This is a genomic window from Pseudonocardia sp. (assembly GCF_050246655.1).
Taxonomy (GTDB): Bacteria; Actinomycetota; Actinomycetes; order Mycobacteriales; family Pseudonocardiaceae; genus Pseudonocardia.
Map to the genome: position 1 here is coordinate 113123 of NZ_JBFWVQ010000001.1, position 55907 is coordinate 169029.

General features: G+C 73.3%; 53 protein-coding genes and 3 tRNA genes (1 of these 56 cut by a window edge). 33 read left to right on the forward strand and 23 right to left on the reverse strand.

The window, feature by feature from the left end:
- The 3 genes from glfT1 to wzm form a co-directional block, all read right to left on the reverse strand.
- Positions 1-679, reverse strand: the 5' portion of a protein-coding gene (gene glfT1, locus AB7J25_RS00535; protein WP_428503772.1) for a galactofuranosyltransferase GlfT1. 248 nt of this gene lie to the left of the window's left edge; only the first 679 of its 927 coding nucleotides appear in the window; its start codon is at positions 677-679; the stop codon falls past the left edge of the window.
- 121 nt (positions 680-800) lie between these two features.
- A complete protein-coding gene (wzt, locus tag AB7J25_RS00540) occupies positions 801-1580 on the reverse strand; it encodes a galactan export ABC transporter ATP-binding subunit Wzt/RfbE (protein ID WP_428503774.1) in 780 nt (259 codons plus the stop codon).
- Positions 1577-2413: a galactan export ABC transporter permease subunit Wzm/RfbD gene (gene wzm / locus AB7J25_RS00545; protein ID WP_428503884.1), complete on the reverse strand. Its 837-nt coding sequence runs from the start codon at positions 2411-2413 to the stop codon at positions 1577-1579. The genes wzt and wzm overlap by 4 nt, the downstream gene beginning before the upstream one ends.
- Before the next feature lie 204 nt (positions 2414-2617).
- Between wzm and AB7J25_RS00550 the strand changes: the two genes are divergently transcribed.
- Positions 2618-4951, forward strand: coding sequence for a UvrD-helicase domain-containing protein (locus tag AB7J25_RS00550; RefSeq protein ID WP_428503776.1), 2334 nt, complete (start codon positions 2618-2620; stop codon positions 4949-4951).
- Positions 4952-4991: 40 nt separating this feature from the next.
- Here AB7J25_RS00550 and AB7J25_RS00555 read toward each other — a convergent pair whose 3' ends face one another.
- Positions 4992-5552, reverse strand: a complete 561-nt coding sequence (locus AB7J25_RS00555; protein WP_428503778.1) for a bacterial proteasome activator family protein — start codon at positions 5550-5552, stop codon at positions 4992-4994.
- Between the two features lie 80 nt (positions 5553-5632).
- Between AB7J25_RS00555 and AB7J25_RS00560 the strand changes: the two genes are divergently transcribed.
- Positions 5633-6829: an aminotransferase class V-fold PLP-dependent enzyme gene (locus AB7J25_RS00560; RefSeq protein ID WP_428503780.1), complete on the forward strand. Its 1197-nt coding sequence runs from the start codon at positions 5633-5635 to the stop codon at positions 6827-6829.
- Here AB7J25_RS00560 and AB7J25_RS00565 read toward each other — a convergent pair.
- A complete protein-coding gene (locus AB7J25_RS00565) occupies positions 6822-7805 on the reverse strand; it encodes an NAD(P)H-quinone oxidoreductase (RefSeq protein WP_428503782.1) in 984 nt (327 codons plus the stop codon). The genes AB7J25_RS00560 and AB7J25_RS00565 overlap by 8 nt on opposite strands.
- 53 nt (positions 7806-7858) lie before the next feature.
- Here AB7J25_RS00565 and AB7J25_RS00570 point away from each other — a divergent pair, with 53 nt between their 5' ends.
- Positions 7859-8503 carry a GNAT family N-acetyltransferase gene (locus AB7J25_RS00570; RefSeq protein ID WP_428503784.1) on the forward strand — a complete coding sequence of 215 codons (645 nt, stop codon included), beginning with the start codon at positions 7859-7861 and terminating at the stop codon, positions 8501-8503.
- An 18-nt stretch (positions 8504-8521) separates the two neighbouring features.
- On the opposite strand, the gene ypfJ is transcribed toward AB7J25_RS00570, so the two are convergent.
- Positions 8522-9487, reverse strand: coding sequence for a KPN_02809 family neutral zinc metallopeptidase (gene ypfJ / locus AB7J25_RS00575; RefSeq protein ID WP_428503786.1), 966 nt, complete (start codon positions 9485-9487; stop codon positions 8522-8524).
- An 85-nt stretch (positions 9488-9572) separates the two neighbouring features.
- Here ypfJ and AB7J25_RS00580 point away from each other — a divergent pair, with 85 nt between their 5' ends.
- The 3 genes from AB7J25_RS00580 (at position 9573) to AB7J25_RS00590 (ending at position 11416) form a co-directional block, all read left to right on the forward strand.
- Positions 9573-10238 carry a GOLPH3/VPS74 family protein gene (locus tag AB7J25_RS00580; protein ID WP_428503788.1) on the forward strand — a complete coding sequence of 222 codons (666 nt, stop codon included), beginning with the start codon at positions 9573-9575 and terminating at the stop codon, positions 10236-10238.
- Between the two features lie 307 nt (positions 10239-10545).
- Positions 10546-10633: transfer RNA gene (locus AB7J25_RS00585), tRNA-Ser, on the forward strand.
- A gap of 150 nt (positions 10634-10783) precedes the next feature.
- The gene (locus tag AB7J25_RS00590; RefSeq protein WP_428503790.1) at positions 10784-11416 is read left to right on the forward strand and encodes a dihydrofolate reductase family protein; all 633 of its coding nucleotides are present in this window, start codon (positions 10784-10786) and stop codon (positions 11414-11416) included.
- 30 nt (positions 11417-11446) lie between these two features.
- Here AB7J25_RS00590 and AB7J25_RS00595 read toward each other — a convergent pair whose 3' ends face one another.
- Positions 11447-11983, reverse strand: coding sequence for an NADPH-dependent FMN reductase (locus tag AB7J25_RS00595; protein ID WP_428503792.1), 537 nt, complete (start codon positions 11981-11983; stop codon positions 11447-11449).
- Positions 11984-12252: 269 nt separating this feature from the next.
- Between AB7J25_RS00595 and AB7J25_RS00600 the strand changes: the two genes are divergently transcribed.
- Entirely contained in the window at positions 12253-12528 is a 276-nt protein-coding gene (locus AB7J25_RS00600; RefSeq protein WP_428503794.1) for a DUF4242 domain-containing protein, read from the forward strand.
- A 53-nt stretch (positions 12529-12581) separates the two neighbouring features.
- Positions 12582-13091 (forward strand): DUF5698 domain-containing protein, encoded by a 510-nt coding sequence (locus AB7J25_RS00605; RefSeq protein ID WP_428503796.1) that lies wholly within the window; start codon positions 12582-12584, stop codon positions 13089-13091.
- Positions 13092-13095: 4 nt separating this feature from the next.
- Here AB7J25_RS00605 and AB7J25_RS00610 read toward each other — a convergent pair whose 3' ends face one another.
- Together AB7J25_RS00610 and AB7J25_RS00615 are read right to left on the reverse strand one after the other, a co-directional pair.
- Positions 13096-15588 carry an ATP-binding protein gene (locus AB7J25_RS00610; protein WP_428503798.1) on the reverse strand — a complete coding sequence of 831 codons (2493 nt, stop codon included), beginning with the start codon at positions 15586-15588 and terminating at the stop codon, positions 13096-13098.
- 20 nt (positions 15589-15608) lie between these two features.
- Positions 15609-16232: a maleylpyruvate isomerase family mycothiol-dependent enzyme gene (locus AB7J25_RS00615; protein ID WP_428503800.1), complete on the reverse strand. Its 624-nt coding sequence runs from the start codon at positions 16230-16232 to the stop codon at positions 15609-15611.
- A 285-nt stretch (positions 16233-16517) separates the two neighbouring features.
- Between AB7J25_RS00615 and AB7J25_RS00620 the strand changes: the two genes are divergently transcribed.
- Genes AB7J25_RS00620 through AB7J25_RS00635 form a run of 4 tightly spaced genes read left to right on the forward strand, consistent with a single transcriptional unit; the run spans position 16518 to position 20573 of the window.
- The gene (locus AB7J25_RS00620) at positions 16518-17210 is read left to right on the forward strand and encodes a hypothetical protein (RefSeq protein ID WP_428503802.1); all 693 of its coding nucleotides are present in this window, start codon (positions 16518-16520) and stop codon (positions 17208-17210) included.
- 41 nt (positions 17211-17251) lie between these two features.
- Positions 17252-19183 carry a sensor histidine kinase gene (locus AB7J25_RS00625; RefSeq protein ID WP_428503804.1) on the forward strand — a complete coding sequence of 644 codons (1932 nt, stop codon included), beginning with the start codon at positions 17252-17254 and terminating at the stop codon, positions 19181-19183.
- On the forward strand, positions 19180-19812 hold the full coding sequence (locus AB7J25_RS00630; RefSeq protein ID WP_428503806.1) for a response regulator: 633 nt from the start codon (positions 19180-19182) through the stop codon (positions 19810-19812). Before AB7J25_RS00625 ends, AB7J25_RS00630 begins: the two co-directional genes overlap by 4 nt.
- Positions 19809-20573, forward strand: a complete 765-nt coding sequence (locus AB7J25_RS00635) for a crotonase/enoyl-CoA hydratase family protein (protein ID WP_428503808.1) — start codon at positions 19809-19811, stop codon at positions 20571-20573. Before AB7J25_RS00630 ends, AB7J25_RS00635 begins: the two co-directional genes overlap by 4 nt.
- A gap of 224 nt (positions 20574-20797) precedes the next feature.
- On the opposite strand, the gene AB7J25_RS00640 is transcribed toward AB7J25_RS00635, so the two are convergent.
- Both AB7J25_RS00640 and AB7J25_RS00645 read right to left on the reverse strand, forming a co-directional pair.
- A complete protein-coding gene (locus tag AB7J25_RS00640) occupies positions 20798-21853 on the reverse strand; it encodes an NAD(P)H-dependent flavin oxidoreductase (protein ID WP_428503810.1) in 1056 nt (351 codons plus the stop codon).
- Positions 21850-22464 (reverse strand): hypothetical protein, encoded by a 615-nt coding sequence (locus AB7J25_RS00645; RefSeq protein WP_428503812.1) that lies wholly within the window; start codon positions 22462-22464, stop codon positions 21850-21852. Before AB7J25_RS00645 ends, AB7J25_RS00640 begins: the two co-directional genes overlap by 4 nt.
- 204 nt (positions 22465-22668) lie before the next feature.
- Here AB7J25_RS00645 and AB7J25_RS00650 point away from each other — a divergent pair, with 204 nt between their 5' ends.
- Entirely contained in the window at positions 22669-23805 is a 1137-nt protein-coding gene (locus tag AB7J25_RS00650; protein ID WP_428503814.1) for an MFS transporter, read from the forward strand.
- A 44-nt stretch (positions 23806-23849) separates the two neighbouring features.
- On the opposite strand, the gene AB7J25_RS00655 is transcribed toward AB7J25_RS00650, so the two are convergent.
- Entirely contained in the window at positions 23850-25109 is a 1260-nt protein-coding gene (locus AB7J25_RS00655) for a M18 family aminopeptidase (protein WP_428503816.1), read from the reverse strand.
- Between the two features lie 59 nt (positions 25110-25168).
- Here AB7J25_RS00655 and AB7J25_RS00660 point away from each other — a divergent pair, with 59 nt between their 5' ends.
- Positions 25169-26575: a GMC family oxidoreductase gene (locus AB7J25_RS00660; RefSeq protein ID WP_428503818.1), complete on the forward strand. Its 1407-nt coding sequence runs from the start codon at positions 25169-25171 to the stop codon at positions 26573-26575.
- A 24-nt stretch (positions 26576-26599) separates the two neighbouring features.
- Here AB7J25_RS00660 and AB7J25_RS00665 read toward each other — a convergent pair whose 3' ends face one another.
- Positions 26600-27295 carry a Clp protease N-terminal domain-containing protein gene (locus tag AB7J25_RS00665; RefSeq protein ID WP_428503819.1) on the reverse strand — a complete coding sequence of 232 codons (696 nt, stop codon included), beginning with the start codon at positions 27293-27295 and terminating at the stop codon, positions 26600-26602.
- Positions 27296-27369: 74 nt separating this feature from the next.
- Here AB7J25_RS00665 and AB7J25_RS00670 point away from each other — a divergent pair, with 74 nt between their 5' ends.
- Complete coding sequence (locus AB7J25_RS00670) at positions 27370-29409, forward strand: M3 family metallopeptidase (protein WP_428503821.1); 2040 nt, start codon at positions 27370-27372, stop codon at positions 29407-29409.
- Between the two features lie 152 nt (positions 29410-29561).
- Here AB7J25_RS00670 and AB7J25_RS00675 read toward each other — a convergent pair whose 3' ends face one another.
- Positions 29562-29777 (reverse strand): hypothetical protein, encoded by a 216-nt coding sequence (locus tag AB7J25_RS00675; RefSeq protein ID WP_428503823.1) that lies wholly within the window; start codon positions 29775-29777, stop codon positions 29562-29564.
- Positions 29778-30141: 364 nt separating this feature from the next.
- On the opposite strand from AB7J25_RS00675, the gene AB7J25_RS00680 reads away from it, so the two are divergent.
- Positions 30142-30840 carry a response regulator transcription factor gene (locus AB7J25_RS00680; protein WP_428503825.1) on the forward strand — a complete coding sequence of 233 codons (699 nt, stop codon included), beginning with the start codon at positions 30142-30144 and terminating at the stop codon, positions 30838-30840.
- Positions 30841-30978: 138 nt separating this feature from the next.
- On the forward strand, positions 30979-31260 hold the full coding sequence (locus AB7J25_RS00685; RefSeq protein WP_428503827.1) for a GlsB/YeaQ/YmgE family stress response membrane protein: 282 nt from the start codon (positions 30979-30981) through the stop codon (positions 31258-31260).
- Between the two features lie 72 nt (positions 31261-31332).
- On the opposite strand, the gene AB7J25_RS00690 is transcribed toward AB7J25_RS00685, so the two are convergent.
- The gene (locus tag AB7J25_RS00690; RefSeq protein ID WP_428503829.1) at positions 31333-31701 is read right to left on the reverse strand and encodes a DUF4870 domain-containing protein; all 369 of its coding nucleotides are present in this window, start codon (positions 31699-31701) and stop codon (positions 31333-31335) included.
- 18 nt (positions 31702-31719) lie between these two features.
- Positions 31720-32772, reverse strand: coding sequence for a histidinol-phosphate transaminase (gene hisC / locus AB7J25_RS00695; protein WP_428503831.1), 1053 nt, complete (start codon positions 32770-32772; stop codon positions 31720-31722).
- Between the two features lie 60 nt (positions 32773-32832).
- Between hisC and AB7J25_RS00700 the strand changes: the two genes are divergently transcribed.
- From AB7J25_RS00700 to AB7J25_RS00730, 7 genes are all read left to right on the forward strand, one after another.
- A complete protein-coding gene (locus tag AB7J25_RS00700; protein ID WP_428503833.1) occupies positions 32833-33525 on the forward strand; it encodes a dienelactone hydrolase family protein in 693 nt (230 codons plus the stop codon).
- Positions 33526-33957: 432 nt separating this feature from the next.
- Complete coding sequence (locus AB7J25_RS00705) at positions 33958-35907, forward strand: acetoacetate--CoA ligase (protein ID WP_428503835.1); 1950 nt, start codon at positions 33958-33960, stop codon at positions 35905-35907.
- Positions 35908-35985: 78 nt separating this feature from the next.
- A tRNA-Ser gene (locus AB7J25_RS00710) sits at positions 35986-36075 on the forward strand.
- Positions 36076-36128: 53 nt separating this feature from the next.
- Positions 36129-36201 (forward strand) — tRNA-Arg (locus tag AB7J25_RS00715).
- A gap of 181 nt (positions 36202-36382) precedes the next feature.
- On the forward strand, positions 36383-37585 hold the full coding sequence (locus AB7J25_RS00720; RefSeq protein WP_428503837.1) for a tyrosine-type recombinase/integrase: 1203 nt from the start codon (positions 36383-36385) through the stop codon (positions 37583-37585).
- 248 nt (positions 37586-37833) lie between these two features.
- Positions 37834-38064 (forward strand): DUF433 domain-containing protein, encoded by a 231-nt coding sequence (locus AB7J25_RS00725; RefSeq protein WP_428503839.1) that lies wholly within the window; start codon positions 37834-37836, stop codon positions 38062-38064.
- On the forward strand, positions 38061-38429 hold the full coding sequence (locus tag AB7J25_RS00730) for a DUF5615 family PIN-like protein (RefSeq protein WP_428503841.1): 369 nt from the start codon (positions 38061-38063) through the stop codon (positions 38427-38429). The genes AB7J25_RS00725 and AB7J25_RS00730 overlap by 4 nt, the downstream gene beginning before the upstream one ends.
- A 539-nt stretch (positions 38430-38968) precedes the next feature.
- On the opposite strand, the gene AB7J25_RS00735 is transcribed toward AB7J25_RS00730, so the two are convergent.
- From AB7J25_RS00735 to AB7J25_RS00755, 5 genes are all read right to left on the reverse strand, one after another.
- Positions 38969-40057 (reverse strand): CARDB domain-containing protein, encoded by a 1089-nt coding sequence (locus AB7J25_RS00735; RefSeq protein ID WP_428503842.1) that lies wholly within the window; start codon positions 40055-40057, stop codon positions 38969-38971.
- 526 nt (positions 40058-40583) lie between these two features.
- Positions 40584-41003: a type II toxin-antitoxin system VapC family toxin gene (locus tag AB7J25_RS00740; RefSeq protein WP_428503844.1), complete on the reverse strand. Its 420-nt coding sequence runs from the start codon at positions 41001-41003 to the stop codon at positions 40584-40586.
- Positions 41004-41237: a hypothetical protein gene (locus AB7J25_RS00745; protein WP_428503846.1), complete on the reverse strand. Its 234-nt coding sequence runs from the start codon at positions 41235-41237 to the stop codon at positions 41004-41006.
- Between the two features lie 239 nt (positions 41238-41476).
- A complete protein-coding gene (locus tag AB7J25_RS00750) occupies positions 41477-42274 on the reverse strand; it encodes a methyltransferase domain-containing protein (RefSeq protein WP_428503848.1) in 798 nt (265 codons plus the stop codon).
- A 788-nt stretch (positions 42275-43062) separates the two neighbouring features.
- Positions 43063-43407: a hypothetical protein gene (locus AB7J25_RS00755; protein ID WP_428503850.1), complete on the reverse strand. Its 345-nt coding sequence runs from the start codon at positions 43405-43407 to the stop codon at positions 43063-43065.
- Positions 43408-43831: 424 nt separating this feature from the next.
- Between AB7J25_RS00755 and AB7J25_RS00760 the strand changes: the two genes are divergently transcribed.
- Complete coding sequence (locus AB7J25_RS00760) at positions 43832-44383, forward strand: hypothetical protein (protein ID WP_428503852.1); 552 nt, start codon at positions 43832-43834, stop codon at positions 44381-44383.
- A gap of 12 nt (positions 44384-44395) precedes the next feature.
- Here the strand turns inward: AB7J25_RS00760 and AB7J25_RS00765 are convergent, their stop codons facing one another.
- Positions 44396-45400 (reverse strand): YeiH family protein, encoded by a 1005-nt coding sequence (locus AB7J25_RS00765; RefSeq protein WP_428503853.1) that lies wholly within the window; start codon positions 45398-45400, stop codon positions 44396-44398.
- A 71-nt stretch (positions 45401-45471) separates the two neighbouring features.
- Between AB7J25_RS00765 and AB7J25_RS00770 the strand changes: the two genes are divergently transcribed.
- Positions 45472-46380: a LysR family transcriptional regulator gene (locus AB7J25_RS00770; RefSeq protein ID WP_428503855.1), complete on the forward strand. Its 909-nt coding sequence runs from the start codon at positions 45472-45474 to the stop codon at positions 46378-46380.
- Between the two features lie 3 nt (positions 46381-46383).
- Here the strand turns inward: AB7J25_RS00770 and AB7J25_RS00775 are convergent, their stop codons facing one another.
- Entirely contained in the window at positions 46384-47385 is a 1002-nt protein-coding gene (locus tag AB7J25_RS00775) for an AraC family transcriptional regulator (RefSeq protein WP_428503857.1), read from the reverse strand.
- Positions 47386-47612: 227 nt separating this feature from the next.
- Here AB7J25_RS00775 and AB7J25_RS00780 point away from each other — a divergent pair, with 227 nt between their 5' ends.
- From AB7J25_RS00780 to AB7J25_RS00810, 7 genes are all read left to right on the forward strand, one after another.
- A complete protein-coding gene (locus tag AB7J25_RS00780; RefSeq protein WP_428503859.1) occupies positions 47613-48584 on the forward strand; it encodes a quinone oxidoreductase family protein in 972 nt (323 codons plus the stop codon).
- Positions 48585-48606: 22 nt separating this feature from the next.
- Complete coding sequence (locus tag AB7J25_RS00785; protein WP_428503861.1) at positions 48607-49485, forward strand: TauD/TfdA dioxygenase family protein; 879 nt, start codon at positions 48607-48609, stop codon at positions 49483-49485.
- Between the two features lie 34 nt (positions 49486-49519).
- Positions 49520-50572, forward strand: coding sequence for a 3-keto-5-aminohexanoate cleavage protein (locus tag AB7J25_RS00790; RefSeq protein WP_428503863.1), 1053 nt, complete (start codon positions 49520-49522; stop codon positions 50570-50572).
- Between the two features lie 167 nt (positions 50573-50739).
- Positions 50740-52041 carry an MFS transporter gene (locus tag AB7J25_RS00795; protein ID WP_428503865.1) on the forward strand — a complete coding sequence of 434 codons (1302 nt, stop codon included), beginning with the start codon at positions 50740-50742 and terminating at the stop codon, positions 52039-52041.
- A 184-nt stretch (positions 52042-52225) separates the two neighbouring features.
- The gene (locus tag AB7J25_RS00800) at positions 52226-53464 is read left to right on the forward strand and encodes an AAA family ATPase (protein ID WP_428503867.1); all 1239 of its coding nucleotides are present in this window, start codon (positions 52226-52228) and stop codon (positions 53462-53464) included.
- Between the two features lie 155 nt (positions 53465-53619).
- Positions 53620-55014 (forward strand): helix-turn-helix transcriptional regulator, encoded by a 1395-nt coding sequence (locus AB7J25_RS00805; protein ID WP_428503869.1) that lies wholly within the window; start codon positions 53620-53622, stop codon positions 55012-55014.
- Positions 55015-55124: 110 nt separating this feature from the next.
- Positions 55125-55679 carry a hypothetical protein gene (locus AB7J25_RS00810; protein ID WP_428503870.1) on the forward strand — a complete coding sequence of 185 codons (555 nt, stop codon included), beginning with the start codon at positions 55125-55127 and terminating at the stop codon, positions 55677-55679.
- The last annotated feature ends 228 nt before the right edge of the window (positions 55680-55907 follow it).

A 55907-nucleotide genomic window follows, 5' to 3' on the forward strand; every position in this document is an offset into this window, starting at 1 on the left:
GCGCGGCCGGGTGCAGGTAGGCCGCGTGCAGCGCGGTGCCGAAGGGCAGCCCGGAGCGCACCATCCGCCGGTGCATCTCCACCTCGTCCCCGCGCACGAACAGGCGCAGGTCCGGCACGCCGATCGCCTCCAGCGTCTCCGCCCGGAAGAGGGCGCCGTTGAAGAACGCGGCGATCCCGGGCAGGAACCCGGCGTCCACCGACGGTTCCGCGGCCAGCCCGGCCCGTGTGCGGTGCCACCGCAAGCCCCGGCGCACGGAGAAGGAGAGCCGGTCCGGATCGCCGGCGTCCACGACGACCGGGGAGACCTCCGCGAGCCCGCGGCGCTCGGCGAGCGCACGCAGCGTGGCGAGCACCGTGTCGTCCGCGGCGCGGCCGTCGTCGTCGGCGAGCCAGACCCAGTCCGCACCGAGGGCGAGGGCGTGCAGGATCCCGAGGGCGAACCCGCCGGCGCCACCGAGGTTGCGCCACGACGGCAGCCAGATCGCCGGGAGCCCGCACGCCTCGACGACCTCCCGGGCCGGGCGGTCCGGGCCGTTGTCGACGACGACGAGGTGCGCGATCGGGTGGGTCTGCTTCGCGAGCGCGGCGAGGGAGTCCACCAGCTGCCCGGTGCGGTGGCGGGTGACGACCACCGCGACGACGGAGCCCGGCGGCAGCGGGCCGGCCGCCGGGTTCACCCCCACCCCCCGGGCGAGCGAACGGCACGTACGGGAAGACCTAGCTCCAGTACGTGCCGTTCGCGCGGGAAGGGCGGGGTGCTGCTCCCGGGACGCCGCCGGCGCGCACCGCCGGGCGCGCTCACCGGCCCATCTCGGCCAGCACGTCGCGGCCCTTGTAGTGGTGCAGCACCTCGCGCAGGGGCCCGTGCTCGCGGACGACGCCGTGGTCCATCCAGATCGCGGTGTCGCACAGGTCGGCGAGGAACTCGTCGGAGTGCGAGGCGAAGACCAGGATCCCGGAACGCTCCACCAGCTCGTTCAGGCGCCTGCGGGCCTTGGCGAGGAACTCCGCGTCCACCGCCCCGATACCCTCGTCCAGCAGGAGGATCTCCGGATCGATGCTGGTGACGACGCCGAGCGCGAGCCGCACCCGCATGCCGGTGGAGTAGGTGCGCAGCGGCATCTGCAGGTAGTCGCCGAGCTCGGTGAACTCGGCGATGTCGTCGACGCGGGTCTCCATCTCCTTGCGGGTCATCCCGAGGAACAGACCCCGGATGAGGATGTTGTCCAGGCCGCTGATCTCGGGGTCCATGCCGACGGCGAGATCGAACACCGGCGCGACCTTCCCGACGACGTGCGCGCGTCCGCGGGTGGGCTCGTAGATGCCCGACATCAGCCGCAGCAGCGTCGATTTGCCGGCACCGTTGTGGCCGACGAGCGCCACCCGGTCGCCCTTGCGCAGGGAGATCGTGACGTCGCGCAGCGCCTCGATGATCGGCACCTTGCTGCCGGTGCCGATGCGGCCGCCCGCCTTGCCGAGGACGGCCTTCTTCAGCGAGCGGTTCTTCGCGTCGAAGATCGGGAAGTCGACGGCGGCGTCGACGATGTCGATGCTCGGGGGCGGGGTCGCGCTGCTCATACCCAGTACGCCACCCGCGAGCGGTAGTTGCGCAGCGCCATCATGGCCGCCACCCAGCCGGTCACGGTGATGACGCCCACGATCCACCAGTGCCGCCACACGATGTCCTGGCCAAGGAGCGGCTGGCGAATGATCTCCACGAAGTGCATGACCGGGTTGAGCTCGGCCAGCCGGGCGCGCCCCGCGACGTTGTCCTGCAGCGTGTCGTAGGACCAGACGATCGGCGTCATGAAGAACAGCAGCTGCGTGATGCTGGCGATGATGGGTGGGATGTCGCGGAAGCGGGTGGCGATGATGCCGGTGAGGATCGAGATCCACGCTCCGTTGAGCACGAGGATCGCGAACGCGGGCACCGCGAGCAGCAGCGTCCAGTCCAGGGGCTGCGGGAAGATCACCATGAGCAGGGCCCAGATGACCAGGTTGTGCAGGAAGAACAGCGTCTGTCGCCAGACGAGCCGGTAGATGTGCAGCGAGAGGGGCGCGGGGAGGAACCGGATGAGGCCCTCGTTGGCGATGAACACCTCGCTGCCCTCGAGGATGCATCCCGAGACGAAGTTCCAGATCAGCAGGCCCGTGGCGACATAGGGGAGGAACGTCTGGATCGGCTCGCCGAAGAGGACGCCGTACAGGATGCCCATCGCGGTGGCGATGACGCCCATGCTGATGGAGATCCACAGCGGCCCCAGCACCGAACGCCGGTAGCGCTGCTTGATGTCCTGCCACCCGAGGTAGCCCCAGAGCGAGCGCTGCGCCCAACCTTGCCGGAGGTCGCCGAACGCACGTGCCCAGCTGCGCGAACCGGGTGCGCCCGCCAGGGCGTCGTGCGGCTGCACGGCGTCCTCTCCGGTCGCCTCGGGTGCTGACGTGGACACGCGGCGAGGGTACTCGCGGCACCGTCCCGGCCGGTTGCCGCCCGCCTCGGGAGCGCGCCGCGGAGGTGGCCGGCACTGCCGTCCGACCCTTCCAGCCCGATGCCCACCTGGCCGATTCACCGGCAACGAATTGCCCAGCGATACGCGCGAAAGCTATTCTGACGAGTGCGCTCTGAAAATGAATACGGAATTCCGCAATTCCAGGATAACACGGGCGGCGAGGGTGGCGACAGGCCCCCCGTCGAGCGCGAGCTCGCGGCCGAGCGGTCGAGGGAGACGGCGCGGATCCGCCGGCTGCACGCGCTGCTCGCCACCGAGCTCGCGGCCGCCACGGCCCGGGCACGGGGCGCGCTGGCGGCGCCGACGGCCGGGCAGTTCAGCGGCCGCTGGGAACGGGACGTGTCCGTGCACCGCTGGTCGGAACGGGCGAACGCGCTGGCGGCCGCCCGCTCCGGGCTCTGCTTCGGCAGGCTCGACCACGCCGCCGACGACGCTGGCGGCTCGACCACCTACGTCGGCCGCATCGGGCTCACCGATCCCGCGAGCTCCGAGAGCACGCTCACCGACTGGCGCGCGCCCGCCGCCCGGCCGTTCTACTGCGCGACGTTGGCCACCCCGCTCGGCGTGACCAGGCGGCGCCATTTCGAGATCGCCGGAACCGCACCGGACGAACGCGTCGCCGCATTCCACGACGACGTGCTGGACCGGGACACCGATTCCGGATCCGCCGCCGATCCGGCGTTGCTCGCGGCGTTGCGGGCCCCGCGCGGATCGACGATGCGCGACATCGTCGCGACGATCCAGGCCGAGCAGGACGCGATCATCCGGCTGCCGCTGTCCGGCGCGACCGTGATCGAGGGCGGCCCGGGGACCGGGAAGACCGCCGTGGCGCTGCACCGCGTCGCGTATCTGCTCTACACCCACCGCGAGCGGCTCGCGCGCAGCGGCGTGCTCGTCGTCGGGCCCAGCGCCGGGTTCATCCGCTACGTCGGCGGCGTGCTGCCCGCGCTGGGCGAGTCGGCGGTCGTGTTCACCACCCCCGGCCGGCTCGCCCACGGCGTCGTCGCGACCGCCGTCGACCCGGACGACGTGGCCAGCACCAAGGGCGACCTGGCGATGCTGGAGGTGCTGCGCCGCGCCGTCGCCGACCGCCAGGAGCTGCCCGGCTCACCGATCGTGATCGAGCTGGACGACGTCACCGTCGAGATCGACCGGGCGACGGCGGCCGACGCCCGCAGCCGCGCCCGGGCCGCCGGGCTGGCGCACAACACCGCCAGGGCGACGTTCCGTGACGCGCTCGGCAGCCTGCTCGTCACGCAGGGCCTCGAGCGGCTCGGCCGGGACCTGGAGGACCCGCCCGAGCTCGCCGGCATCCTGCGCGAGCTGGGCGACCTGCCGGAGATCGAGCCGATGGGCGCGGCGGAGGTGTCGGCGGAGCTGCGCCGCGACCTGCGCGACGAGCTGCGCGCGAACCTGGACTTCCACGCGGCCGTCGAGCGCCTCTGGCCGGTGCTGACGCCGCAGCGGTGCCTGACCGAGCTCTACGCCTCGCCGCAGCGGCTGGCCTCCGCGGGCGCCGGACCCGGCCTGCACCGGCCCACGGGCGGGGCGTGGACCGTGGCGGACGCGCCGCTGCTCGACGAGCTGGCCGAGCTGCTCGGCCCCCCGCCCGGCACGCCCGGCCGCGAGCCGGGGGCCGCCGACGAGCGGGCCTACGCCGCGGAGGTCCTGGCCATCCTCGAGGACGGCGAGCGCCAGGTCGCCGGGGAGGATCCCGACGAGCTGCGCCCGACCGACTTCGTCACCGCGGACGTCCTCGCCGCCCGGCAGGTGTCCGGGCACCTCGCGAGCGTCGCCGAGCGGGCCGCCGCCGACCGGGAGTGGCGTTACGGGCACCTCGTCGTCGACGAGGCACAGGAGCTCTCGGCCATGGACTGGCACGTCCTGCTGCGCCGCTGCCCGTCCCGATCGGTCACCGCCGTCGGCGACCTCGCGCAGCGCAGCGCCGCCGCCGGGGCGCGGGAGTGGGCGGACGTGCTCGGCCCCCAGCTCGGCGACCGGTGGACCTACCGGACGCTCACCGTGAACTACCGGACCCCCGCCGAGATCATGGCGCCCGCCGCCGCGCTGCTGGCCGAGTTCGCGCCGGACCGGCAGGCGCCCGACTCGGTGCGGACGACCGGGGAGGATCCGTGGGAGCGCACCGTGCCGGTGGCGCAGATCGCCGCCGGGCTGCGCGCTGCCGTCGAGGCCGAGCTGGCGGAGCAGGCGCACCGGGGCCGCGGGACGCTGGCGGTGATCGCTGCCGACCCCGGCGACCTGGCCGGGCTCGCGGGGCTCCCCGCGCAGCGGCACACGCCGGTGTCGGCGAAGGGCCTCGAGTTCGACGCGGTCGTGATCGTCGACCCGGAGCGGATCCGGGCGCACAACCCCGCCGACCTCTACGTCTCGATGACCCGCGCCACCCAGCGGCTCGGGCTGCTGCACGTCGAGCGGTGAGGCGTCACGACCACGCGGACGGCGGTGCCCGGCTCGGCACCTACAGGTACTGGCCCGTGCCGCGGCCGGTGTGCGGCTCGCTGCTCGGCATCCCCGGGATCGACACCCCCGGCGGCAGCCCGCGGCGCATCTGCTCGAGCTGCGCCCGCGCGGCCATCTGCTGGGCGAACAGCGCCGTCTGGATCCCGTGGAACAGGCCCTCCAGCCAGCCCACGAGCTGCGCCTGTGCGATCCGCAGCTCGCTCTCGGACGGAATGCTGTCGTCGGTGAACGGCAGGCTGAGACGGTGCAGCTCCTCGCGCAGGTCCGGCGCGAGGCCCTGCTCCAGCTCCTTGATCGAGTTCTCGTGGATCTCCCGGAGGCGGTTGCGCGACGCCTCGTCCAGCGGCGCGGCCCGCACCTCCTCCAGCAGCTGCTTGATCATCGTGCCGATCCGCATCACCTTGGCGGGCTGCTCCACCATGCCGGCGACACCACCGTCCGGATCGGCGTCGGCCTCCGCACCCCCCTGGGGGACGCTCGCCACGCCGACGGGCCGGCCGTCCGGGCCGATGACCATGACCTGCTGCTCGCCGTTCTCGGAATCGGTTGGCTGGCTCATGGACCCATCATGGCGCGCACAACCGACCGTCCGCCGAGGGGGCGGCAGGAGCGATCGGGCTCATCGCTACCGTGTTCCGCGTGTCGCTTGACGTCGGCCGCGTCCGCGGACTCGTCCCCGCGCTCGGTGACGGCTGGGTGCGCTTCGACGCGACGGCCGGCATGCAGGTCCCCGAACAGGTCGTGTCGGCCGTCACGGCCGCGCTGCGCGCTCCCTGCGCCGCACCGGGCGGGGTGTTCCCCGCCTCGCGGCGGGCGGCCGAGATCGACGAGGAGGCCCGCGCCGCCGTCGCGGACGTCGTGGGGGCTGATCCCGCGGGCGTCGTCCTCGGGCCGCACCCGGCCGTCCTGCTCGGCACGCTCGCGGACGCGCTGAGCGAGGGCTGGCAGCTGGGGGACGAGGTCGTCGTGTCGCGGCTGGACGAGGCCGCCTACGTCGCACCCTGGCTCGCCGCCGCCCGTCGCCGCGGCACGGCCGTGCGCTGGGCGGAGATCGAGATCGAGACGTGCGAGCTGCCCACGTGGCAGTTCGCCGAGCTGCTGGACGCGCCGGTCCGGGTGGTCGCGCTGACCGCGGCGTCCGCGCAGGTCGGCACCCGGCCCGAGGTGGCGCCGATCGCGGAGCAGGCCCGGGAGCGCGGCGCGTTCGTCGTCGTGGACCTCACCTCGGCCGCCCCGTTCGCCCCGCAGGACATCGCGGCGCTCGGCGCGGACGTCGTGGTGCTCGACGCCGGGGCGTGGGGCGGGCCGCCGGTGGGCGCGCTGGTGTTCGTGGATCCGTCGCTGCTCGACGAGCTGTCGCGGTCCTCGCCGGACCCGTCCGCGCGCGGAGCCCACCGCCTGGAGTGGGGGCCGCTGCCGACGGCGCAGCTCGCCGGGCTGGTCGCGTCGGTGGAGCACCTCGCGGGCCTGGACGAGACGGCGGGCGGCACCCGCCGCGAACGGGTGCTCGCGTCGATGGCGGCGTTGGAGGACTACCACTCCCGGCTGGTGAGCGACCTCCTGGACGGCCTGTGGGCCACTCCCGTCTCCGTGATCGGCCGGCCGGCGCGGCGCGTGCCGCTGCTGTCGGTCACCCACGAGGCAGTCAAACCCACGGACGCCGTCGAGCACCTCGCCGAGCGCGGGATCTGCACCTTCGCCGACCCGGGCGAGCAGGGCGTGCTCGGCCATCTCGGCAGCGCCGAGATCGGCGGGGCGATCCGCATCGGGTTCGCCCACTACACGAGCCCCGCCGAGGTCTCGCTGCTCGTGGATGCGCTGCTGTCGCTCAGCTGACGAGCAGGATCTTCCCCACCACCCCGCCTGCCTCCAGCTGCCGGTGCGCCGCCTCCGCCTCCGCCATCGCGACGGTGCCGTGCACGATCGGGCGCACCCGGCCGTCCCCGATCATCGGCCACACGTGCTCCCGCACCTGCGCGACGATCGCCCCCTTGCCGTTCGGCCCGTCGAGCGGCCGCCCCCGAAGGCTCGTGGCGATGACGCTGCCCCGCTTGCGCAGCAGCGTGTTGATGTCCAGTTCCCCCCTCGTCCCGCCCTGCAGTCCGATGATGATCAGCCGGCCGTCGGGGGCAAGGGCGTCGACGTTGGCCGCGAGCCCCTTGGCGCCCATGTTGTCCAGGATGACGTCGGCGCCGTGGCCGTCGGTGGCCTTCTTCAGCTCGGCCGGGATGTCGTCGTGGTAGTCGATGACGATGTCCGCGCCCAGTTCGCGGCAGCGGGCGAGCCGGTCCGCAGCGCCAGCGGTGGCCGCCACCCGCGCCCCGAGGGCCTTCGCCACCTGGATGGCGTGCGTGCCGATGCCGCTGCTACCACCCTGCACGAGGAACGTCTCCCCCGCCCGAAGGTGCCCGGTCATCACGATGTTGGACCAGACCGTGCACGCCACCTCGGGCACACCGGCGGCGGTCACGGGATCGACCCCCTCCGGGATGGGCAGCAGCTGCGCGGCCGGCACCGCGACCTTCTGCGCGTACCCGCCCCCGGCGAGCAGCGCGCAGACCTCGTCCCCCACCGACCAGCCGGTGACGTCCTCGCCGATCTCGGCGACCCGGCCCGAGCACTCCAGCCCGATGATCTCCGATGCCCCCGGCGGGGGCGGGTAGTAGCCCTGACGCTGCATGAGATCGGCCCGGTTCACCGCGCCCGCAAGGATGTCCAGCACCACCTCGCCGGGCCCGGCGACCGGGTCCGGCACCTCCGCCCACCGCAGCACCTCGGGTCCGCCCGGCTCCGTCACCGTGATCGCGTACATGCCCGGGACGGTATTGCCTCGAAGGCTGTGCCGCGATCCGGCACCCTTCGGAAATGAGCCATCCCGAGCCGTGGCCGCTGCGTCACCTCGTCCTGCGGACCCCGCGCCTGGAGCTTCGGCCCGACGACGACGCGGGCCTGCTGGAACTCGTGGCCGTCGCCCACGCCGGCGTGCACCCGCCGGAGGAGATGCCGTTCCTCGTGCCGTGGACGGACGCCGACCCGCGGTACATGGGCCGCGGCACCCTCCAGCACTTCTGGCAGCAACGCTCGGCGTTCACCCCCGAGGACTGGAACGTGCACTTCCTGGTCCGCCACGAGGGCCGGGTGATCGGCGTGCAGTCGCTGCAAGCCCGTGAGTTCGGCGTCGTCCGCGAGGTCGCGACCGGCTCGTGGCTCGGCCTGGCCCACCAGGGCCACGGCCTCGGCACCGAGATGCGCGCCGCCGCGCTCATGCTCGCCTTCGACGATCTCGGCGCGGTGTGCGCGCGGTCGGGGGCGTTCGCCGACAACGCCGCGTCGCTCCGGGTGTCGGCGAAGCTCGGCTACACCCGCGACGGCTCGGTCACGCATGTGCGCCGCGGCGAGCCGGTCGAGGAGGTGCGGCTTCGGCTCGCTGCCGCGGCGTTCGTCCGGCCGCCGTGGACCCTGCAGGTCGACGGCCTGGCGGGCTGCCTGGGGCTGCTCGGGGCGGGATGAGGCCCGGCTCGGACCGGCTCAGCCGAGATCGACACCTCGGGCGAACGTGTCGCACCGCGCCGGTTCGCCCGTGGTGAACCCGGTGGTGAACCACTTCTCCCGCTGTGCGGAGCTGCCGTGGCTGAACTGCGACTCGTCGACGCGCCCGCCGCCGAGGTGGGACTGGATGTAGTCATCGCCGATCCGGGCCGCCGTGTCCAGGGCCGCGTCCACGTCCGCCTGCGTGATCTCGGTGATCAGCGGGCGCCCCGACGGGCCGGGCGTCTGGGTGGCGTTGCGGCCCCACACGCCCGCGTAGCAGTCGGCCTGCAGCTCCAGCCGTACCGACCCGGACGTCGGCCCGGTCTCGTTGCCACGCACCCGGCTGGACGTACCGAGCAGGTTCTGCACGTGGTGGCCGTACTCGTGAGCCAGCACGTACGAGCGGGCGAACGGGCCGCCCTCGGCGCCGAACCGGCTCTCCAGCTCGGAGTAGAAGGTGAGGTCGATGTAGACCTCCTGGTCCGCGGGGCAGTAGAACGGCCCCACGTCCGACGTCGCGCCGCCGCACCCGTTGGTGCGCACGCTGCCGCGGAAGAAGTTCGTGCGCGGCGGCCGATAGGTCACCCCGGCCCTGGCGAAGGTGTCCGACCAGTACGCGTCCAGCGAGTTGATGACCGCGACGGCCTCGCAGTCCAGCGACCTGGCCGCGTCCGCGCCCGTCCGGCAGTTCGCGGCGAGCTCGCTCGTGTCGGCGGCCTGGCCCTCCTCGACCCCGCCCAGACCGCTGCCGTCCAGGCCGGGCGGCAGCGCGCCGGTGCCGCCGCCCAGCTGGCTCACGATGAAGAAGAGGATCAGCGCGACGATGCTGATGCCGCCGCCGCCCACCGCGACGCGGCCACCGAGCCCGCCGCCGCGACCGCCCCCGCCGCGACCGCCGCCCCCGCCGCGGCGCAGGTCGTCGATCTGCGACGTGTCCAGCCGCGAACTCTCGTCGAACCGCATGGACCCTCCCCGCGCGCGCCCCGGCGTCGCAGATCCCACCACATCACGGCTGCGACGGTCGACCGGGCCGCGTACGGTCGAGGAGGTGTTGATCGCCGAGGACCTGCTGCTCCTGCTGACCGACGACACCACCGGCGCGCTCTCGAAGTCCGGTTCCGAGACCGACACCGCGCTCGCGGGCGCGTTGCTCGTCGAGCTCGCGATCCTCGGCCGCGTCGACGTCACCGGCTCCGGGCGCCTCACCGTCCACGACCCCGCGCCGACGGGCGACGCCCTGCTCGACGCCGCCCTCGCCCGACTGCGCGAGCGGGAGGGTGCCAAGCCGAAGAACGTGCTCGGGAAGCTCGCGAAGGGCCTGCGGGGCGAGCTCTACGACCAGCTGGCCGGGCGCGGCGTCCTGCGCGCCGAACGCCGGCGCGTCGTGGGCGTGTGGCCGGTCCGGCGGTGGCCCGCCGCGGACGGGGCGCACGAGGCCACCGTGCGCGCCGACCTGCGCAGCGTGCTGCTGGAGGGCCGCGACCCGGACGAGCGCACCGGCGCGCTGGTCGCCCTGCTGCACGCGATCCGCGCCGTCCGGGTCGGGGTGGACGCACGCCAGCACGGCGCGTCGCGGCGCGACGTCGCCCGGCGGGCCAAGGAGGTCGCCGAGGGCAGCTGGGGTTCCGCGGCCGTCCGCAAGGCCGTGGACGAGATGACCGCCGCCGTCACGGTGGCCGTCGTCGCGGCGGGCGTCGCGGGCGGGTCGGGCTGACCGGGCCCCCCGCGAGTTCCGCATTCCGAGGCCGCGAGTTGCGCCTTCCGCAGCCGCGAGTTGCGCCTTCCGCAGCCGCGAGTTGCGGGTTCCGTCGGCGCTCCATCCGCTTCGCAGAGGTCCGACCCGCCTCGCAGGTGCCGCAGCGTCTGCGACGCAAGTCGGGGGTCTGCGAAGGCGGGCGACGAGGTCTGCGAGGCGGGTCCGAGGTCTGCGAAGCCGTCACCACGGGGCCCGAGCCGGACCGCCGGGAAGCGGGACGCCATCCTCGCCCGGTGCGGCGGAGCGGACGTGCGACGATTCCGGCGGAAGCGTGGCAGAGCGGCCGAATGCACCCGCCTTGAAAGCGGGAGTACCGAGAGGTACCGGGGGTTCGAATCCCTCCGCTTCCGCCAGCCTGACCAGCTCCGACGGCATTCCGCTCCCGTGACCCGCCCGGTCACCGATTCGACGCGGCCCGAGTCGATGAGTTTCCGTCCCGCCACCGGTCACCACCGGCACAGCGAGGGAACCGACCACCCGTGATCACCGAAGGAGCAACGACCATGTCGCTGGCCCGCGTGCACAACTTCGCCATCTCGCTCGACGGCTACGGCACCGGCGAGGGTCAGAGCCGCGACGCGCATTTCGGTCACGCCGGGGACAGGTTGCATCAATGGATGTTCGCCACGAGCTGGTGGCAGCCCGGGGGTAGCGGCGGTGTCGACGACGTCTTCGTCCGGCAGCACGATCCGGGAATCGGCGCCGAGATCATGGGCGCCGGGAAGTGGGGCCACCCCGGATGGCACGAGGACCCGGAGTGGAAGGGCGCGTGGGGTCCCAACCCGCCGTTCCACACGCCGGTATTCGTCCTCACCCACCACGTCCGCCCGTCGATCGAGATGGAGGGCGGCACGACCTTCCACTTCATCGACGCCTCGCCCGCCGAGGCGCTCGAGACGGCCCGCAAGGCCGCCGACGGTCGAGACGTGCGCATCGGCGGCGGACCCACCGTCATCCGCGAGTTCCTGGCTGCCGGGCTGATCGACCACATGCACACGGTGATCGTCCCCATCCTGCTCGGCCGAGGCGTCCGCCTCTGGGACGGGCTGGAGGACCTGCACGAGAACTACCAGGTCGAGGCCACCTCCTCGCCCAGCGGAGTCACTCACCTGACGTTCACCCGTGCGGGCACCTGAACCGCCCGGACACGTGGCCCGGCGCGCACGTCACGCGTCTGAGCGGGACGACCCCTCCGCGAGCGCGGCCAGCTGCGCCGCCAGCGCCGCCCGCACCCGCTCGTCGGCCACGAGGCCGTCCGGGCCAACCGTCGCACGGTCGACCGGGATCCGCCGGCAGGCTCCCTCCACGATCACGGCGCCGACGTAGCCCAGGACGGCCGCGAGGGTCGCCTCGGCGCCGGTGCCGCGGCCGGGAGCGGCGACGTTCGTCCAGGCCACTGGCTTGCCGTAGAGCTCGCCGGTGCCGACGAGCCAGTCGAGGACGTTCTTGAGGCTGCCGGGCAGCGTCCCGGCGTACTCGGGCGTGCAGAGCAGGACGGCGTCCGCCGCGGTGATCGCGTGGCGCAGCTCCTGCAGGGCCGGCCCGCCGCCGTCGGTGTCGGGCACGAACGCCGGGACGTCGGTGAGCCGCAGCCACAGTGTGACGTCGACGCCCTCGGGGGCGAGCGACGCGGCGGTGCGCAGGGCGGCGGTGTTCGTGGAGCGCTCCCGCGTGCTGCCGGAGACGAGGAGCAGGCGGGGCATCGGACCTCCCGAAGTCAACTGGACGGGGCGGGCCGCGATCACCCGATCCCGACCGAGCGGCGGGTTCACCACCGCCGGTGCCCACTGTGCCCCCCGGACCGCGCCCCCACCGCAGAGATACGCACTGCCTACCGGCCCGCCGAGTGGGCGGGCGCCTGATATGGGGTGGGTAGGCACCCGGTACCGGCACTTCCACCGACGCGCCGGCGCGCTCAGCGCTCCTAGCGTTCTCCCTGGTCGAAGCGACCACCAGAGAACAGGAGAAGACGATGACCACCTTCGTGATCGAGCGGAACATCCCCGGCGCCTCGGCGCTGACGCCTGCGGAGCTCAAGGAGATCGCCATCGCGTCCAACGCCGTGGTGGAGGGACTGGGCGTGGCCTACACGTGGCACCACACCTACGTCGCGGGCGACAAGCTCTACTGCGTCCACGAGACCGACGACGCGGAGACGGTGCGCGAGCACGCGCGGCGCGGCGGGTTCCCCGCGGACCTCGTGGTGGAGGTCGCCGCCACGTTCGGCCCCGAGACCGCCGACAGCTGAGCCGCTGCCGGCGGCGCCACCCGGCGCCGCCGGCCCGCAGGGAGGGACACGTCATGATCGACGTCCTGCGTCCCGCGCTGATCGCGGTGCTGGTCCTCACCGAGGTCGGCCTGTGGCAGTGGCGGGTCCTCATCGCCAACCGCGGCAACCGCGGCGGAGCCGTTGCGCTCGGCGCGGTCGGTGCCGTCCTGCAGATCACGGCGATCAGCCAGGTCGTCATGAACGTGGACGACCCGCTCAGCATCGCCGCCTACGCCACCGGCGTCGGCGCGGGGGTGCTGCTGGGGCTGGTCGCAGGCGACCGGCTCACCCCGGGCCGCCTCAAGGTCACCGTCCTCACGGACGACCCCGCGCTCGCGACGGAGCTGTGGTCGCGCGGCTGGGCCGTGACGGCGCAGACCGCGCTCGGGGAGGACGGGCCGGTGGCCGTGCTGACCGTCACGATCGGCCACCGCGACGAGACCCGCCTGCACGGTGACGTCGCGCGGCTCGCGCCGGACGCGGCCTGGAGCGCCGAGGAGGTCCGGCGCCCGCCCGGACGCCCCGTGCCGGTGCCGGTCTGACGGCTCACACCCCCAGCCGTCGGGCCAGCGCCGCCGCCTCCCCGCGGGAGCGGACCTGGAGCTTCGCGAGGATCGCGGACACGTGGTGGTCCGCGGTGCGCGGCGAGATCACCAGGTGGGCGGCGATCTCGGAGTTGCTCATCCCCTCGACGAGGAGGGCCAGCACGTCCAGCTGACGGTCCGTGAGCCCGCCCGGGTTCGCCCGAGTGGCCGACGAGCGGCCCCGCGGGACCGCGGCGACGCCCAGCTCCCGCAGCCGGGCCCGGACGATCCTCGCGACGGGCTGTGCCGAGAGCTCGTCGAGCAGGGCGAACGCGCCGAGCAGGGCCTCGGTGGAGCCCTCGTCCCACAGCTGCAGCGCACGCTCGTACGGTCCGGGATCCGGGACCGGCACCACGCCCCCGGGGACCTCGATCCGCTGCACGCCCGCCGACCCGAGCCGGTGCGCCCATCGGCGCAGGCCGGGATCGGCGAGGCCGGTGAGGCGAGGGTCGTGCAGCCGCGGGTCGGGGCGGCGGAGGATCCACGCCTGCTCCGCGAGGACGGCGGCGACGGTGCCGTACTTGACCGGGTTGTCCAGGCGCTGCGCGAGCCGCCACAGCTCGTCCACGTGGGCGTTCTCCTCCGGGGCCTCGCGACGGGCGGCGAGCAGGCCGAGGACGAGATGCGGCCACAGCCTGCCCAGCGGGAACTCCCCGGCCGCCAGCACGGCGCGGGCGTCCCGCTCGGCCTCGTCCCAGCGGTCCTGCAGCAGCCGCAGCCGGGCCCGGACGCCGAGCTGCCACATGCTGCAGATGGGCGTGTCGCGCTCCTCGCTGATCCGCAGCGCGTCCGCGACGACGTCCTCGGCGGCGGCCAGCCGACCCTGCTCGACGTCCATGTGGCAGAGGTTGCTCATCGGGGTGGTGGCGAGGTCGTCGTCGCGGTGGCGCAGGCCGAGGTCGCGGATCGCGAGCAGCTCGGCCCGCCCGCCGAGATCACCGTCGAGGAGCCGGGCGACCGCGAGCCCGATGGACGCGAAGCCGCGCAGCACCGGATCGCCGCCCAGCTCGTCCGCGATCGCGAGGGCCCGCGACCCGGTACCGCGGGCCTCGGCGAGGTCGCCGCGCTGCGCGGCGAGGAAGGCGTGGTTGGCGAGCGCGAGCCCGAGGGCGCGGGGATCGTCTCCGCCGGAGAGGATCCCGAGCGCGGCCTCGTCGTGCTGCTCGGCCTCGGCCCGGTCCGCGGCGTACCAGGCGAACCCGGAGATCGCGGTGTGCGCGGCGCCGACGGCGGCAGTGTCAGCCAGCTCGGCGCGCAGGGCGAGCGCCCGCGTGCGGGCGTCGACGGCGTCGTCGAGCCGGTCGGTGAGGTAGAGCTCCCGGGAGAGCAGCTCCAGCAGCGTCGCCTGGACGTCCGGCGCCTCGACGTGGCGCAGGGCCAGCTCGTGGAAGGCGACGGCCTCGCGGTGCGCGCCGGAGCGCGACGCCTCCGCACCGGCCGCGGGGGCGTAGCGCAGGATGCGCGCCACGTCCGGCACCGCCGCGGCGTGGTGGGCGAGAACGCTCACATCCCCGCCGACGGCCTCCAGCGCGTCGATCATGCGCAGGTGCAGGACCGTCTCGGAGCCTGGCGGGATGGCCTCCTGCACGGCGGATCGGGCGATCTCGTGCCGGAACGTCACGCCGCGCCCGGCGCGCTCGAGCAGACCCGTGGCGGCGAGGGCCTCCACCGTCGCGGCCGGGACGTCGAGTGCCGCCAGGAGCTCGCCGGCGACCCCCTCGGGGGCGCAGGACAGCAGTTCCAGGGCCCGCCGCGCTTCCGGCGGGAGCGGCGCGACGCGGCCCAGGACGGCGTCGCGCACGCTCTCGGGAAGCGATGATCCGGGCTGCTCGGCGATCTGGCTGACGAAGAACGGGTTGCCCGACGTGCGGCGGTGGACGTCCGCGGGGTCGAGACCGTGGCCGTCGAGGAGCCGGGCCACCGCGGCGCGGCTGAGCGGCGCGAGCTGCAGGCGGCGCGCGTCCGTGGCCGAGACGAGGTCGCCGAGGACGGCACCGAGCGGGCCGTTCGCGTCCACCGCGTCCCGGTAGGACACCACGAGCAGCAGCGGCAGGGACGTGATGCGCCGCGCCAGGAAGCGGACGAGGTCGAGCGTCGCCCCGTCGCCCCAGTGCAGGTCCTCGACGACCAGGACGCGGGGACGGGCCCGCAGCGCCTCCAGGGCGATCGTGAAGATCTCGTGCTGAGCGGCCGCGCCGGCGAGCGCGGCCGTCACGTCGGGGCCGAGCGCGGCGGCGACGTCGCGCAGCGGGCCGAGGGGGCGGGGCGTGCTCAACGAGTCGCACATCCCCCACAGCACCGGGACGGGCGCCGTGTCGGCGAACGCGCGCAGCAGCACGGTCTTGCCGATGCCGGCCTCGCCGGCCACGAGGACGACGGACCCGCGGCCCGCCGCCGCCCGCCTCGCCCGATCGGCGAGAACCTCGGACGGGTGCTCGCGCTCCAGGAGCCGCACGTGCAGATCGTAAGCCGGTTCTACAGCCGCGCGGCCAGCCTTTCCAGGCCGGGACCGGTCAGCTCCGTCAGCGCGACGGAGCGACCGCACGTCACCAGCAGCAGCGCCATCGCCGGCCCCTCGACGACCGGGCCCTCGCCGATCGCGTGGTCGGCGTCCCTGGCCCGCAGCGTGACGCCCGCGACGCGCTGCTTCCCGCCGCCCCACTTCTCGTCGGTGCGGACCTGCAGCGCGAGCGTCCGCAGCACGTACCGCGTCGGGTAGCTGCCGCGCAGCCCGAGCGGGCGGCGGATGTCCTCGCCGTGCACGAACGCCTCGTTGAGGCGGGTCTCCAGCGGCGCGGGCGGGGTCGCCGTCCACTCCTGGACGGCGCGGAACGCGGCGAGCGTGTCGGCGGGCGAGGCGCGGCGCTGCGCGGCGACGCCGTCCGCGTTCTGCCGGTGGAAGTCGAAGCGGGCCCTGGCGAGCCCGAGGACGAACCGCACCCGGGTCGCCCGGGCGGTGTCGACGAGATGGGCGAGCACGTCGTGGACGTCCCAGCCCTCGCACAGCGACGGTGTCGCCCACTGCTCCGGGGTGAGCCGTGCCAGGTCGTCGATCAGGGCGGCACGTTCGGCGTGGACGATCGGCCAGATGTCGTTCATCGGGGCCTCCTCGGGGTCTCGCCGAGTGTGACCGCCGCGGACCCGCCGGACTCATCGCACCACGGCTGAGTTCCCCGGGGGTTTGCCGTCGAGAACGACGTTGTGCAGCCGAAACGGCCTTGTTGATCAGTACAACGTCGTTCTCGACGGGTGGGCGGGCGACCACCGCCGTGTCCCGGGAAGTCGGGACACACGCCCGATGCGGCCGGGACACCGGGCGGGAGACGGTCACGGGGCGAACGGGGGGCCGGCACGGCGGACCCGGCCGGACCACAGGGGAACACCATGACCACCAGCCCGGACGTCGAGACCACGTCCCGCCTCCGCCCGCGGACCGCCCGCCGCGCCCCGAGGGGGTGGGCTGCGGCGGGCATCGCGGCGGGCGCGCTCGGCGTCGTCGGAATCCAGGCGTCGGCATCGATCGGCGTCGCCTACGACCCGGCGACCGCGGGCCACGCCGACGCCATCGCCCGCGGGCTCGGCGGCTTCGTGCCGAACCTGCTGACGATGCACACCGCCGTCATGCTCGTGACGGTGCTGCTCGTGCCGTTCGCGGCGGGCCTGCACCGGCGGCTCGCGGCGGACCTGCCGCCCGGGAGCCTGCACGCCCCCGTCGCGGCGATCGGGCTGCTGCTGGTGAGCGTGGCGAGCATGCTGGGCGCGGGCCTGGACACCGAGTTCCTGTTCGCCTCGGCGATGCCCGACCAGGTCGTCGCGGAGTCGGTGGCCTTCTTCACCCACTGGATCGCGACCATCCCGTGGCTGTGGGTCGGCGCGGGCCTGTCCGGGGTGGCGGTCGCGGTCGCGTCCCTGCACCACGGCGCGACGGCCCGCTGGATCGGCTGGGTCAGCGCGGTGTTCGGAGTCGTGACGCTGCTGGTCGGGATCTCGCCGCTGCAGTACCTCGCGGGGTTCACCGGCCCGGTGTGGGTGCTGGTCGTCGCGATCGGGTTCGCCCTCGAGAAGCGCACTGCGTGACCGCGTTGGCGCCGGTCGGGTCGGTCGCTACGGTCGCGGGGATGCCCGAGACCGCACGACCGGCCCGCCGCGGCGCCGCCGCGACCGTCGCCGTCACGTCGTGGGCCCTGGTGCTCGTGGCGGTGGCGGCGCTCGCGCTCGCACGCCCCCCGGTCACGGCGGAGCTGCTGTTCTTCGTCGTCGACGTCACCGTCGCCGGCGTGTACGGCACGGTGGCCGCCCTGATCCTCGCGCGGCGGCGCCATCCCGTGCCGTGGATCCTGGGCGTCGCCGCGATCGGCGGTGGCGTGGCCGCGGTCTCCTACGCCTACACCGCGCTCCTCGCGCGACGCCCGGGGCTCCCGCAGTGGGAGTGGCTCGTGGCGTTGCAGGGCATCGCGTGGGTGCCGGGGACGATCGCGCTGATCGTCGTGGTGCCCTGGCTGGTGCGCGACCACCCGCTGGGCCGGGCCGCGATCGGCGTCACGGCGGGCGCCGCAGTGGCGCTGGGCTTCACCGCCGTGCGGATCGCCGGCCGCGACGACCTGACCGGGCCGATGTCGGCCGCCGTGGTCGTCGTCGGGCTCGCCGCGGCGGCGGACGCCGCGTGGCGCTGGCGGCGCGGTCCCGTGGCCGAGCGGGTCGGGCTGGGCTGGCTGGCGATCGGCACCGCGGTGATGGCGCTGTCGTTCCTGCCGCTCGTGTTCCCCGACAGCACGCTGCTGCCCTGGTGGTCGACGCCGACGCTGCACCTCGCGGCGCAGGCGGTGTTCCCCGCGGCCGTGCTGGTGGCCGTGCTGCGGCAGCGGATGTGGGGCCTCGACCTGGCGGTCAGCCGGGTCGTCCTGGGTGGCCTCCTGGCCCTCGTGCTGGGGCTCGTCTACGTGACGGTCGCGGTGGCGGTCGCGTCCCTCGTCCCCGGCTCCGGGATCGCGCAGGTGCTGGCGGCGGCCGCGGTCGTCGTGGCCCTGCAGCCGTCGCGGCTGTGGCTCGGGCGGCGGGTGCACCGGCTCGTGCACGGCGACGCCGCCGACCCGGAACGGGCCGTGCGCAGGCTGGGCCGTCACCTCGGCGGCGCCCGCACCGCGGACGAGCTGCTCGGCGGGCTCGTGGAGAACGTGGCGGCGGCGCTGCGGCTGGAGTCGGCGACGTTGCTGGTCGGCGGGCAGACCGCCGCCACCTGGGGCACGCCGACCGGCGACCCCGTCGCCGTCGCGCTGCACCATCGCGGATCCGAGCTGGGGACGCTGCAGGTGACGCTGCCGCCCGGCGAGGCATTCGGGTCCCGGGACCGCCGCGCCCTCGACGAGCTCGCCGCCGTCGTCGCGGCCGGCGTGGCGCTCGCGCAGGCCTCCGACGACCTCGCCGCGGCCCGCGACCGCCTCACCTCGGTCCGGATGCAGGAACGCCGCACGATCCGCCGCGAGCTCCACGACGGCCTCGGCCCGTCGCTCGCCGGGATCCGGCTCGGCCTGCAGGGCGCGCGCAACCTCCTGCACACCGACCCAGCCGCCGCGGACCAGCTGCTCGGCGCCCTCGCGGGCGAGCTCGACGGTCGCGTCGACGCCGTCCGCACCCTCTCGCACAGCCTGCTGCCCCCGGCCCTGGACGAGCTGGGGCTCGCTCCCGCCCTGGAGGAGCTGGTCGCCCGCCGCCGCGAGACCGGCCTCGCCGTCGACCTGCACACATCGGGCCTTGCGGGGCTCCCACCGCAGGTCGCGGAGGCCGCCTACGGGATCGTCGTCGAGGCCGTGACGAACGTCGTCCGGCACAGCGGCGCCGAGGCGTGCCGCGTGGACGTCGTCGCGGACGACGAGCACCTCACCCTCACCGTGGACGACGACGGCGTCGGCCTCGCCCCGGATGCCACCGCCGGCGTCGGCACGCGGTCCATGCGCGAGCGGGCCGAGGAGCAGGGTGGCACCCTGTTCGTCCTCGGCCGCGAACCCCGCGGTACGCGCGTACGGGCGTCGCTGCCGCTGGGGGTGTCGTGACGGTACGAGTGGCGGTGGTCGACGACCACCCGGTGTTCCGCCTCGGCATGGTGGCGCTGCTCGGCAGCCTCGACGGGATCAGCGTCGTCGCGCAGGCCGCGTCGGCCACCGAGGCGGCCGCGCTGGGAGCCGACGTCGACGTCGTGCTGATGGACCTCAACCTGGGCGACGGCTCGGGCGTCGAGGTCACCCGCGACCTCGTGCGCCGCCGCCCCGACCTGCGCGTCCTCGTGGTCACGATGCACGCCGACGACGAGTCCGTGGTCGCCTCCCTTCGCGCGGGCGCCCGCGGCTACCTGCTCAAGGGGGCCACCCCCGAGGAGGTCGAGCGGGCCGTCCGGGCGGTCGCGAACGGCGAGGTCATCCTGGGCCCTGACGTCGCGGCCACCGCCGTGTCGTACGTCGCGGGCAGGCGCACCGCCCGCGCCGTACCGTTCCCGCAGCTGACCGACCGCGAACGCGAGGTGCTCGACCTCGTCGCCCGCGGCTACGACAACGCCACCATCTCCCGGCGCCTCGTGCTGAGCCCCAAGACGGTGCGCAACCACGTCACGAACGTCGTCGCGAAGCTGGGGGTGCCGGACCGCTCCGCCGCGATCGTCCGGGCCCGGGAGGAGGGGTTGGGGTGAGCGTGCGCGTATCGCGGTCCGGACCGGTCACGACGGTGACGCTGGACCGCCCCGAGGCCCGCAACGCCGTGGACGGACCGACCGCCGAGGCACTCGCGGAGGCGTTCCGGGCGTTCGACGCGGACCCGTCCGCCGCCGTGGCGGTGCTGCACGGGGCGGGCGGGGTGTTCTGCGCCGGGGCCGATCTCCGGGCGTTCGGGACCGACCGCATGAACCGGGTGTCGCCCGACGGCGACGGCCCGATGGGGCCCACGCGGCTGCGCCTGGGCAAGCCGGTGATCGCCGCCGTCGAGGGGTACGCCGTCGCGGGCGGGCTGGAGCTCGCCCTCTGGTGCGATCTGCGCGTCGCCGACGCCACCGCCGTGTTCGGCGTGTTCTGCCGGCGCTGGGGCGTCCCGCTCATCGACGGGGGCACGGTCCGGCTGCCGCGGCTGATCGGCCAGTCCCGCGCGCTCGACCTGATCCTCACGGGACGGCCCGTCGACGCCGGGGAGGCCGAGCGGATCGGCCTGGTCAACCGGCTCGTCCCGGCCGGGACGGCGCTCACGGTCGCCCAGGACCTGGCGGGCGAGCTGGCCGCCCTGCCGCAGACCTGCCTGCGCCGGGACCGGGCGTCGGTGCTCGACCAGTGGGGGCTCGACGAGGTCGCCGCGCTGGCGTCGGAGTTCGCGCACGGGCAGGTGAGCCTCGCCGACGGCGCCACCGAAGGAGCGGCCCGGTTCGCGGCGGGCGCGGGGCGGGGTGGGGCGCCGGCCTCCTGACCGGCCTCCGCCGTTGCCGCCCCCCGGGGCCCACCCCCGGTCCGCTCGCACACACCGCCGGTCCGTCGCCCCCCAGTCCGCTCACACACACCGCCGGCTGCTCGCACACACCGTCGGCGGTATGTGCGAGCGCCCCGCGATGTGTGCCGGCACAGGAACACCTGTGCGAGGCCCCGGGGGAGGCAGAGGACGTGCGGGCCAAGTGGGGTGCGCGAGCGCCCCGGTCAGCGGCCGCCGAGCAGCGCCTCCGCGTCCCGCCACATCCGCGCCACGACCTCACCCGCCGGCTCCTCGGTCGCCATCGCCGCGGACTGGCCCGCCCAGTGGTTGGCGCGGTCCAGCCCGTGCGGCTCCCCGCGACGCCACTGCGCGACGAGCGCCCGCTGCTGCGGGTAGGGCGCCGCGCGCGTGGCCCCCGGCTCCGTCCATGCCGTGATGTACGGAGTGGGGGCGGCGCGGCCGAGCCGTCCGCTATACGCCCGGGTGGTGACGGTGGCCTCGGGCGCGAGCGCGTCCAGGTCCGCCGCCCACGCCTTCGCGATCCCGGTCTCCGGGCAGCGCAGGAAGGCCGTGCCGACCTGCACCGCACTCGCCCCGAGCGCCAGCGCCGCGGCGACGCCCCGGCCGTCCGCGATCCCACCCGCGGCGATCACCGGTACGGCCAGCTGGTCGGCCAGGCGCGGGACCAGCGCGAACAGCCCGACAGACGTGCGCTCGGCCGCATCGGGATCGAATGTCCCACGGTGTCCGCCCGCCTCCATCCCCTGGGCGACGACGGCGTCCGCGCCCGCCTCCTGCGCGGCGAGCGCCTCACCGAGGGTGGTGGCGCAGGCGAACCAGGCGACGCCTTCCGCGTGCATCCTCGCGACGAACGGGGCGTCGAACAGCCCCATGATCGACGAGATCGCGGTGGGCCGGGCGGCGATCATCGCCTCGCACTGCTCCGCGAACACCGGGCCGCTGCCCGTGGGCGGGCCGGGAAGGCCGAACCTGCCGAGGAACCGCTCGGCCGCCGCCACCCGCGCCGCGTCGTCCACCGGCTCGTCCGGGATCCAGATGTTGAGCTGGAGCGCACCGTCCGACCGGGAACGGAACCGGCGGACCCACTCGGCGATCGCCGCGGGCGCGTCCAGGACGACGCCCGCGCCGCCCATCCCGCCCGCCTCGGCCACCGCAACGGCCAGTTCGGGCGGACACGCACCCGCCATCGGCGCCTGCAGGACGGGAACCCGCAGGCCGTACCGCGTGCAGAATCCCGCGACGCGCTCGGCGACGGTCAACGGTGCTCGCCGTCGGGATGCGGGTCGCGGCCCGCGCAGAGCAGGAAGCGATCGCGCCAGGAGACGTCCGGAGGCAGCGCCAGCGGCTCGCTGAACAGGCCGGCGTCACGCCATCGCTGCGCGACCGGCCACGTGCCCTCCCACATGCCGCGGGCGAGTTCCTCGGTGAACGGGCACGCGCGCGAGCCCAGGTGCCTGGCGACGTCGTGGGCGAGGAAGCAGCGGGCGATGTCGCTGCGCCACAGGTAGTCCGACACCGAACTCTCGCCCGAGGCGGGATCGACCGGTGCCGTCGCATCGGTCACCTTCTCCGCCGCCGCGCACGCCGCCTCGGACAGCGCGGCGACGGAGGCGTGGGGGTCGGGACCGAGGAGATCGCCGTCGTAGGTGTCGCCGATGTCCGCGAGGCTCCGCCCGGCGAGCAGCTCCGGGAGCAGCGCGTTGTCGCGGGCGTACCGACGCACCGCCTGGCGGATGGTGAGCGGGCGTGCGGTACGCGGCAGGTCTGCGGTCGGCGGCATGACGATCCGCCACTGCCCTGCCCGGATGCGGCCGAGAACCTCCACGAGGACCGTCTCGGCCTGCAGGAACAGCTCGGCCTCTCGGATCATTCGGGCTCCTCTGCACGCACGACGCCAGCAATCATCGAGAGTGCGGCGGCCCACGACAAGGGGCGGATCATCGTGAGACGCCCCGGACGGGTACAACTTCGTCGCATTCCGTCAGGGGTCGTGGCTAGCCTCGTCGCCATGCCGTTTCTTTGACGTCGCCCCAGCCCCCTGACGCCCGCGGCCCGCAGGCTCTCCCGCCTCGCAGTGGCCTGGGCGTTCTTCGCCGACGCGTTGCCGATCTACCCGTTGTACGCGCTGCTGTTCCTCGACACCGGGCTGACGGTGGTGGAGGTGTCGGCACTCTTCGCAATCTGGTCGAGTGTCGGGTTCGTCGCCGAGATCCCGACCGGTGCGCTGGCGGACCGTTTCTCCCGGCGGGCCTCGCTCGCGGTCGCCGGGATCGTCCAGGCCGCCGGGTTCGCCGTGTGGATGGCGCTGCCCGGTTTCCCGGGGTTCGCCGCGGGCTTCGTGCTCTGGGGGTTGGGCGGCACGCTCGTCAGCGGCGCGTTCGAGGCCCTCGTCTACGACGGGCTGGCGGACGTCGGTGCCGAGGAGCACTACGCGACGGTCAACGGGTGGTCGTCGGCCGCCGGGATGCTGGGCCAGCTGCCCGCGGCAGCGGCCGCGACGCTGCTCTACACCGTCGGCGGGTACGCGGCCGCAGGCTGGGTGAGCGTCGCGCTGTGCCTGGGCGCGGCGGTCCTCGCGACCCGGTTCCCCGAGCCGCCCCGTGCCGCGGTCGACGGGCCGGACGGCGCGGGCTACCTCGCCACCCTGCGCGCGGGCGTCACGCAGGCCGCGGCGAGCCCGGCTGTGCGGGCCATGGTGGTGGCGGTCGCGCTGCTCACCGGCCTGGACGCGCTGGAGGAGTACTTCGGCATCCTCGCCAAGGACTGGGGCGTCCCGACGGCGCTGGTGCCGCTGGCGACGGTCGCGATCCCGCTGGCCGGAGCGGCGGGTGCGGCGCTGGGCGGGTTCGCGAACCGGCTTCCGGCGGTGGGGATCGCCGCCCTGCTCGCCGGGGGTCTGGTGCTGCTCGGCGGCGCAGGGATCGTCGCGCACCCGGCCGGGCTGGTCGCCGTCACGGCGTTCTACGGGGTGTACCGGGCCGCCGTCGTGGTGGCGGACGCGCGGCTGCAGGAACGGGTGGCGAGCGGGGTGCGGGCGACCGTGACGTCGGTGGCGTCGCTCGGCACGGAGATCGCGTGCCTGGGCGTGTACGGGATCTGGGCGCTCGGCGGGCTGCTGCCCGTGGCGGCGGCTTGGCTGCTGGTGGCCGTGGCGCTGCCGTGGCTGCTGGGCGCGCGGCCCGGCCGCGGCGCCGTGGCGGTGCGCGGGTGAGCCCACCCCGCCGACCGACCACCGGGCCCGGGGCGGCGCGGGGATCAGCCCGGGTCGGTGAGGAACGCCCGCGCCGCCGCGCCCAGGTAGGCCGGGTCGTCCACCCCGCACAGCTCCCGGGCCGAGTGCATGGACAGCACCGGGATCCCGACGTCGACGGTCCGGATCCCCAGTCGCGTCGCCATGATCGGGCCGACGGTGCTCCCGCACGGGATGGTGTTCTTCGAGACGAACAGTTGTGACGGGACACCGGCGTTGCGGCAAGCCCGCGCCCAGGCCGCGGCGCCGGGGGCATCGGTGGCGTAGCGCTGGTTCGCGTTGACCTTCAGCGCCGGCCCGCCGTTGGGGACGCTGCGGTGCGCGGGATCGTGATGGCCCAGGTAGTTGGGGTGCGCGGCGTGCGTGACGTCCACGGACAGGCACCGAGAGCGGGCGAACGCGGCCACCCGGGCCTCGTACCCGCCCGCGAGATGGGTCAGCACCGTCTCCAGCAGCGGGCCCGCCGCACCGGACGCGGTGGCGGAACCGATCTCCTCGTGGTCGAACCCGACGAACACCGGGATCACCCCGTCCGTACCGGAGGTGTCGATCAGCGCGCCGAGCCCCGCGTGCACCGACGCGAGGTTGTCCAGCCGCGGGCTCGCGAGGAGTTCCTCCGCGGCGCCGAGGCGGGCGGGCGGCGTGAGATCGCCGACGACGAGATCATGCGCGGCGACCTCCGCCGCCGGTATCCCGACCTCGGCCGCGAGGAACTCGACGAGCTCGCCGTCGTAGGCGGTCCCGAGGCCCCACACGGGCAGCAGGTGCTGCTGGGCGTCGAGCGTGAGGCCCTGGTTGACGGTGCGGTCGAGGTGGATGGCGAGCTGCGGGACGCGCAGCAGCGGCCGGTCCACGGTGACGAGCACCGCCGAGCCGTCGTAGAGGGCGAGCCGCCCGGCGAGGCCGAGATCGCGGTCCAGCCAGGAGTTCCACAGCGCGCCGCCGTAGACCTCCACGCCCACCTGCCGCCACCCGGCCGCGCCGCCGTCCGGACGGGGCTTGACCTTGAGCGTCGGCGAGTCCGTATGTGCCGCGAACACGCGCAGCGGGGTTCCGGGCACCGCGCCGGCGGGCACGGACCAGGCCAGCAGCGTGCCGTCGCGCACGAGGTAGCGCCCGCCGGGGCCGCGCTCCCACGGACCGACCTCGGGCTGCTCGACGAACCCGGCGGCCCGCAGCCGCCGCACGCCCTCCGCCACCGCGTGGTACGGCGACGGGCTCGCGGTGACGAACGAGGCGAGATCGGCGATCAGGTCGGGGTTCACGTGCGGCTCCTCGCGTCGTGCCGTGGGCGGGTCGGCCCACGACAGGGCATCCTCCACCCGTGCCTGCAGCGGGGTTCGACGTGGTCGTCGTCGGCGGGGGCGCGGCGGGCTGCGCCCTCGCCGCTCGGCTGGCCGCCGATCGGCGCGTCCTGCTGCTGGAGGCGGGGCCCGCGGTCGTCCCGGAGGCCCTGCGCGCCGTCGCCTCCCTCGAGGCCACCACGGCCGGTCATCTCCTCAACTGGACCCACGCCGCGCAGCTGCGGACGGGCCACGCAGCGGTGGTGCCGCGGGGGCGGGTGCTCGGCGGGTCGAGCGCGATCAACGGGGCGGTGTGGATGCACGCCACCCCCGCGGACCAGGCCGCCTGGGGCCTCGACCTGACCGACGCCTACGCCAGCGCCGCCACCGACCTCGACACCGGCCGCGGCAACGGGCCGGTCCCGGTGCGCCGGCCGGCCGGGCCGCTGCGCCACCCGGCCACCGACCGCTTCCTCGCCGCCGCCGACGCGCTGGGCCTGCCCCACGAGCACGACAAGAACGCGGGTGGGCCCCCCGGTGCTGGCCTCGTGCCGTCCAACACGCGCGACGGCCGACGCGTGGACGCCGCCACCGCCTACCTGCCCGGATCGGGGGCGGAGGTCCGGACGGACGTCACGGTCCGCCGCGTGCTGCTCGACTGGGGCCGCGCGACCGGCGTCGAGCTCACTGACGGCGCGCGCATCCACGCGGATGTCACCGTGCTGGCTGCGGGTGCGGTCGGTACCCCGCACCTGCTGCTCGCGTCCGGGATCGGCCCGGCGGACGAGCTGCGGGCCGCCGGGACCACCCCGCGAGCGGACCTGCCGGTGGGCCGCGACGTCACCGACCACCCCGCCGTCTTCCTCCCCTTCCGCGCCCCCGCGCACACCACCGACCCGCCGCCGCACCCACACGCCCCGGCCGCGCAGGCCGCCCTGGACCTGGACTCGGGCGCCGATCCCGCGGGGGACGTCGAGGTCCTGCTCTTCGCGCGCCCGTTCGCCCCCGCCGGGGAGCTGCACCTCATGTGCCTGCTGCAGCACCCCGAGAGCCGTGGCGCGATCACACTCCCCGCGCCCGCGGGCCCGCCCCGGATCGAGTACCGCTACCTGCGCACCGAGTACGACCGCCGCCGCCTGCGTTACGCTCTGCGCACGGCCGCGGAGCTGCTGCGGGCCGGCCTGGGCGAGCGCGCCGGGCTCGACGCGGCCGAGCTGGCCACCGACCGGGCGACGGACGGCTGGATCGCCGCGCACCTCACGACCGCGGTGCACCTGTGCGGGGGTGCCGCGATCGGGCGGGTCGTCGACGCGGCGTTTCGGGTGCTCGGGATCGACGGGCTGCGGGTCGCGGACACCTCGGTGCTGCCGGTCGCGCCGCGGCGCGGGCCTGCGGCGACGGCCGTGGCGCTGGGGGAACGGGCGGCGGAGCTGATCCGGTCCGGGTGAGCGCCGCGGTGGTCGGCCAGGGCCTCAGGCCTGCGGCGCCTGCGGGATCAGCTCGAGGACGGCCGCCTCGACCTCGTCCTTGCGCAACCCGAGCCCCGCGAGCGGCCCGTCGCCGTCCTCGGCCTCCAGGAGTGCGAGCAGGATGTGCTCGGTGCCGATGTAGTTGTGCCCCAGCCGCAGCGCCTCGCGGAAGGTGAGCTCGAGGGCCTTCTTGGCGGTGGTGTCGAAGGGGACGAGCGCCGGGAGGTTCTCGACCCGGTCGGGCAGCGCGACGGCCGCGCGGACGACGTCCGCGGACGCACCCCGGGCGGCCATGACGCGGGCGGCGACGCCCTCGGGCTCGTCGACCAGGCCGAGCACGAGGTGGCCGGGGGTGATCTCCGCGTTCCCCGCGGCGCGGGCGGCGTTCTGGGCGCGCACCACGACGTTGCGGGCACGCGGGGTGAAGCGGGCGAAGCCCTCGGCGGGGTCGGCCGGGACGAAGCGCTTCTGCGCGGCCTGCTTGGTGACGCCCATGCTGCGGCCGATCTCGGTCCACGAGGCGCCGGCGCGCCGGGCCTGGTCGACGAAGTGGCCGATGAGGTGGTCGGCGAGCTCGCCCAGGTGCTCGCCCGCGACGACGGCGCTCGACAGCCGTTCGAGCGGCTCGTCGTGCACCTTGACGATGCCGGCGATGAGGTCGTCGAGGCGGATCGGTGGATCGGGCGCTACTGGAGCCATGCCGTCAACCATAGGTTGACGATGCTTGTGTCGTCAACCCGAGGTTGACGCTTCGAGTTCACGATAATGAACCGATGAACCCGTTCGCGGAGCCCAGCCCCCTGCCCTTCGGCTACCCGCCCCTCGACGCGATCCACGAGGAGCACTTCCGCCCCGCGTTCGCCGAGGCCATGGCCGTCCACCGCGCCGAGGTGGACGCGATCACCGCCGACCCCGCCCCGCCGACGTTCGCCAACACCGTCGAGGCACTGGAACGGGCCGGGACGATGCTGGCGCGGGTCTCGGCCGTGTTCTTCACGCTGGTCAGCTCGTCGTCGACGCCCGGGATCCGCGCGATCGAGGCGGAGGTGGCGCCGCAGCTCGCCGCGCACCGGGACGCGATCACTCTCGACCCCACCCTCGTCGCCCGCCTGGACGACCTCCACGCGCGGCGCCACGAGCTGGAGCTGGACGACGAGTCGCTGCGCCTGCTGGAGGAGCGCCACCGCGCCGTCGTCCGTGCTGGCGCGCTGCTCGATCCCGCGGGCCAGGAGCGGCTGCGTGCGCTCAACGCGGAGCTCTCGACGCTGTCCACCGAGTTCGGCAGCCGCCTGCTGGCCGAGGCCAACGACTCGGCGGTGCTCGTCACGGACCCGGCGCGGCTGCACGGCCTGCCCGCCGACGCGGTGGCGGCCGCCGCCCGGGCCGCCACCGAGCGCGGTCACGACGGCGCCTGGCTCCTGCCGATGGTGCTGCCCACGGGCCAGCCCGTGCTCGCCTCGCTCACCGACCGCGCCCTGCGCGAGGAGGTGCACCGGGCCTCGACGGCCCGCAACGCCCGCGACAACGACCACGACACCCGCGGGATCGTCCGCCGCATCACGGCGCTGCGGGCGGAACGCGCGACACTGCTCGGGCACCCGCACCACGCCTCGTGGGTGGCCGAGGACAGCACCGCCTCCACGACCGACCGCATCGACGACCTGCTGGCCCGCCTCGTCGGGCCCGCTGTCCGCAACGCCCGCGCCGAGGACGAGGAGCTCGCCGCCGTGGCCGGGCACCCCGTCGAGGCCTGGGACCGGGCCTTCTACGCCGAGCGCGTGCGTCGCGCCCGCTTCGACGTGGACGCCGAGGTGCTGCGGCCGTTCCTCGAGCTGGAGCGGGTGCTGCACGACGGGGTGTTCCTCGCCGCCCACCGCCTCTACGGCCTGGGGTTCGCCGAACGCCACGACCTGCCCACCCACCATCCGGACGTGCGCGTCTTCGACGTGACCGACGCAGGCGGCGAGCCGGTGGGGCTCTTCGTCGCGGATCTCTTCGCCCGCGAGTCCAAGCGCGGCGGGGCGTGGATGAACAGCTTCGTGAGCCAGTCCCGGCTGCTCGGCACCCGGCCCGTCGTGCTCAACACCCTCAACCTCAACCGTCCGGCCGTGACCTCCGACCCGCCCACCCCCGTCCTGCTCACCCTGGACGAGGTGCGCACGATGTTCCACGAGTTCGGCCATGCGCTGCACGGGCTGCTCTCCGACGTCACCTACCCCTCGTTCTCCGGGACGTCCGTGCCGCGCGACTTCGTGGAGTTCCCGTCGCAGGTCAACGAGATGTGGATGCTGCATCCCGAGGTTCTCCCCCGCTACGCCCGCCACCACGAGACCGGCGAGCCGATCCCGGACGACCTGATGGCCAAGCTGGAGGAGAGCCGGCACTTCGGTGAGGGGTTCGCCACCACCGAGTACCTCGCCGCGTCACTGCTCGACCAGGCCTGGCACCGGCTCGCGCCGGGCGCCGAGGTCGAGGACGTCGAACGGTTCGAGGCCGGTGCGTTGGCCGCCGCGGGCTGCGGGATCGAGGTGGTGCCGACGGCGCCGCCGCGCTACCGCAGCGCCTACTTCAACCACGTCTTCGGCGGGGGCTACAGCGCGGGCTACTACTCCTACATCTGGGCGGAGGTCCTCGACGCCGACACCGTGGAGTGGTTCAGCGAGCGTGGCGGGCTGCGCCGGGAGAACGGGGAGGTGTTCCGCCGCGAGCTGCTCGCGCGGGGCGGCTCGGTCGACCCGATGCTGGCCTACCGGACGTTCCGGGGCCGCGACGCGCGGATCGAGCCGCTACTGGTGCGGCGCGGGCTGGCCTGACCCCCCGCGCCTGGCCCCCGCGCGAGACCCCCCGCGCGAACGGCACGTACGGGAAGACCTAGCTCCAGTACGTGCCGTTCGCGGGGCACACCGCGGGGTATGCCGGGGAGCCCGTCCCGCCCGATGGGGAGCGCCGGGCGGGACGGGCACGTTCAGTGGCCGGCCGGGGCCGCCCGTTCCCCGAGCATCCCCGGGGTGGGCGTGACCAGGTCGGCGACCGGGCGCGGAAAGCCGGGTGCGACCGGCTCGGGGGCCGTGGTCCCCGCGGAGAGACCTGCGGCCAACGCCGCGACCACGGCGAGCCCGGCGAGGCCGAGCGCCAGCAGGACGACGCCACCCGGGGTCGCTGCGGCCGAGGGCCGCAACATCGGTCCGGACGCCTGTCGCATGGCGTGGAAAGCTAGGGCTGAACCGCTCCAGGTGGGGGAATTCTGAGAAGGCTCACGCTCGGTGAACGGTCAGGGGTCGATCCCACGCGCCGAAACGCGGCCTGTCCGGCCGGTTCGGCGGCAGTCCTGCTCCGATCGGCACAGCACCACTCTCAGCCTGCGTCACCCAACGCCACGACCGACCATCCGCCGGATTGCTTCCGACCTGGAGGCAACCTCGACCGGTCACCGGCGTCCTATAGACCGTTCCCCGTACGTCGCCTTACCGGCCTATTGCCTCACGCCCGACCCGCCGACACCCTCGTCCGCGATGCTCCCCGCTGCTCCCCTGAGGGAAGCGTCGGTGCCCTCCATACCGGTTCCGCGCACCCACGCGTTCCCGAACGACGAGATCCTGCTGGCGCTGCCGGCCACGACGGCGTCGACATCCGTGCTGCGCGGCCTGCGTAACGACGGCCTGCGCGTCCAGCCGGTCGCCGACGGTATCGCCGTGCTCGACGCCGTGCGCACCAGCCCACCGGCGCTCCTCGTGCTCGACGCCGATCTCCCCGGGCCGGACCAGCGCGTCGTCCTGTCGGCGGTGCAGTCCGAGGCGCCGCACGTGGCGGTCGTCGCGCTCGTCCCCCGCGAGCGCCGCGCGTCGCTGCTCCCCCAGCTGCGCGGCGACCGCGACGACTACCTGCTGCGCCCCTTCGCCGTGGACGACCTCGCCGCCCGGATCCGGCTGCGCCTGCAGCTCGGGCTCGCGGTCCCCATCGACCGGACGGTGCTACGCCGAGGGGAGATCATCGCGGACGTCGAGTCCGGCGAGGTCACGGTCGAGGGCCAGGCGGTGGCGCTCTCCCCCACCGAGTTCAACCTGCTCGTCGAGCTGTTGCGCGCCCCGGGGGAGGTCGTCCCCCCGGACCACCTGGCCCGGGAGGTGTGGTCCGAGCCGGCGTCGACGAACCTCGTCCAGGCCTACATCTCCTACCTGCGGCGCAAGATCGGGGCGGAGCGGATCCGCACGGTCCGCGGTGGTGGGTACGTGCTGGAGCCGTGAGCGTGCGGCTGAACAGGTGACGTCGGTCGGATAACAACTCGGTCCAGAGCGGCTTCCCGGCGTGTGAGAGTGGCCACGCTCTGCTACCAAAGGCGCACCCGGGCCGGGCCACGGCCCGCGACCTGGAGGGAGCACCTCGTGACCATCTCGTTCTGGGGGATCATCTGGACTCTGCTCATCGGCGTAGTCTTCGGTGTCCTCGGCCGGCTGCTCCTGCCCGGCAAGCAGAACATCTCGTTCCTCGTCACCGTCCTCGCCGGTGTCGTGGCCGTCGTCGTCGGCCTGTTCATCTCGGAGGCGCTGGGCGTAGCCACCACCAACGGCGTGGACTGGATCGAGCTGCTGATCAAGATCGTGCTGGCCGTGATCTTCGTCGGCCTCGCGGCCAGGTTCTTCTCCAAGGGCAACGCCCCGGCCTGACGCAGCGGGCGAGCGCCTGCCCCCCGCACGTCGCGACGGCCCCCGGCACCCGCCGGACCGGGCCGTCGCGCGTCAGGAGACCAGCCGCAGGGTGAGCGGGTAGCGGTAGTCCCGGCCCTGCGAGGCCGCGATCGTCGCGAGGATCACGACGACGACGTAGAAGACCGCCCACACCGCCAGCACGACGAACCCGATCAGCACGAACGTGAGCAGGACGCCGACCACCACGACCAGCAGCGTGGTGATCTGGAAGTTCAGCGACTCGACGGCGTGGCGGCGGATGAACGGCGATTCGTTGCCCTTCACCAGCAGCACGATCAGCGGCGCCAGCAGCCCCAGCGCGACGTAGGCGGCCAGGAAGCTGCCGACGTGCGCCGCCAAGGCCCAGTTCCGCTCCTGCGACGTGGTGCCGGACCAGGACGACGGCTGCGGGTAGCTCATCTCCCCATGAAACCAGCGTCAGCGGGGAAAGGACGTCGCTGCCGCGATCAGGGCGTCGTTCTCCTCCGGCAGCGCCACCGTGATGCGGCATCCGTCCGGATGGAACGGCCGCACGATCACCTTCTGCTCCAGGCAGTGCACCGCGAACGGCTGCGTGCGCTCCCCGAGCGAGGCCCACACGAAGTTCGACTCCGTGGGCGGGACGGTGTAGCCCAGACCGAGCAGGGCGTCGCGCACCCGCACCCGCTCCCGGACCACGTCCTCCACCGCGCCGAGCAGCTCCCGCTCCGCGTCGAGGGCAGCCATGGCCGCGGCCTGCGCGATCGTGCTGACCGCGAACGGCGAGCCGACCTTGCGCAGCGCCGTGGCCACCTCCGGCGTCCCGATCGCGTACCCGACCCGCACCGCCGCGAGTCGGTACGCCTTGGAGAAGGTGCGCAGCACGACGAGGTTCGGGTAGCGGTCGACCAGGTCCAGCCCGTCCACGGCGTCCGGGAGGCGGACGTACTCGCGGTAGGCCTCGTCGAGGGCCACCAGCACGTCCGGGCCGACGGCGTCGAGCAACCGCACCAGCTCCTCGCGGTGTACGACGGTGCCGGTGGGGTTGTTCGGCGAGCACACGAACACGAGCCGGGTCCGCGGGGTGACGGCGGCGATCATCGCATCGATGTCGTGGCGGAAGCCGGCGTCCAGCGCCACCGTGACGGCCTTCGCCGCACCGATCTGGGTCACGATCGGGTACGCCTCGAACGAGCGCCACGCGTACACGACCTCGTCCGTGGTCTCCCGGCAGGTGATGTTGACCAGCTGCTGGCAGAGGCTCACCGAGCCGCAGCCCACCGCGATCCGCTCGGCCGCCACGCCGCGTGCCGTGGCGAGCCGCTGGGTGAGTGACGTGACCGCCAGATCGGGGTAGCGGTTGCTCACGGTGGCGGCCTCGGCGATCGCGGCGAGTACCGAGGGCAGCGGGGGCAGCGCGACCTCGTTGCTCGCGAGTTTGATCGCTCCCGGGATGGCCCGACCCGGCACGTAGGCCGGCAGCGCGTCGAGATCGGGGCGGATCGGAGTCATGCTGGTCACCGTAGGCGGTCCCGGCGGGCCGACACAGGCGGGTTCTGCCAGGCTGGAGGCATGACCGACCTCAGCACCGAGACCGTCCCGCTGGTCGATGGCAGCGCACTGCGGCTCACGGTGGCCACGCCGGACAGCGCCGTCCGCGGTGGGATCGTCGTCCTGCACGAGGCGAGGGGCGTCACCGACGACGTGCGCGGGCTGGTGCACGGCCTCGCAGGTGACGGCTGGCTCACCGTCGCGCCCCATCTCTACCACCGCGACGGCGCCGACGAGATCGACGGGTCGGACGAGGCCGTGCAGGAGCAGGTGGACCGGCTCGACGGCGAGCAGGTCCTCGCCGACACCGACACCGCGTTCGGCTGGCTCGCCGATCACGACATCAGCCCCGACCGGATGGGGGTCGTCGGGTTCGACCTCGGCGGCTCCGTGGCCCTGATCGTCGCCGCCCAGCGCACCCTCGGCGCGGCCGTCAGCGTCGCGGGCGAGGGCTCGATGCACCCGGCCCCCGGGCTGCCCTCGCCCGTCGAGCTGGCGGGCGAGCTGACCTGTCCCTGGCTGGGCCTCTACGGCGAGACCTCCGACGGCGGCGACCCGGACGTGGACAAGCTCAAGGAGGCCATGAACCGGGCCGAGGTGGCGGCGGACGTGGTGGTCTACCCGCACAGCGGGCACCGGTTCGACGCCGACCCCGAGGCCGCCGCCGACGCCTGGCAGCGCACGCTGAACTGGTTCGACTCGCACCTGCGCTGACCCGCGAGTTGCGCATCTCGCCGCCGCGAGTTGCGCATCTCATCAGGCCGTCTCGCGCATCTCACCGCCGCGGGTCGCGCATCACATCAGGGCGTGTGGCACAGCGGCCGCCCGGCTGAGTCGTCGACGCGGTGCCGACTGCGCTGCCAAGTCCGGCGAGGTCGTCCCCGGACGCACGTCCGAGGAGGAGATCAACCTCTTTCACCCCCGCCCGGCCGGCCCGGTCGCCGGCGCCGGGCCGGACGACCACTCCGATCCTCGACGCCGGCTCGCGGGCTGCGCTCGGGCCGATCGGCGGACAGGCCGCGGTGGAGGTGCGTGCCTCCACCCGGCGCGCGACGCGGTAGCCGGGTCCAGGCCACACAGCGCGACGCCAAGTATGTGGCCGGACCCCCATGGCGCGCCGCGTCCGAGCCTTGCATGCTGGCGACCATGGCCGACGCTGCCCCGGACGTCCTCTGGACCCCCGATCCCGACCGCCCCACCGCGATGGCCGAGTTCCGCGCCTTCGTCCGCGAGCACCGCGGCGTCGACGCCACCGGGTACGCGGCGCTGCACCGGTGGTCCGTCGACGACCTGGACGGGTTCTGGTCGGCCGCCGCGGAGTTCCTCGGCGTCCGCTGGCACGATCGACCCACCGCCACGCTCGGCTCCCGCACCATGCCCGGCACCGAGTGGTTCCCCGGCGGCACGCTCAACTACGCCGAGCACGCGCTGCAGGGCCGCGACGAGGATGCGGCGGTGGTGTTCGCCCGCGAGGACGGCCTGCGCCGCACGGTCACCTACGGGGAGCTGCGCGAGCAGGTCGGGCGCGCGCGGGCCGGGCTCATCGCCCTCGGAGTGGGCCGCGGGGACCGCGTCGTCGCCCTCGCCCCCAACTCCGTGGAGACCCTGGTCGCGTTCCTCGCCGCCGCGTCGCTCGGCGCAGTCTGGTCCTCCTGCTCGCCGGACTTCGGCGCTCGCGCCGTGCACGACCGGTTCGCCCAGACCGAGCCCGTCGTCCTGATCGCCGTGGACGGCTACTGCTACGGCGGCAAGCGCTACGACATCCGCCCCGCCGTGCGCGCGCTGCAGGAGAAGCTGCCGACGCTGCGCGGGACCGTCCTGATCCCCTACCTCGACGAGTCCGCCACTCTCGACGGGACGCTCCCGTGGGCGGAGCTGACGGCGCGCCCCGGCGAGCTCGCCTTCGAGCCGGTGCCGTTCGGCCACCCGTTGTGGATCCTCTACTCGTCCGGGACCACCGGCCTGCCCAAGGGCATCGTCCACGGCCACGGCGGCATCGTCCTGGAGCACCTCAAGGCGCTGCGCCTGCACATGGACCTCGGCCCCGGCGAGCGGTTCTTCTGGTTCACCACCACCGGCTGGATGATGTGGAACCTGCTCATCGGAGGGCTGCTCGTCGGTGCCACCGTGGTGCTGTTCGACGGCAACCCCGGCCACCCCGACCTCGGGACGCTCTGGCGGCTGGCGCAGGACGAGGACGTCACCTACTTCGGCGTCTCCGCCCCGTACGTGCAGGCCTGCCTGAAGCGGGGGATCAAGCCCGCCGAGGAGTACTCGCTCGGTGCCCTGCGCGCGCTGGGGTCCACGGGCGCGCCGCTGTCGGTCGAAGGCTTCCGCTGGATCGGCGAGCACGTCGGGCCGGGCATCCAGATCTGCTCGGTCTCCGGCGGCACCGACCTGTGTGCCGCGTTCGTCGGAGCGTCCCCGGACGTGCCGGTGTGGCTCGGCGAGATCTCCTGCGCCCAGCTGGGCGCCGCCGTCGTCGCCTACGACGAGAAGGGCGAGGAGGTGATCGACGAGGTGGGCGAGCTGGTCGTCACGCAGCCCATGCCGTCGATGCCGGTCATGTTCTGGAACGACCCGGACGGCACCCGCTTGCGCGAGGCCTACTTCGAGGACTTCCCCGGTGTGTGGCGCCACGGCGACTGGGTGAAGCTCACGTCGCGCGGCTCCTACATCATCTACGGCCGCTCCGACTCCACCCTCAACCGCGGCGGCGTCCGCATGGGCACCGCCGACTTCTACGCCGTCGTCGAGGGCTTCGACGACATCGCGGACTCCCTCGTCGTCGACACCTCCGAGCTCGGCGCGACGACCGAGGGCGAACTGCTCTGCTTCATCGTGCTCGCCGACGGCGCCACACTGGAGGGCGTCGAGCCCGCGCTGCGCAAGGCCCTCCGCTCCGAGTTGTCGCCCCGCCACGTCCCGGACCGCTTCATCGTCGTCGACGCCATCCCGCGGACGTTGAACGGCAAGAAGTGCGAGGTGCCCGTCAAGAAGATCCTGGCGGGCGTCGCCCCGGACAAGGCGGTGAGCCGCGGAGCGCTCCAGAATCCCGACGCGCTCGGCCCGTTCATGGAGCTCGCGGGCGGGTGACGACCGACCGGGTCCCCGGGCGCGAACCCGCCCGGGGGCCTCGGGTAGGCTGTGTTGCGCTGAGGCCGAGAGGCCCCGGGAGGCTTCGCCTAGTCTGGTCTATGGCGCCGCACTGCTAATGCGGTTTGGGGTAACCCCCCATCCCGGGTTCAAATCCCGGAGCCTCCGCACTGGCGCAGCCGATCCGGGTCGGCTGTGGCGGTTACAACTGAACACACACTGCGCCCGTAGCTCAACGGATAGAGCATCTGACTACGGATCAGAAGGTTAGGGGTTCGAATCCCTTCGGGCGCGCTCCGCGAGACCACACGTGACCTGCGGCAACGGCCGGTCTCGGCCGTGGCAGGACGATCACTGGACGATGTTCGTCCCCACAGCTGTCCCCACAGCGCCATCACCGAGCCATCGCCGAGCCATCGCCGAGCCTCGCCGAGTTCGCCATCGTGGGTGGTCCGGCCGGCGTCTACGGTCGGGCATGACGAACAGATCGCGAGGTGCCGGGTCGCTGCGCGAGCGCCGGCCGGGGGTGTGGGAGCTACGGGTCGCGCTCGGCCCGGACCTGGTGTCGGGTCGCAGCCTGGTGCGGTCGGTGACCGTGCACGGCGACCGGGACGACGCCCACGCCGCGCTGGCCCGGTGGGCGGCCCGCGCCGAGGTGGTCCGCGCCGGTCGGCGCGCGGCCCCGGGGGTCACGGTCGCCGACCTGCTCGACCGCTGGGTGGTGGCCCCGCACGGCTGGCGGCCGGCGACGTCGGTCGGGTACCGCTCCACGGTCCGGGCACTGCGCGCCGACCCGATCGGCACCCGGCGAGCCTCGCAGGTGACCCCGCCGGTCCTGCGGGCGGTGGTGGCGCGCTGGGCCATCGCCGGGGTGAGCCGCGCGTCCGCCGCGGCGCGGGTGCGGTGCCTGCGCTCGGCGTTGGGCTGGGCCTACCGCGAGGGCGTCCTGGACGTCCCGCCGCTGCGCGGGATGCGCGGGCCGTCCACCGGTCCGACCCGGCTGCACGCTCCGGTCGACGCGATCCGACGCATCCTGCGGGTCGCGGCGGCCGACGTCGCGCAGCTGCGCCACCACTCCGACACCCGCGGCGCAGCGGGGGCGGAGCTGCACCGCCGCGAACAGGTCCACCTGCTGGCCAGGCTCGCGGCGGACACCGGCGCCCGCCGCGGTGAACTCGCCGCGCTCCAGCTCGGCGACCTCGACGGGAACGTCCTGACGATCAGCCGCGCGACCTCGAACGAGGTGGTCGGACCCACCAAGAGCGGGCGCATCCGACGGCTCACCCTCGGCGACACGACCGCCGCGCTGTGGCGGGCCAGCGTCGCCGCCTGGACACAGCAGGCCCTTCCGGACAGACAGGACGACCTGGACGACAACGAGCACGGCACGTTCGGGCCGTGGCTGTTCTCCCGCCGGCTCGACCACACCACCCGACTGAGCACCGGCTGCGCCGGTCACTGGTTCGCCGACCTCGCCGCCCGGGCCCGCCACCCCGACGTCACCCTGCACCGCCTCCGCCACACCGTCGCCACCGTGCTCGTCGGCCAGGGCGACATCCTCCAGGCCCAGCACCGCCTCGGGCACCACGACGCCGCCACCACCCTGCGGATCTACAGCCACGCGCTGCCGCTGACCGACGCCCAGGCAGCGCAGACACTCGACAGCCTCTTCCGGTGACCTCGAACCGACCGCCCCGGGTCGAGGTCCGCTCGGCGCAGCATGAGGTTCCTCGCCTGCCCCGCGGGCCGACGTAGCCAATATTGGCCGCGGGGCGGCGGCCGGGTACGGTTGAGACATCCCCCCAGCAGCCTCGGTTGCTGGGTGCGAGGCCCCGCTTCGGCGGGGCCTCTGCTTCCCAGCACTACCGATCGACCGGCTTGGTAATGGTCCCCGCGCATCCCGCCGTTCGCGATACCGTTCCTGCCGTGAGCCGCCTCGATCGCATCACCGCTGACCCGGCCATCTGCCACGGCCAGCCGACGATCCGCGGTCTGCGTTACACCGTCGAGGGTCTCCTGGAGTTGCTGTCCGCCGGGATGACCGTCGACGAGATCCTCGCCGACTACCCGGACCTGGAGCGTGACGACCTGCTCGCCGCTCTGGAGTTCGGCGCACTCACCGCCGGCGGCGGCCGCGTCCCGCTCGACGCGGCGTGAAGTTCCTCGTCGACGCCCAGCTCCCCGCCCGGCTCGCCCGGTTCCTCGCCGACGCCGGCCACGACGCGATCCACACCTCCGAACTACCCGACGGCAACCGCACCACCGACACCCGGATCGCCGAGCTGGCCGACCGTGAGGACCGGGTCGTCGTGACCAAGGACCGCGACTTCCGCGACGGCCACCTCCTCACCGGATCACCCCGCCGGCTGCTCGTCGTCGCCACCGGCAACATCACCAACGCCGCGCTGACGATCCTGTTCGTGAAGCACCTCGACGCGATCGTCCGCGCGCTCGACGAGGCCGACTTCGTCGAACTGACCCCGACCACCCTGATCGTCCATCACCGCCACGAACACGGTTGATCTCTGGCCACAGTCTTGGCCACGAACTGCGGGACACCAGTGCCGGAAGCGCCCGGTTCAGCGCCCACCGCGCCACCGAAATGCCTGGTCACCCGTCATGTAGGTGCCAGCGTCGCGACTACGGATCAGAAGGTTAGGGGTTCGAATCCCTTCGGGCGCGCACACAAAGACCAGGTCAACGGCGATCTCTGCAGGTAGCGGGTCGCCGTTGATCGTTCTGAAGCAGCAGGTGTAGCAGCGGCGGCTCACGACGCACCTCCGAGGCGGCGCAGCGCGCCGTCCATCCGGTCCGCTATGCCCTGCTCGACGCTGTCGAACACGGCGGCGTAGACGTCGGTCGTCGTCGAGACGTGTGCCGCAGCTGGGCCTGGATCTCCTTCGGCTCGGCGGCAGCCGCGTAGGCGAAGCTCGCCGCAGCGTGGCCGAGATCGTGCATCCGAAGCGAGCGCACGCCGGCCGCTCGCACACGACGTGCCAGGACCGGTTGAGGTTCTGCGGCGACTCGAGGTGCTGAGCACCGCGCCCCGTCCCGGCCCCACTCACTTGGGCCGATAGGGCTCCTGACCGGTGCAGACGGCTAGGCCATACCGCTGGACACACGGAATGAGGCTCTCGAATACCGCGGCTCCGAGTGACACGGCCAGCGGTGCGCACTTCTCTCCGATGGCGGTGATGAAGAGCGCGAACCCTTGAGGGCCACCCAGCCCGGCCGCCGGCAATGACGCGAAGTAGTGCGGTGCGCAGATCGCGAGGCTGCGCAGCTGCCCGATCTGCCACTGATCGAGCTGCAGCGGGTTCGTCAGCTCCGCGCCCTTGGGGTCCTCGGTGCCGTTGCAGCCGCCGTTCGGACCTCGGACGCACACGAACCCGACCGTGACCTGCACGCTGGTCCGGTTGTTCGCCTCGTCCGACTCGGCGACGAAGTCGTCCGCGTCGACGAAGAAGCTCACGTCGTAGGTCCCCGGCTGGTCGAACGTCCACTCGAACTGGCTGTTGCCGTCCAGCACCTTCGTCCCTGCAGCGACGTCGTCGTGACTCCCGTACGCCCCGACCTCGCGACCGTCGACGAACCACTTGATGTTGAAGACGCCGCTCCCCGTGCCGCCGGTGTTCGCGATCCCGGAATCGAAGAAGACCTTCGTCCCGGCCTGTGTTTGGTTCTGGTCGTACCGGATGGCCGTCGGGGCGAGATCGGCCTGCTCGGTGCCCCCGCCACCGGTCGGCGGGGCGCCGCCGGTCACCGTGAAGTTCGCGCGTTCGCCGCCGCCGTTGCCGATGAGCCCAGAGATCGTGACCACGTCGCCCGACCGGAGAGTGGACGGGATGACGGTGTCGAAGCGGAACCGCCCCTCAGCATCTGGCTTGACGTACATCCGGTCCGCGTACGAAGTCAGCACCCCGTTGCCGAAGTTCTGGTAGAAGCCGATCTCGACACCGTTCGTGTAGTACGCCGGGTCCCACCCGGTCCCGCTGACGGTGACCGTCGAGCCCGCGGGCCCGGAGGCGGGGTCGACGGTGATCGCCCGCCGTTCCGTCGGCGCGGCGACTGCGGTGGCCGACCCGGCCAGCACAGCGCAAAGCACCGACAGAGCGAGCCACACGGCCCGGGCCGCACCTGTGCGCACCATCGCGGAGCCCCCAACCCGCCGTGTCCGACGCCTCGACGCTAGTAGGGCTCGTCGTAGCCGCGATGCGGCCGATCAGCCCAATGCGTCGTACGTGGACGCGTCACGACCGGTCGGGCACCGTCCGTTCGGCGCGCCGACGTCGCGGCGGCACTGCATCTCGTGCGATTGGAGCGTGTGCAAGGGCGAGTGTGACCGGTCGGCGAGCTCCGACCTCAGTGCGCCGTCCCGGTTCCAATGTGAGCAGTTGATCATGATCAACGAACTGCCAGGCACCGATGCCGGTATCGCCCACCTCCGTGCCGGTCGCGCCGATAACCGCCTGGTCGCCAGTCATGTGGGAACCAGCGTCGCGACTACGGATCAGGAGGTTAGGAGTTCGAATCCCTTCGGGCGCGCACTCACGATCCTCGCCCTGACCAGCACGAACGGTCGGGGCCGAGATCGTTTCCCGGTCTTCGATATTGATCACGATCCACGGACTCGCATGGCTTGCACCGTGCGGTCGATCAGCCCGCCGGGCGGCGGCCTACGGCACGAGTGTGAAGGCCGCCGTGTGTCGGGGTCGGATGGCGTGGAAGTGCCGCCGGTCGAGGGTGGCGATCTCGACGACCCTCAGCCGTTCGGCCACCGCGACGACCGCGGCGTCAGTCGTCCCGAGCGGGAAGTCGGCGTAGGTGTCGACCAACTCGGCCATGCGGTTGTAGTCGGCGATCTGGAGATCGACGACCGTAAGCGTCTGCTGCACGATTGACCGCAGGAACGCAGCCTCGACCCGAGCACCACCAGCGCGCCCGAGCAGATAGCCGACCTCGGCGACGACTGGAGCCGGTACGAGGATCTGACGGCCCGCCAGATGCAGACCGGTCAGTAGATCAGTGCACGCCCGGTTGTGCTCGTCGTCCCGGTCCGCGGCGGCGACCAGCGGGCCGGTGTCGATGACGATCAATCAGGAACGCCCGAAGCCGTCGGCCAACAGATCGTCATGGTTACTGCCCAAGTCGGACCGTCCGCTGGCGAACGAGGCGAACCACGGCGGCGGCCAGTCCGAGGCCGGCTGGAGCCTTCGCTGCCGACGGGCCTCTGCGAGCACGGCGGGCACCCGCTCGTCGGACAGCTCGTCCACGAGGCGTCGCAGCTCGTCACGCTCGGCGCTCACAAGAAAGACGATACCGGGCAGCACCGACCGGATTGTGCAGGCGCGGGCCGAGTCGACGAGATGATCTCTGGCCACAGTCTTGGCCACGAACTGCGAGGCACCAGCGCCCGCGATACCCGGCCGACCGCCCGCCGCGCCACCGAAGGTGCCTGGTCGCCCGTTATGTAGGCACCAGCGTCGCGACTACGGATCAGAAGGGGTTCGAATCCCTTCGGGCGCGCCACACGATCCTCGCCCTGACCAGCACAAACGGTCAGGCGAGATCATTTTCTGAGGCTCGGCTTGCGGCCCCATGCGGTGATCATTGGTGCGAACATGAGGTCCAGATCACCGCGGGTGAGGTTGATGAGATGTGTCTCGATCTCCGCGGGTGTGGCCAGTTCCGCCGCCAGCAGCTGGTCGCGGACGTGTTGGATCGTGGCCGCCTCAAGGATTGCGCAGGCGCGTGAGGCGATGGGGAAGTAGGCCTCCGCGTTCACGTCGGTAAGGTCTGACTCGCGCAGCAGCCGGGGCAGCGTGCGACCGTAGGCGAGGTCCGCGCCGCGCTGGGCCAGCAGCGTGCGGATCTGGGTGCGCAGTCGGTTCGCCAGTTCCTCGGCGGGGCCGCGTTCGTCAGGGCAGGCGAGCGGCTGCAGCGCGGGATCGGCGTCTTCGAGCACCAGCCATCCGCCCGGCCGGAGCGCATCGATCATGACGCGCAGTGCGGCCGCGCGGTCGGTGAGGTGGACCAGGACGAGCCGGGCGTGGACCAGGTCGAACGTCTCTGCCGGTGGTGGGTCGTGGATGACATCGTGCCGGCGTATCTCGAGCGCGCCGCCGGCTGCGGCCTCGATCCACGACACGTCGATATCGGTGGCCAGCACTCGGCCGTTGGTTCCCACACGCTCTGCCAGGCCGCGCGGCACGGAGACGCCACCGGCGCCGACCTCCCAGCACCGCCACCCCTCGCCGAGCCCCACGTCGTCGAGGTGCCGGAACGTCCACGGGTCGAACAGCTCGGCGAGTGCCGCGAATCGTTCACCCGCCTCCGGGCGACGATTGTCGAGCAGGTAGCGGGTCACCGCACCAGCTTGGCCCGGTCGACCATGGTGCAGGTACGGGGCTTGACGAGCATCACGGCCGCGGCCCTTGCGTGCTGGCGCGTTCCGGCAGCTGGCTGGCCGTCCGGACAGGGGCGGTGGCCGTGTCCGCGGGCGAGCATCCCACGACCTGTGCCGGCCCTGCTGTCGGCCTTGGCGGCGCCCAGTGTGCAGCGACGGCCGATCATCACAAGACATATTGCGCTGACACAGCACAGCCGCCCGGGCGATGGTTCCGCCGCCTCACCGGCGGATGAGCCCGGCGACGCCAAGAACAGTTGATCTCGATCCACGAACTGCGGCGCACCCCTGCCGGAAGCTCCCGGTCCGGCACCCCTACCGCACCCGCTCGCCCAGGAAGCCTGGCATGGAGACGCCACCGTCGCGACTACGGCTCAGAAGGTCAGGGTTCGAATCCCTTCGGGCGCGCATCGCCTGACCTGCGGGTTCTCCGGTTCCGGGGAGCCCGCATGGTCGTTTCACGGTGAGTGAGCGCACCCTGAGTTGATCTTGATTCGTCGAGCTTGACTTCCGCATGACAAGCCCCGGTCAACCGATCGGGAGACACGCGCTCCGACGATCGGCCCGATTCCACGGTCCGAGCCGACCGGGCCCGGCGACATTCCCGGGAACCGCCCGACGGCCGTTCACCCGGACACGGGTTGATCACCCTGTCCCGGACCTCGACCGACGTTCGTGCCGGGCGGGACACCGTCCGTGCCGCCGACGTGGCGGGGTCAGATGCCGATCCCGCCCAGCGCCGGACCGCTTCAGGAGTAGGTGCCCCACACTTCGCCGTGCCCGAACATCGTGTCCGGAACCGACACCCCGCCGCTCCGCGGCGCCGCCGTGTTGTCACCGGACGACGTGCTCGGGGCGGGGGTGACCTTCGGCGTCCCGACCGGGTTCTGGAGGTTGAGCTGACCGGAGCTGGTGAGATCACCGAGGTCCGGAGCGGTGAACTCGGCGCTCCCCAGGTTGATCGACGACGTGACGACCCCGGACGATGTGGTCGGCTCGGTGCCGGACTCCCCGGCGGAGGCGATGCCGGCCATCCCGACCAGCCCGAAGGCGGTGGCTGAGGCCAGCGTGACGATGGACAGTAGCTTGCGCATGACAGGTGCCTTTGCCGTGTTGTGAGCCATATGTCAGGCTCGGCGCCCGGGCGTTTCCCGGGCCCGAGAAGACGGTCCCGCGAATCACGCCGGGGCGGCGTCGGGCGATCAACGGACGCATCGGAGGAAACTCCGGTCAACCGATCGGGGGACGCGCGCTCGCAGCAGGACCCGGTTGACGGTGCGTACGACGTCGATTCGGGTGCGTGCGAGAGGCCCGCCACGGCATCACCGCCCTCGGCGGCTCGGCTGCCGACGTCAGGCAGAGGGGCGGGCCGGCGGTGAACGATCGAGCAGTGCCGTGCGACCTCCGTTCCGTCGTCGTCGATCGTTTCTTCACCTCGCCGAGGTGAGGCTCCCGGCGTCGTCGGTGCGAGACCATGCCTGCGCCATGGTCATTTACCGGACCTGATCGGAGGGCGCCATGCCGACTACCACCGCAACCGGCAAACCCTGCAGCCGTCGCGCCCGGCCTTCTCGATTCGTCGCCGTCGCAGTGATCTGTCTCGTCCTGTCGGCCTGCGCCAGCCAGACCTCGACCGCGCCTACGCCGGCGCCGACGGCAGCACCTACCGCGACGAGCCCGGCTCCGACCACCTCCGCGACCTACTCCGCGGAACTGTGCTCGGCAGCTGCCGGGTACCAGACCGCCGTCAACGCTCTCGTCAACGTCGACGCCGCGGCGGTCGGGACCGATGGCGTGAAGAAGGCCCTGCAGGACGTGCAGACTGCTGCGGACAACCTGGGTGCCGCCGCGCGCGCACAGTTCGGTCCGCAGGTCGCGGAGCTGGAGAAGGCAGTCGCGTCGTTGCGCGGCACCATCGCCGGACTCAGCAGCCAGGACAGCGTCTCGACCAACCTTGGCAAGATTGCCACGTCGCTCAGCGCCGTCGAGGCGGCCGCGAAGCCGATCGTGAACAGCGTCCGCGCGGGTTGCCCGTCCGTGCCGCAGGCCGAGCTGCCGCCCGCCTCCTGAGCTGCACATCCATCAGTAGCCGGCGGCGGCGAGCACGGCGAGACCGACGACGGCGACCAGGACGGTCGACAGGGCACCGAGTACGAGCCCGCGCCGGCCGCTGCGCAGCAACGCCGCGAGGCGCACGTTCGCGCCGAGACCGAAGAGCGCGCCGGCGAACAGGAGCGTCGTCGCGACCTGGCCGATGTCGAGCACCGTCGTCGGGACGAACCCGGTGCTGCGCACCCCCACCATGACGAGGAAGCCCACGACGAAGGCGGGGACGATGGGCGGGCGGGCACCGGTGCCGTCCCCCCGGCGCCGCTGCCCGACGCCCACGGCCGCGACCATCGGCGCGAGCATGAGCACCCGGGTCAGCTTGACCACGACGGCGATGCCGACGGCGGCGGCCCCGGCCGGTGAGGCGGCCGCGACGACCTGGGCGACCTCGTGGACGCTGAGGCCTGCCCACGCGCCGAGGTGCTCGGGGCTCATCCCCAGCAGCCCGCCGAGCGCCGGCACGAAGGCGATCGCGGCGCTGCCGAAGAGCGTCACCAGCGTGACGGCCGTGGCGACGTCCTCCTTGTCGGCGTCGGACACGCTGTCCATCGCGGCGATCGCGGACGCCCCGCAGATCGAGAACCCCGTCGCGACCATCAGTCGCAGCCCCCGCGAGACTCCCACGAGCCTGCCCAGCAGGAGCGTGCCGCAGAAGGTGACCAGGACGGTGACGACCACGGCGACGACGGTCCCCGGACCGAGCGCGAGGACCTGACCGAACGCGAGCTGCAGCCCGAGCAGCACGACCCCGAGCCGCAGGAAGCTGCGGGTGGCCCACCGCATCCCGTCCTGGGTGTTCGCCGGGAGGAGGCCGCCGACCAGCACGCCGAGCACGACGGCCACGGTCAGCGCGCTCACCACAGGCATCAGGTGGTGCAGCGCGAAGGCGACGGCCGTGCCGGCGGCCACCGCGAGCAGGCCCGGCGCAAGGCGCGCCGCGGGGGCATGGCCGGACGTCGTCTGCAGCGCTGTGGTCATGCTCTGGATGGTGCGTGCGCCGCCGACCGCCCGGAACCCGCCCGCCGCCGCCAACGTCATAACCTGACGGCATGTCAGGCGCGCCGGATCTCGAGTCGCTGCAGCTCCTCGTCCTGATCGGCGAGCAGGGGAGCCTCACGCGCGCGGCGTCGGTCGCGGGCGTGAGCCAGCCGATGGCGAGCAAGCGGATGAGCGCGCTGGAGCGCCGGCTCGGCGTACGGCTGCTCGAGCGGACCCGGCGCGGGTCGTCGTTGACGGAGGCGGGGACGCTCGTGGTCGGCTGGGCCCAACGCGTCCTCGACGAGCTCCAGGTCCTCGTCGACGGGGTCGAGGCCCTCCGGCGGGAGAGCGCGGCGCAGCTCGCGGTCGCCGCGAGCCTCACCGTCGCCGAACACCTGCTCCCGGTCTGGGCGGGCGACCTGCGCAGGCGGACCCCGGAGCTGCACCTCGGCCTGCAGGTGACCAACTCGGCCCGGGTGGCGGAGCTCGTCCGGCAGGGTGCGGTCGACCTGGGGTTCGTCGAGTCGCCCGGACGGCTCGTCGGGCTCCGGTCGCGGATCGTCGCGCGCGACCGGCTGGTGCTCGTCGTGTCGCCGCGGCAGCGGTGGGTTCGGCGACGGCGCCCGGTCGAGGCGGCCGAGCTCGCCGCGACCCCGCTGGTCAGCCGGGAGCCCGGCTCTGGCACGCGGGAGACCGTCGACCGGGCGATCGAGGCCGCCGCCGGCAGGCCCCCCGTCGCGCCGCTCCTCGAACTCGGATCCTCGACGGCGGTCCGCAGCGCCGTCTCGGCCGGGGCGGGCCCGGCGCTGCTCAGCGAGCTGGTCGTCGCGCCCGAGCTCGCGGCCGGGTCACTCGTCGAGGTGCCCGTCCAGGGCCTGGACCTCACCCGGGAGCTCCGCGCCGTGTGGCGGAGCGGCGCCCGCCCGACCGGTCCGGCCGCCGAACTGCTGCACGTCGCGCTGCGCAGGTCGCGGGGCTGAGCCTCAGGCCGCCCGGCGCCGCCACTGGCTCGGGCTGCAGCCGAAGCAGCGGCGGAACCACCGCGTGAAGTTGCTGTGGGACGAGAACCCGAGCAACTCGGCGACCTCGGTGAGCGGACGGTTCCGGGTGAGGACCAGGCGTTCCGCGAGACCGCGGCGGGTGGAGTCGACGAGCGCGGTGAACGTCTGCCCCTCCTTCGCGAGCATGCGGTGGACGGTCCGGCGGTTGACGCCGAGGCTGCGCGCGACCTGCTCGACGGAGCAGCGGCCGGTGGGCAGGAGGAGCTCCACGAGCTCGCGCACGCGGTCGAGGGTCGTGGACCGGGCGCCCGCCTCGATCGAACCGAGGAACCGCTGGGCGTAACCGCGCAGGAACGGGTCCGCCATCGCGTTCGCCGCGTCGAGGTCGCGGGAGTGCACACGCAGGCCGTCGTAGTCCCGCCCGAACCGCACGACCGGCCCGAGTGCCCGGTGGTGGATCGTCTCCCCGACCGGCGGAGGATGGCTGAAGCCGACGGCGACCGGCTGCCAGGTCGGGCCGAGGAAAGCGGCCATCAACCGGTACAGCACGCCGACGGCCAGCTCGACGGACTGGCGCCTGCCGGCCTCGGCCAGGTCGAGCTCGACGCGGATCGTCGCGAGACCGTCGTGCTCGACGAGGCGGATGTGCAGCGCCTCGTTGAACATGTTCTCGCACCGCATGAGGATCCGCAGCGCGCTGCGCACGTCCGGCTCCTCACGGATCACCAGGCTGAGCGGGCCGAGGTTGGAGAATCGCCGCAGCTCGGCGAGCCGGACGCCGAAGTCCTCGCGTCCGGACGCCGCCGCAGCGCGCTCCAGCAGGTCCGCGATCGCCGCGGCGGGCACCCAGCGGTCCTGCAGGCTCATGCTCGCGGGGTCGAGGCCCGCGGCGCGCACCATCCCGGCCGGGTCGAGGCCGAGCGAGCGGCTGAGCTCGACGAAGTTGTTCAGGCTGGCGTAGCGCGCCAGGGGTTTCGCCGACATCGCCGTACCCCGTCCCCAGAAGAACAGCAACCTGTCCCGCAGGGATAAGTCTAGGGCTCCGCGCGGCCGTACCGTCATTCCCGACGACAACGACGCGGTCCCCGGTCGATCGGCCAGATCCCGGGACGGGCACCGAGCCCGTAGCGAACGCGACTTCACCACATCCCGGTGCGTGGGCACTGCCGTGCCCGCGTCCCGTGATCGGCGCGAACGAGGAGGAGACGGCGGTGGCCAAGGCGATCCGCTTCCACGAGACCGGCGGCCCGGAGGTCCTGCGCTGGGAGGCCGTGGATGTCGGCGAACCCGGCATCGGGCAGGTGCGGGTGCGCCACGAGGCGGTCGGCCTCAACTTCGCCGACACCTACTTCCGCACCGGTCTCTACCCGGCTCCGCTGCCGGCGGGGATGGGCGTCGAGGCCGCGGGCGTGGTGGAGGCCGTCGGCCCGGACGTCACCGGCTTCCGGCCGGGCGACCGGGTGACCTACACCGGCAGCCCGCTCGGCGCCTACAGCACGGAGCGCGTGATGCCCGCCGAGCACCTCATCGCCCTGCCCGACGACATCGGCTTCGACACCGCCGCAGCCATGACCATGCGCGGGCTGACGTCGGCGTACCTGCTCCGGCGGATCCACCCGCTCGCGGCGGGCGACACCGTGCTGCTGCACGCCGCAGCAGGCGGCGTCGGCCTGATCGTCGTGCAGTGGGCGAAGCTGCTCGGCCTGCGCGTCGTCGGCACCGTCTCCACCGAGGAGAAGGCCGAGGCCGCGTCGGCCCACGGCTGCGACCACGTCATCTACCGGCACGAGGACGTCGCCGCCCGGGTGCGCGAGCTGACCGACGGCCGCGGCGTGCCCGTCGTGTTCGACAGCGTCGGCGCGACCACCTTCCGGTCGTCGGTGGACTCGCTGGCCCGGCGCGGGCTCCTGGTCTGTTTCGGCACGGCGTCCGGCCCGGTGCCGCCGATCGACGCGATGCAGCTGGCCGTGAAGGGCTCTCTGTTCGTCACCCGGCCCGCCCTCGCCGACTACATCGCCGACCCGGACGAGCGTGCCGCCCTCGCCGGGGAGCTGTTCTCCCACGTGGCGGCGGGCCGGATCGCCGTCGAGATCAACCAGCGCTACGCGCTGGAGGACGCCGTGCGCGCCCACACCGACCTGGAGGCCGGACGGAGCGTCGGTTCCTCGGTCTTCTCCCTCTGATCACCACTCGCAAGGACACACCATGACCAGCACCCTCGCGGCGCCCACGACCCTGCGCGCCGAGCCCTTGACCTGCACCCTCGGCGCCCAGCTGCACGACGTCGACCTCGGCGCCGCGGCCCGTGACGACGCGCTGTTCGCCGAGCTGCGCCGCCTCCTCCTCGAGTACAAGGTCCTCTTCTTCCGCGACCAGGACCTGAGCCGCGCCGAGCACGTGGCGCTCGCCAGCCGCTTCGGCGAGCTCGAGGACCATCCGGTGGCGTCCAGCGACCCCGACCACCCCGGCCTCGTCCGGATCTACAAGGACCTCGACAGCCCGGCGGAGCACTACGAGAACGCGTTCCACTGCGACGCGACCTGGCGGCAGAACCCGCCGATGGGGTGCGTGCTGCGCTGCGTCGAGACCCCGCCGGTCGGCGGCGACACGATCTGGGTGGACATGGTCGCCGCCCATGAGCGGCTGCCGGAGGACGTCAAGGCCCGGATCGCCGGACTGCGCGCCCGGCACAGCATCGAGGCCTCGTTCGGCGCGGCCATGCCGATCGAGCGGCGCCACGCCCTGCACGACCGCTATCCGGACGCCGAGCACCCGGTGGTCCGCACCCACCCGGAGACGGGCGACAAGGTCCTCTTCGTCAACGCGTTCACCACCCATCTCGTCAACTACCACACGCCCGAGAACGTCCGGTTCGGGATCGACTACGCGCCGGGCGCGAGCGCGCTGCTGCAGTACCTGATCAGCCAGGCGAGCGTGCCGGAGTACCAGGTGCGGTGGCGGTGGACCCGCAACAGCGTCGCCATCTGGGACAACCGCTGCACCCAGCACTACGCCGTCCAGGACTACTGGCCGGCCGTCCGCAAGATGGAGCGCGCCGGAATCGTCGGCGACCGCCCGTACTGAGTCATTTCACACCTATTCACCGGAGAGTTCAGCCATGCATTTCCATGACGATTCCTTCTTCCCCGAGACCCAGGAGAAGCTGGTCATCACCGCGGCCCCGTACGGCCCGGAGTGGGAGCTCGACGACTTCCGCGAAGACCTCCCACTCACCATGGACGAGCACGTGCAGAAGGCCGTCGACTGCTACGAGGCCGGGGCGACCGTCCTGCACATCCACGTCCGCGAGCTCGATGGCAAGGGCTCGAAGCGGATGTCGAAGTTCAACGAGTTGCTCGGCCGCCTGCGCGAGGCCGTGCCGGACATGATCCTGCAGGTCGGCGGCTCGATCTCCTTCGCTCCGGAGGGTGACGGAACCGACGCGAAGTGGCTCGCCGACGACGCGCGGCACCTGCTCGCCGAGCTCGACCCGGCCCCGGACCAGGTCACGATCGCGATCAACACCTGCCAGATGAACATCGTCGAGCTGATGACCGCCGACGACATCGCCGGCACCTCGTTCGAGCGGCCCGAGGTCTACGAGGCCTACCGCGAGATGTTCGTGCCCGCGGGCCCGGGCTGGGTCGAGGAGCACCTGCGCCGGCTGCAGGCCAACGGCATCCAGCCGCACTTCCAGCTGGCGAACATCCCCCAGCTCGAGACCGTCGAGCGGCTGATCCGCCGAGGCGTCTACACCGGCCCGCTGATGGTCACCTGGGTGGGGATCGGCGGCGGCTTCGACGGCCCCAACCCCTACAACATCATCGAGTTCGTCCGGCGCGTTCCGGACGGCGCGGTGCTGACGCTCGAGACGCTCATGCGCAGCGTCCTGCCCGTCAACACGATGGCGATCGCGATGGGCCTGCACGCCCGCTGCGGCAACGAGGACACGATCTGGGGCCGTCGAGGCGAGAAGATCACCTCGGTCGAGCAGATCGAGCAGCTGGTGCGGATTGCGCATGAGCTCGGCCGCGAGGTCGCCACGGGCAAGGAGGCCCGTGAGATCTACAAGCTCGGCGAACGGTACGCCGACGCCGACGAGACCCTCGCGAAGATCGGCTTTGCGCCCAACCGCAAGCCCGGTCAGGTGGGCTTCACCCAGCACGCCTGACCCCTCGCACGTCCGCCGCCGGGTGCGCCACCGCCGACGCATCTGCCGGCGGGCGTGCGGCCGCGGCGGGGACGCAGCGGTTCTCCCCGTCCCGGCCCTTCACTCGCCCTCACGGTGGTGGCCCGAGTGCGGGCACCATCTCCTCAGCCTCGCCCATTGGAGTCCACATGGGACCCCTCGCACCGTCCGTGACGACGCCCGCCGCGCCTGCACCCGCCCGCTCGCGCGTCTACCCGTGGCTCGTTTTCGCCGTCGTCTTCGGCCTGCTGCTGTCGGACTACATGTCACGGCAGGTCCTCAGCGCCGTCTTCCCGTTCCTGAAGGAGGACTGGGCGCTCTCCGACGCGAACCTCGCGACCCTCAGCAGCGTCGTCGCGCTCACCGTCGGCGTGCTCACCCTGCCCCTGTCGGTGCTCGCCGACCGGTGGGGCCGGGTCAGGAGCCTCGTGCTCATGGCGCTGCTGTGGAGCGGGGCGACCCTGCTCTGTGCGTTCGCGAGCGGCTACGGCGAGATGCTCGGCGCGCGCTTCCTCGTCGGTGTCGGGGAGGCGGCCTACGGCAGCGTCGGCATCGCCGTCGTGCTCAGCGTGTTCGCGCCCCGGGTCCACGCCGCCCTCAGCGGCGCCTTCATGGCCGGCGGCTCCTTCGGGTCCGTGCTGGGCATCGCGCTCGGCGGGATCGTCGCCGTTCAGCTCGGCTGGCGCTCGTCGTTCGCCGTGATGGCCGTCTTCGGGCTCGTCCTGGTCGTGCTGTTCGCGATCGTGGTCAACGAGCGCAGGCTGAACCGGCACGCCGACGCGCCGCCGGCAGCGACACCTGCGGGTCACCGGGTGCCGATCTCCACGCTCTTCACCAACCGCGCCGTCCTGTGCGCCTACCTCGGCAGCGGCCTGCAGATGTTCGTCGCCGCCGTGCTGCTGTCCTGGATGCCGAGCTTCTTCAACCGGTACTACGCGCTCGGTCCGGACAAGGCCGCGACCGTCGCCGCCGGGCTCGTCCTGCTCGTCGGCAGCGGCATGGTGGTCTGCGGGGTGGTCACCGACCGGGTCGCCCGCACCGACCCGGCCCGCAAGTGGACCGCTGCGATCGCCTTCTGCACGATCTCGCTGATCTGCCTCACCACCGGCTTCGGACTGGACGCCGGTCCGGCGCAGCTGGTGCTGGTCGGCGTCGGGGCGTTCTTCGCCGCGGGGTCGTCGGGTCCGGCGGCCGCCATGGTCGCCCGCCTCACCCACCCTTCCGTCCGCGCGTCCGCCATGGGGACGCTCACGGTGGCGAACAGCCTCCTCGGGCTCGCCCTGGGCCCCCTCGTCGTCGGCGTCCTCGCCGATCGGCTGGGCCTCGCCACCGCCCTGCAGATCGCGCCGCTCATCTACGTCGCCGCGATCGGCGCGCTGATGGTCGGCGCGCGGGTGTACCCGGCCGGCATCCGTCAACTCGAGGCGACGACGACCCCCGCACCGTCCTGACGCCGCGGCCGCCGAGGGGCGATCACGTCGCGAACCCGGTCGGACACGACGACGCCGTGCGGGGGTGGGAAGCCACGTCCGCACGGCGCCGAGCCTCGCCGTTCGCAGTACCGTTCCTGCGGGCGTGGCGGGCTCGCCTCTCCGTCGACCGGGAGCAGCCCGGCCAGCAGGACGGTGGTCGCCGATGTCCCGCCTCACGGTCGGCAGCACCGCCGAGGGACCAGATCGAGCCGCCGAACCGTTGTTCGGTCGGCAGCATGAGCAGGCCAAGCTGCGCGCGATGCTCGACGGGTCGCGCGGCGGGCGCAGCGGGGTCCTGGTGCTGGTCGGCGAGGCCGGCATCGGCAAGACCCGTCTGCTGGACTCCGTCGTGACGAGGGCCGCCGACGTGGCGGTGATGCGTCTGGTCGGCATCGAGTCCGAGATGCATCTGGGGTTCGCGGCCTTGCACCAGCTGCTGACCGGGTTACTCGCCGACATCCGCGCCCTGCCTGCACCGCAGTCGCGCGCCCTGACGGCGGCGTTCGGCCTGACTGACGACGGCCCACCGGACCTGTACCTGGTCGGCCTGGCGGCGTTGACGCTCCTCACCGGAGCCGCCGCGTCCGGCGAACCGCTCGTGATCGTCGTCGACGACGCGCAGTGGCTGGACGCCGAAAGCGCGACGGTGCTCGGATTCGTCGCCCGCCGGCTGCACGCGGACCGGGTCTGCCTGTGGGTGGCGCTGCGCGACGAGACGCAGGCCCAGCCGGGGTTCGACGGACTGCCGGTGCTGAGGCTCGACCCGCTCTCCGAGGCCGAGTCGGGCGAGCTCCTGGACAGCACGGTGGGAGGTCGGATCGCCCCGTCGGTGAGGGAGCGGCTGCTCCAGGAGGCCGCCGGCAACCCGCTGGCGATCGCGGAGTTCGCCCGCGGCCTGACCACCGAGCAACGAGAAGGTCTGGCGCCTCAGGCCGACCCGTTCACCGTCGACCGCAGGGTGGAGGCACACTTCGGGCTCCAGGTCGCCGCGCTTCCGGCGCCGACGCGCACGCTGCTGGTCGTCCTGGCCGCTGAGCCGACCGGCGACGCGGACCTGGTCTGGCGCGCGGGCATCCGGCTCGGGTTCGACGACGGTGCCGCGACGGCTGCTCAGGACGCCGGCCTGCTGGTATTCGGGCCGGGGCCACTGTTTCGTCACCCGTTGATCCGCTCAGCCGTGTACCAGGGCGCGAGTGCGCTCGAGCGACTACAGCGCATGCCGCGCTGGCCGATGCCTGCGACACCGAGCGTCACCGCGACCAGCGGGCCTGGCACCGGGCCGCGGCAACGCGGTTCCCCGACGAAGACGTCGCGGCGGAACTCGAGAGCGCTGCCCAGCGCGCGGCCGGGCGGGGTGGCGCGGCCGCGGCGGCGGCTCTGTTCCGGCGCGCCGCCGAGATGACCCCCGATCCGGGACGCGGCGCGGTCCGGCTGTTCGCGGCGGCTTCCGCGGAGATGACCTCGGGCCGGGTCGATTCGGCCCGGGCGAACCTCGAGCAAGCCGTCCCCAACCTCCCCGACCCGCTCCTCCGCGCGCGAGCCCGGCAGCTTGAGGGGATGATCGACTTCCTCGCCACGGACGGGTCGTCTGGCGCGAGCGTCGCGCTGCTGGTCGAAGCAGCCCGCGAACTGGCGCCGACGCGCGTCGACCTCGCTCGCGACGTGATGCTCGATGCGCTGGTGATGGCTCGGATCTGCGGGGAGTCCTCACCGATACCAGCGAACGAGGTCGCGACGGTCGCTCTCTCCTTCACCCTGCCACCGGGTGTCGAGCCCGGGCCTGCGGACCTGGTGCTCGACGCTGCGGCCACGCTCTACGCCCACGGGATCGGCCCCGCGGAACGGGCGCTGCGCGCCGGTGTGATCGCGGTCCTGGCCGGCCCTGACGCCGTTCGGGACCCGCGATTGTTGTCGCGGGCGTGCCCGCTTGCACTCGCGCTCAGCGACCACGTGGCGCTCTCCGCCACCGCGCGGGCGTGTGCGGACGTCTGCCGCGACTCCGGGAACATCCGGGTGCTCTCCGAGGCCGTGTACTACCGGCTGCTCGGCGAGCTCAGCATGGGTGCGCTCGACGCGGCCGAGGACCTCGTGACCGAGGAGCAGGAGATCCAGGCCGTCCTGCAGCGGCACAGCCGCCCCGGCGACGCACTCGACCTTCTCCTCCAGTCCTGGAGGGCACCGGGGGCCCAGGTCCGGGAGGCGGCGGACGCCCTCTCTCAGCGCTCCCCGGGGGTAGGGATCGTCGAAGTCTTCATTGCGAGCGCACGCATAGTCCTCGAACTGGCGCTCGGCAACTACCGGGAGGCAGCCGCGCTCGATCGCGACAACTGGAAGGGAGACTTCTCGCCGCTGGCCGCCCTGCGTGCCGCGGACTTGGTGGAGGCGCACGTGCGGTGCGACGACGGACCGAGCGCGCGCACGCCCGTGGGCTACCTCGAGGAGAGGGCGCGGGCGACCGACAGCGCCTTCGATCGGGGCCTGCTCGCCCGCTGCCACGCGCTCCTCGCGCCCGACGTCACCGCCGAACCCCGGTACCTCGGCTCGATCGAGGCCTTGGAGGAGCACGGTGCGCGACTCCATGCGGCTCGCAGCCGGCTGCTGTACGGCGAGTGGCTGCGCCGGCGCAAGCGGCGACGGGACGCCCGTGCGCAGTTGGAGTCGGCCCGCGAGACCTTCGAGACGCTGGGGGCGGTCAACTTCGCCGAGCGGGCCCGGGTGGAGCTGCTCGCCACGGGCGCCCGGGCACGCAGACGCGTGGAGTCGACCCGCTACGACATCACTCCGCAGGAGCGGCAGATTGCGCGGATGGCGGCCGGAGGTGCCACCAACCCCGAGATCGCGGCTCGCCTGTTCATCAGTGCGAGCACTGTGGACTACCACCTGCGAAAGGTCTACCGGAAGCTCGACATCACCTCGCGGCACAAGATCGCGACCGTGCTCCCGCTGGACTGACGGGTCGTCGGCTGACTTGCTCGTGGACTACGAGATCGGTGGATTCGACCCCCCGGGCCGGCAACGAAGCTGAGGGCCCACAACCCGACACCGCCCCCAGGGGGTTAGCCGTGAGCATCACCCGAACCGGACGGGCACACCTGGACGTCCCGTGCACCGACATCGATCTCACCGCGTGGATCTTCGGCCTGTCCGACGCGGAGTACCAGGCGTGCGCCCGCGGTCACCGTGCCGCGGGCGTGTTCGCCGACGAGGAGGGCCGCGGCACCGTGAACGTGGAGGCCATCGGGGGGAACCTCGTCATCCAGCACTACCGAGCGGTCCGCACCGAGCGTGACGGGGTCGAGATGCACTCCGCGGCGAGCCGGGTGTACCTGCTCCATCTGGTTCCGGTCACCGCGACGGTCGGGTGGTGGCTCGCCGCGGCCCCGACCGGCGCCGCCACCAGCGAGCTGACCTGCACGGTCGAGGTCGGCCTCCACCCCGTCGTGCAGGCACTGGGCCGGCTGATGGCGTTGGGCACGTTCCTGCGACGCCACGTCGAGGAGGAGACTCAGCTGTTCGCGGCCGATATCGAGCGCAAGACCCGGCGGACCCGAACCGGCAGCGTGACGACCTCCTCGATCTCCTCAGGTCCCGACCCGCGACGAAGCGGTGCGTCATGATCTATGGCTTCATCGTGAAGAACCGCATCCGACAGAGCTTCGACGATGTCAACAACCACCGATGGCCCGCGTTGGCGAAGGCTATTGCGCCGGTGGTGAACCGTAACCATTCAGGTTCCGACTCCGTGATCTTGCGGCGTGTCGGTCCGTGACTCAGGGTCGCCGGTGTGCTGATCATGTGCGGTGTCCGGGTCGGAGCAGCCATCGCGCGAGGAGCTCGTCGCGCTG

Coding starts and splice junctions, on each gene's coding strand:
- AB7J25_RS00760 (WP_428503852.1), top strand. CDS start 43,832: ATGCCGACTACCACCGCAACCGGCAAACCCTGCAGCCGTCGCGCCCGG.
- AB7J25_RS00690 (WP_428503829.1), bottom strand. CDS start 31,701: ATGAGCTACCCGCAGCCGTCGTCCTGGTCCGGCACCACGTCGCAGGAG.
- hisC (WP_428503831.1), bottom strand. CDS start 32,772: ATGACTCCGATCCGCCCCGATCTCGACGCGCTGCCGGCCTACGTGCCG.
- AB7J25_RS00670 (WP_428503821.1), top strand. CDS start 27,370: ATGAACCCGTTCGCGGAGCCCAGCCCCCTGCCCTTCGGCTACCCGCCC.
- AB7J25_RS00735 (WP_428503842.1), bottom strand. CDS start 40,057: ATGGTGCGCACAGGTGCGGCCCGGGCCGTGTGGCTCGCTCTGTCGGTG.
- AB7J25_RS00645 (WP_428503812.1), bottom strand. CDS start 22,464: ATGATCCGAGAGGCCGAGCTGTTCCTGCAGGCCGAGACGGTCCTCGTG.
- AB7J25_RS00785 (WP_428503861.1), top strand. CDS start 48,607: ATGACCAGCACCCTCGCGGCGCCCACGACCCTGCGCGCCGAGCCCTTG.
- wzt (WP_428503774.1), bottom strand. CDS start 1,580: ATGAGCAGCGCGACCCCGCCCCCGAGCATCGACATCGTCGACGCCGCC.
- AB7J25_RS00770 (WP_428503855.1), top strand. CDS start 45,472: ATGTCAGGCGCGCCGGATCTCGAGTCGCTGCAGCTCCTCGTCCTGATC.
- AB7J25_RS00555 (WP_428503778.1), bottom strand. CDS start 5,552: ATGAGCCAGCCAACCGATTCCGAGAACGGCGAGCAGCAGGTCATGGTC.
- AB7J25_RS00620 (WP_428503802.1), top strand. CDS start 16,518: ATGACCACCAGCCCGGACGTCGAGACCACGTCCCGCCTCCGCCCGCGG.
- AB7J25_RS00615 (WP_428503800.1), bottom strand. CDS start 16,232: ATGAACGACATCTGGCCGATCGTCCACGCCGAACGTGCCGCCCTGATC.
- ypfJ (WP_428503786.1), bottom strand. CDS start 9,487: ATGCGGTTCGACGAGAGTTCGCGGCTGGACACGTCGCAGATCGACGAC.
- AB7J25_RS00570 (WP_428503784.1), top strand. CDS start 7,859: ATGAGCCATCCCGAGCCGTGGCCGCTGCGTCACCTCGTCCTGCGGACC.
- AB7J25_RS00590 (WP_428503790.1), top strand. CDS start 10,784: ATGTCGCTGGCCCGCGTGCACAACTTCGCCATCTCGCTCGACGGCTAC.
- AB7J25_RS00595 (WP_428503792.1), bottom strand. CDS start 11,983: ATGCCCCGCCTGCTCCTCGTCTCCGGCAGCACGCGGGAGCGCTCCACG.
- AB7J25_RS00755 (WP_428503850.1), bottom strand. CDS start 43,407: ATGCGCAAGCTACTGTCCATCGTCACGCTGGCCTCAGCCACCGCCTTC.
- AB7J25_RS00705 (WP_428503835.1), top strand. CDS start 33,958: ATGGCCGACGCTGCCCCGGACGTCCTCTGGACCCCCGATCCCGACCGC.
- AB7J25_RS00790 (WP_428503863.1), top strand. CDS start 49,520: ATGCATTTCCATGACGATTCCTTCTTCCCCGAGACCCAGGAGAAGCTG.
- AB7J25_RS00625 (WP_428503804.1), top strand. CDS start 17,252: ATGCCCGAGACCGCACGACCGGCCCGCCGCGGCGCCGCCGCGACCGTC.
- AB7J25_RS00665 (WP_428503819.1), bottom strand. CDS start 27,295: ATGGCTCCAGTAGCGCCCGATCCACCGATCCGCCTCGACGACCTCATC.
- AB7J25_RS00600 (WP_428503794.1), top strand. CDS start 12,253: ATGACCACCTTCGTGATCGAGCGGAACATCCCCGGCGCCTCGGCGCTG.
- AB7J25_RS00795 (WP_428503865.1), top strand. CDS start 50,740: ATGGGACCCCTCGCACCGTCCGTGACGACGCCCGCCGCGCCTGCACCC.
- AB7J25_RS00775 (WP_428503857.1), bottom strand. CDS start 47,385: ATGTCGGCGAAACCCCTGGCGCGCTACGCCAGCCTGAACAACTTCGTC.
- AB7J25_RS00675 (WP_428503823.1), bottom strand. CDS start 29,777: ATGTTGCGGCCCTCGGCCGCAGCGACCCCGGGTGGCGTCGTCCTGCTG.
- AB7J25_RS00805 (WP_428503869.1), top strand. CDS start 53,620: ATGATCGACTTCCTCGCCACGGACGGGTCGTCTGGCGCGAGCGTCGCG.
- AB7J25_RS00720 (WP_428503837.1), top strand. CDS start 36,383: ATGACGAACAGATCGCGAGGTGCCGGGTCGCTGCGCGAGCGCCGGCCG.
- AB7J25_RS00800 (WP_428503867.1), top strand. CDS start 52,226: ATGTCCCGCCTCACGGTCGGCAGCACCGCCGAGGGACCAGATCGAGCC.
- AB7J25_RS00765 (WP_428503853.1), bottom strand. CDS start 45,400: ATGACCACAGCGCTGCAGACGACGTCCGGCCATGCCCCCGCGGCGCGC.
- AB7J25_RS00565 (WP_428503782.1), bottom strand. CDS start 7,805: ATGTACGCGATCACGGTGACGGAGCCGGGCGGACCCGAGGTGCTGCGG.
- AB7J25_RS00700 (WP_428503833.1), top strand. CDS start 32,833: ATGACCGACCTCAGCACCGAGACCGTCCCGCTGGTCGATGGCAGCGCA.
- AB7J25_RS00605 (WP_428503796.1), top strand. CDS start 12,582: ATGATCGACGTCCTGCGTCCCGCGCTGATCGCGGTGCTGGTCCTCACC.